The 56,295-nt window shown below is 72.1% G+C and carries 54 protein-coding genes and 3 tRNA genes (1 of these 57 only partly in view); 36 read left to right on the top strand and 21 right to left on the bottom strand.

The features are described 5' to 3' along the window. Positions 1-124: 124 nt before the first annotated feature. From DEI82_RS13190 to DEI82_RS13200, 3 genes are read left to right on the top strand one after another with little or no spacing between them, the layout of a single operon-like run. Entirely contained in the window at positions 125-1,765 is a 1,641-nt protein-coding gene (locus tag DEI82_RS13190) for a sensor histidine kinase (protein ID WP_111037250.1), read from the top strand. A gap of 17 nt (positions 1,766-1,782) precedes the next feature. Further along, positions 1,783-2,445 carry a response regulator transcription factor gene (locus DEI82_RS13195; RefSeq protein ID WP_111013933.1) on the top strand — a complete coding sequence of 221 codons (663 nt, stop codon included), beginning with the start codon at positions 1,783-1,785 and terminating at the stop codon, positions 2,443-2,445. A gap of 7 nt (positions 2,446-2,452) precedes the next feature. Further along, entirely contained in the window at positions 2,453-3,367 is a 915-nt protein-coding gene (locus tag DEI82_RS13200) for a DMT family transporter (RefSeq protein ID WP_111027740.1), read from the top strand. 28 nt (positions 3,368-3,395) lie between these two features. Here the strand turns inward: DEI82_RS13200 and DEI82_RS16275 are convergent, their stop codons facing one another. The 3 genes from DEI82_RS16275 to DEI82_RS13215 all read right to left on the bottom strand — a co-directional run bounded on the left by DEI82_RS16275 (position 3,396) and on the right by DEI82_RS13215 (position 4,498). Next, positions 3,396-3,551: a hypothetical protein gene (locus DEI82_RS16275; RefSeq protein WP_181434930.1), complete on the bottom strand. Its 156-nt coding sequence runs from the start codon at positions 3,549-3,551 to the stop codon at positions 3,396-3,398. Positions 3,552-3,728: 177 nt separating this feature from the next. Beyond that, entirely contained in the window at positions 3,729-4,055 is a 327-nt protein-coding gene (locus DEI82_RS13210) for a hypothetical protein (RefSeq protein WP_111037252.1), read from the bottom strand. Positions 4,056-4,144: 89 nt separating this feature from the next. Next, positions 4,145-4,498 (bottom strand): hypothetical protein, encoded by a 354-nt coding sequence (locus DEI82_RS13215; RefSeq protein WP_111013932.1) that lies wholly within the window; start codon positions 4,496-4,498, stop codon positions 4,145-4,147. Between the two features lie 95 nt (positions 4,499-4,593). Here DEI82_RS13215 and DEI82_RS13220 point away from each other — a divergent pair, with 95 nt between their 5' ends. Beyond that, positions 4,594-4,905, top strand: coding sequence for an ATP-dependent DNA ligase (locus tag DEI82_RS13220; RefSeq protein ID WP_111011017.1), 312 nt, complete (start codon positions 4,594-4,596; stop codon positions 4,903-4,905). Then, on the top strand, positions 4,902-5,225 hold the full coding sequence (locus DEI82_RS13225) for a hypothetical protein (protein ID WP_111011018.1): 324 nt from the start codon (positions 4,902-4,904) through the stop codon (positions 5,223-5,225). The genes DEI82_RS13220 and DEI82_RS13225 overlap by 4 nt, the downstream gene beginning before the upstream one ends. Here the strand turns inward: DEI82_RS13225 and DEI82_RS13230 are convergent. Continuing rightward, a tRNA-Gly gene (locus DEI82_RS13230) sits at positions 5,194-5,267 on the bottom strand. The two genes, DEI82_RS13225 and DEI82_RS13230, sit on opposite strands and share 32 nt — an antisense overlap. Positions 5,268-5,344: 77 nt before the next feature. Here DEI82_RS13230 and DEI82_RS13235 point away from each other — a divergent pair. From DEI82_RS13235 to DEI82_RS13255, 5 genes are all read left to right on the top strand, one after another. Then, entirely contained in the window at positions 5,345-5,701 is a 357-nt protein-coding gene (locus DEI82_RS13235) for a hypothetical protein (protein ID WP_146242916.1), read from the top strand. A 136-nt stretch (positions 5,702-5,837) separates the two neighbouring features. Continuing rightward, a tRNA-Pro gene (locus DEI82_RS13240) sits at positions 5,838-5,914 on the top strand. A gap of 35 nt (positions 5,915-5,949) precedes the next feature. Then, a complete protein-coding gene (gene tig / locus DEI82_RS13245) occupies positions 5,950-7,269 on the top strand; it encodes a trigger factor (RefSeq protein ID WP_111027718.1) in 1,320 nt (439 codons plus the stop codon). Between the two features lie 217 nt (positions 7,270-7,486). Beyond that, on the top strand, positions 7,487-8,113 hold the full coding sequence (locus tag DEI82_RS13250; protein ID WP_111011021.1) for an ATP-dependent Clp protease proteolytic subunit: 627 nt from the start codon (positions 7,487-7,489) through the stop codon (positions 8,111-8,113). Between the two features lie 27 nt (positions 8,114-8,140). Then, positions 8,141-8,800: an ATP-dependent Clp protease proteolytic subunit gene (locus DEI82_RS13255; RefSeq protein WP_111011022.1), complete on the top strand. Its 660-nt coding sequence runs from the start codon at positions 8,141-8,143 to the stop codon at positions 8,798-8,800. 273 nt (positions 8,801-9,073) lie between these two features. Here DEI82_RS13255 and DEI82_RS13260 read toward each other — a convergent pair whose 3' ends face one another. Together DEI82_RS13260 and DEI82_RS13265 are read right to left on the bottom strand one after the other, a co-directional pair. Next, positions 9,074-9,805, bottom strand: a complete 732-nt coding sequence (locus DEI82_RS13260; protein WP_111011023.1) for a copper resistance CopC family protein — start codon at positions 9,803-9,805, stop codon at positions 9,074-9,076. Then, a complete protein-coding gene (locus DEI82_RS13265; protein ID WP_111011024.1) occupies positions 9,802-10,569 on the bottom strand; it encodes a YcnI family protein in 768 nt (255 codons plus the stop codon). The genes DEI82_RS13260 and DEI82_RS13265 overlap by 4 nt, the downstream gene beginning before the upstream one ends. A gap of 206 nt (positions 10,570-10,775) precedes the next feature. Here DEI82_RS13265 and clpX point away from each other — a divergent pair, with 206 nt between their 5' ends. Beyond that, a complete protein-coding gene (gene clpX / locus DEI82_RS13270) occupies positions 10,776-12,056 on the top strand; it encodes an ATP-dependent Clp protease ATP-binding subunit ClpX (protein WP_111011025.1) in 1,281 nt (426 codons plus the stop codon). Between the two features lie 137 nt (positions 12,057-12,193). Here the strand turns inward: clpX and DEI82_RS13275 are convergent, their stop codons facing one another. Together DEI82_RS13275 and DEI82_RS13280 are read right to left on the bottom strand one after the other, a co-directional pair. Beyond that, positions 12,194-14,218, bottom strand: a complete 2,025-nt coding sequence (locus tag DEI82_RS13275) for a M3 family metallopeptidase (protein WP_111037254.1) — start codon at positions 14,216-14,218, stop codon at positions 12,194-12,196. A 58-nt stretch (positions 14,219-14,276) separates the two neighbouring features. Then, positions 14,277-14,867: a TetR/AcrR family transcriptional regulator gene (locus DEI82_RS13280; RefSeq protein ID WP_111011027.1), complete on the bottom strand. Its 591-nt coding sequence runs from the start codon at positions 14,865-14,867 to the stop codon at positions 14,277-14,279. A 211-nt stretch (positions 14,868-15,078) separates the two neighbouring features. On the opposite strand from DEI82_RS13280, the gene DEI82_RS13285 reads away from it, so the two are divergent. Beyond that, positions 15,079-15,915, top strand: a complete 837-nt coding sequence (locus tag DEI82_RS13285; protein ID WP_111037255.1) for an alpha/beta fold hydrolase — start codon at positions 15,079-15,081, stop codon at positions 15,913-15,915. 170 nt (positions 15,916-16,085) lie between these two features. Further along, positions 16,086-17,129, top strand: coding sequence for an SDR family oxidoreductase (locus tag DEI82_RS13290; RefSeq protein WP_258372067.1), 1,044 nt, complete (start codon positions 16,086-16,088; stop codon positions 17,127-17,129). Positions 17,130-17,181: 52 nt separating this feature from the next. On the opposite strand, the gene DEI82_RS13295 is transcribed toward DEI82_RS13290, so the two are convergent. Beyond that, positions 17,182-17,427 carry a hypothetical protein gene (locus tag DEI82_RS13295; RefSeq protein WP_111037256.1) on the bottom strand — a complete coding sequence of 82 codons (246 nt, stop codon included), beginning with the start codon at positions 17,425-17,427 and terminating at the stop codon, positions 17,182-17,184. Positions 17,428-17,522: 95 nt separating this feature from the next. Continuing rightward, the gene (gene valS / locus DEI82_RS13300; RefSeq protein WP_111037257.1) at positions 17,523-20,117 is read right to left on the bottom strand and encodes a valine--tRNA ligase; all 2,595 of its coding nucleotides are present in this window, start codon (positions 20,115-20,117) and stop codon (positions 17,523-17,525) included. 234 nt (positions 20,118-20,351) lie between these two features. Here valS and DEI82_RS13310 point away from each other — a divergent pair, with 234 nt between their 5' ends. Further along, positions 20,352-21,926, top strand: a complete 1,575-nt coding sequence (locus DEI82_RS13310) for an MFS transporter (protein ID WP_111037258.1) — start codon at positions 20,352-20,354, stop codon at positions 21,924-21,926. Positions 21,927-21,980: 54 nt separating this feature from the next. Next, the gene (locus tag DEI82_RS13315) at positions 21,981-22,892 is read left to right on the top strand and encodes an EamA/RhaT family transporter (protein WP_111037259.1); all 912 of its coding nucleotides are present in this window, start codon (positions 21,981-21,983) and stop codon (positions 22,890-22,892) included. A 9-nt stretch (positions 22,893-22,901) separates the two neighbouring features. Here DEI82_RS13315 and DEI82_RS13320 read toward each other — a convergent pair whose 3' ends face one another. Both DEI82_RS13320 and DEI82_RS13325 read right to left on the bottom strand, forming a co-directional pair. Beyond that, a complete protein-coding gene (locus DEI82_RS13320; protein WP_111037260.1) occupies positions 22,902-23,744 on the bottom strand; it encodes a dienelactone hydrolase family protein in 843 nt (280 codons plus the stop codon). 121 nt (positions 23,745-23,865) lie between these two features. Continuing rightward, positions 23,866-24,771 carry a PHB depolymerase family esterase gene (locus DEI82_RS13325; protein ID WP_111037261.1) on the bottom strand — a complete coding sequence of 302 codons (906 nt, stop codon included), beginning with the start codon at positions 24,769-24,771 and terminating at the stop codon, positions 23,866-23,868. A 97-nt stretch (positions 24,772-24,868) separates the two neighbouring features. Here DEI82_RS13325 and DEI82_RS13330 point away from each other — a divergent pair, with 97 nt between their 5' ends. Continuing rightward, positions 24,869-25,213 (top strand): MerR family transcriptional regulator, encoded by a 345-nt coding sequence (locus DEI82_RS13330; RefSeq protein ID WP_111011037.1) that lies wholly within the window; start codon positions 24,869-24,871, stop codon positions 25,211-25,213. Between the two features lie 103 nt (positions 25,214-25,316). Here the strand turns inward: DEI82_RS13330 and DEI82_RS13335 are convergent, their stop codons facing one another. Genes DEI82_RS13335 through DEI82_RS13350 form a run of 4 tightly spaced genes read right to left on the bottom strand, consistent with a single transcriptional unit; the run spans position 25,317 to position 30,800 of the window. Further along, positions 25,317-27,053, bottom strand: a complete 1,737-nt coding sequence (locus DEI82_RS13335) for an ABC transporter ATP-binding protein (RefSeq protein WP_258372068.1) — start codon at positions 27,051-27,053, stop codon at positions 25,317-25,319. 35 nt (positions 27,054-27,088) lie between these two features. Then, positions 27,089-27,949 carry an ABC transporter permease gene (locus tag DEI82_RS13340; protein ID WP_111037284.1) on the bottom strand — a complete coding sequence of 287 codons (861 nt, stop codon included), beginning with the start codon at positions 27,947-27,949 and terminating at the stop codon, positions 27,089-27,091. Between the two features lie 35 nt (positions 27,950-27,984). Continuing rightward, complete coding sequence (locus DEI82_RS13345) at positions 27,985-29,115, bottom strand: ABC transporter permease (RefSeq protein WP_309146651.1); 1,131 nt, start codon at positions 29,113-29,115, stop codon at positions 27,985-27,987. Next, positions 29,100-30,800 (bottom strand): ABC transporter substrate-binding protein, encoded by a 1,701-nt coding sequence (locus DEI82_RS13350; protein ID WP_111037263.1) that lies wholly within the window; start codon positions 30,798-30,800, stop codon positions 29,100-29,102. Before DEI82_RS13350 ends, DEI82_RS13345 begins: the two co-directional genes overlap by 16 nt. 31 nt (positions 30,801-30,831) lie before the next feature. Here DEI82_RS13350 and DEI82_RS13355 point away from each other — a divergent pair, with 31 nt between their 5' ends. Next, positions 30,832-31,452 carry a TetR/AcrR family transcriptional regulator gene (locus DEI82_RS13355; protein WP_111013912.1) on the top strand — a complete coding sequence of 207 codons (621 nt, stop codon included), beginning with the start codon at positions 30,832-30,834 and terminating at the stop codon, positions 31,450-31,452. A 67-nt stretch (positions 31,453-31,519) separates the two neighbouring features. On the opposite strand, the gene DEI82_RS13360 is transcribed toward DEI82_RS13355, so the two are convergent. Together DEI82_RS13360 and DEI82_RS13365 are read right to left on the bottom strand one after the other, a co-directional pair. Continuing rightward, the gene (locus DEI82_RS13360) at positions 31,520-32,614 is read right to left on the bottom strand and encodes an acyltransferase (protein ID WP_111037264.1); all 1,095 of its coding nucleotides are present in this window, start codon (positions 32,612-32,614) and stop codon (positions 31,520-31,522) included. Positions 32,615-32,700: 86 nt separating this feature from the next. Further along, complete coding sequence (locus tag DEI82_RS13365; protein WP_111013911.1) at positions 32,701-33,777, bottom strand: cation diffusion facilitator family transporter; 1,077 nt, start codon at positions 33,775-33,777, stop codon at positions 32,701-32,703. Between the two features lie 305 nt (positions 33,778-34,082). Between DEI82_RS13365 and ileS the strand changes: the two genes are divergently transcribed. From ileS to ndk, 4 genes are all read left to right on the top strand, one after another. After that, on the top strand, positions 34,083-37,349 hold the full coding sequence (gene ileS / locus DEI82_RS13370; protein WP_111037265.1) for an isoleucine--tRNA ligase: 3,267 nt from the start codon (positions 34,083-34,085) through the stop codon (positions 37,347-37,349). A gap of 82 nt (positions 37,350-37,431) precedes the next feature. Further along, positions 37,432-38,850: a bifunctional folylpolyglutamate synthase/dihydrofolate synthase gene (locus DEI82_RS13375; protein WP_375334633.1), complete on the top strand. Its 1,419-nt coding sequence runs from the start codon at positions 37,432-37,434 to the stop codon at positions 38,848-38,850. Further along, positions 38,847-39,290, top strand: a complete 444-nt coding sequence (locus tag DEI82_RS13380; RefSeq protein ID WP_111037266.1) for a DUF4233 domain-containing protein — start codon at positions 38,847-38,849, stop codon at positions 39,288-39,290. The genes DEI82_RS13375 and DEI82_RS13380 overlap by 4 nt, the downstream gene beginning before the upstream one ends. Positions 39,291-39,342: 52 nt before the next feature. Then, the gene (gene ndk / locus DEI82_RS13385; RefSeq protein WP_111011044.1) at positions 39,343-39,762 is read left to right on the top strand and encodes a nucleoside-diphosphate kinase; all 420 of its coding nucleotides are present in this window, start codon (positions 39,343-39,345) and stop codon (positions 39,760-39,762) included. Positions 39,763-40,048: 286 nt separating this feature from the next. Here ndk and DEI82_RS13390 read toward each other — a convergent pair whose 3' ends face one another. Together DEI82_RS13390 and DEI82_RS13395 are read right to left on the bottom strand one after the other, a co-directional pair. Then, on the bottom strand, positions 40,049-40,969 hold the full coding sequence (locus tag DEI82_RS13390; protein WP_111026919.1) for a thioredoxin domain-containing protein: 921 nt from the start codon (positions 40,967-40,969) through the stop codon (positions 40,049-40,051). A 143-nt stretch (positions 40,970-41,112) separates the two neighbouring features. Continuing rightward, a complete protein-coding gene (locus DEI82_RS13395; protein ID WP_258368710.1) occupies positions 41,113-41,715 on the bottom strand; it encodes a vitamin K epoxide reductase family protein in 603 nt (200 codons plus the stop codon). A gap of 270 nt (positions 41,716-41,985) precedes the next feature. On the opposite strand from DEI82_RS13395, the gene DEI82_RS13400 reads away from it, so the two are divergent. Both DEI82_RS13400 and DEI82_RS13405 read left to right on the top strand, forming a co-directional pair. Next, the gene (locus DEI82_RS13400) at positions 41,986-44,973 is read left to right on the top strand and encodes an Rne/Rng family ribonuclease (RefSeq protein ID WP_111037267.1); all 2,988 of its coding nucleotides are present in this window, start codon (positions 41,986-41,988) and stop codon (positions 44,971-44,973) included. Between the two features lie 175 nt (positions 44,974-45,148). Beyond that, positions 45,149-46,171, top strand: coding sequence for a hypothetical protein (locus DEI82_RS13405; RefSeq protein WP_111037268.1), 1,023 nt, complete (start codon positions 45,149-45,151; stop codon positions 46,169-46,171). 18 nt (positions 46,172-46,189) lie between these two features. Here the strand turns inward: DEI82_RS13405 and DEI82_RS13410 are convergent, their stop codons facing one another. After that, the gene (locus tag DEI82_RS13410) at positions 46,190-46,465 is read right to left on the bottom strand and encodes a DUF4031 domain-containing protein (RefSeq protein ID WP_111037269.1); all 276 of its coding nucleotides are present in this window, start codon (positions 46,463-46,465) and stop codon (positions 46,190-46,192) included. Positions 46,466-46,618: 153 nt separating this feature from the next. Between DEI82_RS13410 and rplU the strand changes: the two genes are divergently transcribed. The 13 genes from rplU to DEI82_RS13475 all read left to right on the top strand — a co-directional run. Next, positions 46,619-46,927 carry a 50S ribosomal protein L21 gene (rplU, locus tag DEI82_RS13415; RefSeq protein ID WP_111037270.1) on the top strand — a complete coding sequence of 103 codons (309 nt, stop codon included), beginning with the start codon at positions 46,619-46,621 and terminating at the stop codon, positions 46,925-46,927. A gap of 11 nt (positions 46,928-46,938) precedes the next feature. Further along, positions 46,939-47,190, top strand: a complete 252-nt coding sequence (gene rpmA, locus DEI82_RS13420) for a 50S ribosomal protein L27 (RefSeq protein ID WP_111011050.1) — start codon at positions 46,939-46,941, stop codon at positions 47,188-47,190. Positions 47,191-47,306: 116 nt separating this feature from the next. Next, positions 47,307-48,830 carry a GTPase ObgE gene (obgE, locus tag DEI82_RS13425; RefSeq protein ID WP_111011051.1) on the top strand — a complete coding sequence of 508 codons (1,524 nt, stop codon included), beginning with the start codon at positions 47,307-47,309 and terminating at the stop codon, positions 48,828-48,830. A 64-nt stretch (positions 48,831-48,894) separates the two neighbouring features. Next, positions 48,895-49,716, top strand: coding sequence for a glutamate 5-kinase (gene proB, locus DEI82_RS13430; protein WP_111037271.1), 822 nt, complete (start codon positions 48,895-48,897; stop codon positions 49,714-49,716). A 51-nt stretch (positions 49,717-49,767) separates the two neighbouring features. Continuing rightward, positions 49,768-51,033, top strand: a complete 1,266-nt coding sequence (locus DEI82_RS13435; protein WP_111037272.1) for a glutamate-5-semialdehyde dehydrogenase — start codon at positions 49,768-49,770, stop codon at positions 51,031-51,033. A gap of 48 nt (positions 51,034-51,081) precedes the next feature. Further along, positions 51,082-51,288, top strand: a complete 207-nt coding sequence (locus tag DEI82_RS13440; RefSeq protein ID WP_111011054.1) for a hypothetical protein — start codon at positions 51,082-51,084, stop codon at positions 51,286-51,288. An 11-nt stretch (positions 51,289-51,299) separates the two neighbouring features. Further along, positions 51,300-51,899: a nicotinate-nucleotide adenylyltransferase gene (nadD, locus tag DEI82_RS13445; protein WP_111011055.1), complete on the top strand. Its 600-nt coding sequence runs from the start codon at positions 51,300-51,302 to the stop codon at positions 51,897-51,899. Beyond that, on the top strand, positions 51,896-53,494 hold the full coding sequence (locus DEI82_RS13450) for a hypothetical protein (protein ID WP_111037273.1): 1,599 nt from the start codon (positions 51,896-51,898) through the stop codon (positions 53,492-53,494). The genes nadD and DEI82_RS13450 overlap by 4 nt, the downstream gene beginning before the upstream one ends. A gap of 129 nt (positions 53,495-53,623) precedes the next feature. Continuing rightward, complete coding sequence (rsfS, locus tag DEI82_RS13455; RefSeq protein WP_111011057.1) at positions 53,624-53,992, top strand: ribosome silencing factor; 369 nt, start codon at positions 53,624-53,626, stop codon at positions 53,990-53,992. 69 nt (positions 53,993-54,061) lie between these two features. After that, positions 54,062-54,137: transfer RNA gene (locus tag DEI82_RS13460), tRNA-Ala, on the top strand. Between the two features lie 104 nt (positions 54,138-54,241). After that, entirely contained in the window at positions 54,242-55,201 is a 960-nt protein-coding gene (locus DEI82_RS13465) for an aldose 1-epimerase family protein (RefSeq protein WP_111037274.1), read from the top strand. A 73-nt stretch (positions 55,202-55,274) separates the two neighbouring features. Next, on the top strand, positions 55,275-55,607 hold the full coding sequence (locus tag DEI82_RS13470) for a hypothetical protein (RefSeq protein WP_111011059.1): 333 nt from the start codon (positions 55,275-55,277) through the stop codon (positions 55,605-55,607). Between the two features lie 190 nt (positions 55,608-55,797). Next, on the top strand, positions 55,798-56,295 hold the 5' portion of the coding sequence (locus DEI82_RS13475; RefSeq protein ID WP_181434917.1) for a hypothetical protein. It continues 249 nt past the right edge of the window; the window shows 498 of its 747 coding nt (coding positions 1-498); the start codon lies at positions 55,798-55,800; its stop codon lies beyond the right edge, outside the window.

Consider the following 56,295-nt stretch of genomic DNA (forward strand, 5'->3'; position numbering starts at 1 on the left):
GATGTGTATAAGAGACAGGCCCGGAGGGTGGGACTACCCGGAGGGTCGGAGGGGGGACAACCCCACCACGGGTCCGGGAGCGGGCAGGATGGGGCGCGGGCCCGCCGACCGCGAGGCTCGATCCATGACCGAAACAGCTCGCATCGACACCGCGGAGACCGTGCCCATGCCCTCCGACCAGCTCCCGTCGGCCGCGTCGGGCGGCGTGCCCGCGTCGGGCGCCGTGCCCGCGTCCGGCAGCGCGCCCGCGTCCGGCAGCGCGCCCGCGTCCGGCAGCGCGCCCGGCCGCATACCGGGGACCCGACTCGGCGACGTCCCCCCGTCCGGCCCGGACGACGGCGCCGTCCCGCCCGGCGGTGGGGGTGGTGGCGACGGCACCCCGCGCCGCTCCTTCTACCGGGACGCCTGGAGGCACGTCCCCCGTGACTTCGGGTACCTCGCGTTCACGGCGCTGCTCCTCGGCACCGTGTACTCCGTGTTCCCCCTCGTGATCCTGCACGGGACCGCCGGGCAGGTGCTCAACCCGATCTCGCTCGTGCTGTTCCTGGCGTCGCTGTTCGTCGCCCGATGGCTCGGCGCGTTCGAGCAGCTCCGGATGAGCTGGGCCGAGCCCGAGCGCTTCCGCCCGGTCGACTGGACGCCGCGGTGGCGACAGAACTGGTTCCTCCGGATCGTGTCGGCGGTGGCGAACCCGCACTACTGGCTGTACCTGCTGCACGCGGTCGTCGTCTACCCGCTCGTCGCGTGCATCACGATCGGCGCCGGCGCCACCCTCGTCGCCGGTGTCGTGGCCCCGGTCGGCGCCGGGTTCGCCGCCATCACCCACGGGTGGCAGATCAACCAGTACCTCGCCCATCAGGGGATCGGCCAGACCTGGCCCTGGGTGGTCGGCGCGATCGCGTGCGCGGTGTCGGTGACGGCAGCGGTCCTCCTGTTCCCGCTGTGGACCCGCGGCGCGGTGCTCGCGCACTACTGGGTGGACCGAGCACTCCTCGGCGGCTTCCGGTCCGAGGTGCTGCAGCAGCGCGTCGTCGGGCTGCAGGCGTCGCGGGCCGGTGCCGTCACCGCCGAGGGCCAGGCGCTCCGTCAGATCGAGCGTGACCTGCACGACGGACCGCAGCAGCGGCTCGTCCGGCTGCGGATGGACCTCGCGGCGGCCGAGCGCGCGTTCGAGCTCGACCCCGAGCGTGCCCGCGGGCTCATGGCCGAGGCGTCCGGGCACGCGAAGGACGCCCTCGACGAGCTCCGTGCGCTGTCCCGGGGGTTCGCGCCGCCGATCCTGCTCGACCGCGGGCTCGTCGCGGCACTCGAGGCGCTCGTGTCCCGGACGCCCCTGCCCGTCGACCTCGACGTGCGGCTGCCGGACGGGTTCGTGCTGCCGACCGAGATCGAGCGCAACCTGTACTTCACGGTGAGCGAGCTCCTGACGAACACCACGAAGCACGCGGAGGCGTCCTCCGCCGAGGTCTCGATCACCCTGACGTCCGACCCCGACGGTCAGCCGGTGCTCGAACTCCGGGTCCGGGACGACGGCCGGGGTGGTGCCGTCGTGCAGGAGGGCCACGGGATCCTCGGGCTCATGGGGCGGATGCGCGCGCTCGACGGCGAGCTGTCGGTGTCGAGCCCGGCGGGTGGCCCGACCGACGCCGTGGCGCGGATCCCGCTCGGCGCGCTGCGGGGTACGCCGACGACGATGCCGGGAGGCCCGTCCTCGTCCACCACAGGTCCGGTCGCGCCCGCCGCGGGACCGACCGCGGCGCCGTGACGGCTAGCATCGAGCGCATGACCGACGGCCCGGATGCACCCCGCATCCGGGCCGTCGTCGTCGACGACGCGGTCCTCCTGCGCGAAGGCCTCACGCGCGTCCTCGACGAGGCCGGGATCGCGGTCGTCGCGCAGTACGGTGACGCGGTGACGTTCCTCGCGAGCCTGCCGGAGGTCCGACCGGACGTCGTCGTGATGGACGTCCGCATGCCGCCGAGCTACACGGACGAGGGTGTGCGCGCCGCCGTCGCGGCCCGTCGTACGGTGCCGGGCATCGGGGTGCTCCTCCTCTCGCAGTACGTCGAGGCGTCGTACGCCGAGGAGCTCCTGGCAGACGGATCGAGCGGGCTCGGCTACCTGCTCAAGGACCGCGTCACGCGCCTCGACGAGATCGACGACGCGATCCGGCGCATCGCGAGCGGCGGAACGGTGCTCGATCCCGAGGTCGTGACGGAGCTCATGGGGCGTCGGCGCGACCCGCTCGCCGCCCTGACACCGCGCGAGCGGGACGTCCTCGCGCTCATGGCCGAGGGGCGCTCGAACGCCGCGATCGCACGCACCCTCGTGATCGGGACCGGCGCCGTCGAGAAGCACGTGTCGAACATCTTCGCCAAGCTCGGACTCGAGGACACCGGCGACGACCACCGTCGTGTCCTCGCCGTCCTCGCGTCCCTGCGATGAGGCACCGATGAGCGCGCCGACCCCGGCCCGGGACGGTGACCGCGCGGCACGTGTCCCGGCGCCCGCGCTCGCCGTCGCCGCCATGGTGTCGGTGCAACTCGGCGCGGCGATCGCGAAGACCCACTTCGACGTCGTCGGGTCCGTCGGTGCGGCCGTGCTCCGTCTGACGATCGGCGCCGTCGTGTTCGCCCTCGTGGTGCGGCCGGCGGTGCGGTCGTGGGACCGGGCGCAGTGGCTCGGCGCCCTCGGGCTCGGTCTCGCCCTCGGCGGCATGAACGTCTGCATCTACGTCGCGTTCGCGAGCATCCCGATCGGCATCGCGGTGACGGTGGAGTTCCTCGGGCCGCTCGCGCTCTCGCTCGTGTACACCCGGCGATGGCGCGACGTGGTCTGGGCCGCGCTCGCACTCGCCGGCGTCGTGCTGCTCGGTGTCGGCGCGTCCGGTCCCGCCGCGGTCGCGGGGTTCGTGTTCGCCGTCGTCGCCGCGGTGTGCTGGGCGGCGTACATCGTGCTCAACCGGCACGTCGGTGCGCGGATCCCCGGGGTGGACGGTCTGAGCGTCTCGCTCGTCGTCGCGATGCTCGTCGCCCTCCCGGTCGGTGCGGGCGCCGCCGTGCACGGTGTCCGAGCGGATCCGGTGCTGCTGCTCGTGTTCGGCGCCGTGGCCGTGCTGTCGAGCGTCCTGCCCTACGCCCTCGAGATGCAGGCGCTCCGGACGTTGCCCCCGCGGGTGTTCGGGGTGCTCCAGAGTCTCGGGCCGGCCATCGCAGCGCTCGCCGGGTTCGCGATCGCGGGCGAGGCCCTGTCGGCGCGGGAGCTCGTCGCGCTGGCCTGCGTGACGCTGGCCAGCATCGGCGTCACCGTGAGCGGCCGACGGGAGCGCGGGAGGAGCACACCAGTACCCGACGCGCCCCCTGCCTGACGGGCCTCCCGGCCGACGCCGGGGCCGGTCAGTCCTCGGACACGAGGAAGTCCGCGTACGTCGGCTCGGTCTGGTCCGGGGCGAGGAGCGACGGGTCGTTGACGCGCTGCTCGACGTAGGCCGCGATGACCTCGGGCGGGGTGAGGACGTGGGACATCCAGGAGGGGACGTCGGTCTTCTTCATCTGCCCTCCCGTGGTCGATGCGGCCGGCACTGGTCCGTCCGTCCAATCCTTCACGTGCTGAAATGTTCAGCGACGTGGTGTTCGATGAACGATCCTCCGCGCCGGTGGGGCTGTCAACGCGGTCACGTCGGAATGTCCGCTTCACGCGGTCCGCGCGTCCGTGCCTGCGCTGAGCGGTCACCATCGGTCATCCGCGACCCGGCGGGTCCGCCGATCGTCCTCGCGGAGCGCTCGGTGTTTGACGGCGGATCGCCAGACCCAGGCCTCGGCCGGGTGACCGAACTGCGCCCACTCCACGAGGACGGCGTCGACGGTCCAGCTGCGGGCGAACGCCTTGACCCGGACGTGGAACGACGGGAACTGGATCCACGCCCACACCGGGATCGGCGTGACGGCGTGGCAGGGATCGCCGCCCCGGGCGTCCTCCGACAGCGAGAACGCGTCGGGGCGCGGCGACTCGGGGTGCTCCGGTGGTGACCACCGGTCCTCACGTCGCCGTCCCATACCCCTATTCGAACGTCTGTTCGAACCCGGCGTCAAGTCGAGCGGCGCGTCCCCGCTCGGCTGCGCGTCCGGTACGCCCTCGGCCGACCCTACGTGGCGTCGTAGTCCAGGTCGACGAGGAAACTGAGGTCCTGCACGTCGGTCATCTCGGCGGGCCACTCCGGCCGGCTCGGTTGCAGGGACATCGTCCCCCGCTCGAGGCGCTCGATGACCTCCTGGTCGAGCGGTTCGTCCGGGCTCTCGAGGACCGGTGTCGAGAAGATCTGGCTCGCGGGCCCGATGAGCAGGTGGGCGTACCCCCTGCTGCCGCCGTCCGTGACGACCGGGATCTGGACGACGTCGGCGACGCCCGCCACGGCGAGTGCCCGGGCGTACCGGAGGAGGGCCTTGCACGTGCTGTCGCCGGTCATGACGTACCCCCCGGCATAGTGGATGCGTCGCATGATGCCAGCGTGGTCGTTCCGGTCTGGGTACGCTGACAGGACAGGCGTTGGGCTCCCTGGTGGCGATCCCAGGAGCCGGATCGGAGGCTGGTCCCATGGGCAGGATGATCTACAACAGCTCGTACACCGTGGACTTCGAGGACCGCCTGCTCGCGCACCTGCAGATCGTGATCGCGACGAAGCTGCGCCGCGGCGAGTCGTTCATGTTCTCCTGGAAGGACGACCGCGACGTCGGGAACGGTCGGACCGCGATCTGGCTCGACCGGACCGTGCCCCTCGTCATCCGCTACTCGGGCAGTCGCCCGCCGACCATCAACCGCGAGTGGGTCGAGGCGTTGGCCCAGGCAGCCGGGTCACCCGGCGGACTGCGCATCGTCCCCGAGCCCTCGGAAGGGACCCCGGCATGATCCGGACCATCGTCATCTACGACGGGATCGAGTACACGATCTCGAAGGAGGGGCCCGACGCGGTGCGGGAGCGGATCCGGACGGCCCTGGCGTCCGACGGCCTCATGTGGCTCGAGGTGAACCGTGGCGACGGCCGGCCGACCCCGGCCGTGCTGCTCGTGTCCCGGAGTTCGACCATCGCACTCGTCGCCGACCGTGATGCATCGGACGACGGCGATCCGGTGCGGTACCGGCTCGAGGAGGACGAGCACCTGCTCGGCACGGTGGACGACGTCGGGTCGGGTCACGTGGAGGGGATGACGGGAATCGAACCCGCGTAGCCAGTTTGGAAGACTGGGGCTCTACCATTGAGCTACATCCCCGTGCGACACCGCGGCGCCGCCCTCCGATCGTAGCGGACGGCCGGGTGCCCACGCACACCGCGCCTACACTCGGCGGCGTGCGGGTACCCCGGATCGCCACCACCAGCCACGATCCGCTCGTGCGGCGTTCGCGCGTGGTCTCCTACGTCCTCGTCGCCGTCGGCGTCGTCGTCCTGTCGTTCGCGCCGTCGGTCGTCGGCGGACGGGTGGGAGAGCCGTTGCACGTGCTCCTGCACGTGGTCCGCCCGATCGTCGCGGTGGCGCTGTTCGCGGCCGCGGTGCTCGTCCAGGTCGCCGTGGGCGTCCGCTGGCGGCGCCGGCTCCTGCGGGACGCCGCGGACGACGGCCGCCAGGACCGCAGGACCGGTCGCGGGCAGGACGCCGCCACCGACGGCCGGGAGGACCGGGGCGCGCTGCCACCGCCACCCGCGTGACGCGGGTGCCCACCGCCTCCACGGCCGCTGGGAGGGCCGGGAACGCGGCGCTTGCGTGCCGCTAGACTCGTCGGGATCGATCGCGGTCGGGTCCGTCCTGCCCGCGCTCGTTGCACGACCCTGGCCCGGCAACGACCGGGGCGTAGCTCAGCTTGGTAGAGCGCCCGCTTTGGGAGCGGGAGGTCGCAGGTTCAAATCCTGTCGCCCCGACCAGGTCACACCATCGTCAACCTCAGGAGAACACACCCTTGGTCACCAGCACCGTCGACAAGTTGAGCCCCACCCGGGTCAAGCTCACCGTGAACGTGACGCCGGACGAGCTCAAGCCGAGCATCGACCACGCGTACAAGCACATCGCCGAGCAGATCAACATCCCCGGCTTCCGGAAGGGCAAGGTGCCGCCGGCCATCGTCGACCAGCGCGTCGGCCGCCCGGAGATCCTGAACCACGCCGTCGGGGACGCCATCGACACCTTCTACCGCCAGGCGGTCGAGGAGAACGAGCTCCGCGTGCTCGGTCGCGCCGAGGCCGACATCGCCGAGCTCCCGAGCGTCAAGGACTTCTCCGGCGACCTCGTCCTCACGTTCGAGGTCGACGTCCGTCCCGAGTTCGACCTCCCCGACTACGAGGGCCTCGAGCTCACGGTCGACGCGGTCGACGTCACCGACGACGAGATCGAGGAGGAGCTCCAGAACCTCCGCACGCGCTTCGGCACGCTCGTCACGGTCGACCGCCCCGCCACCGCGGGCGACTTCGCCCAGCTCGACCTCACCGCGACCATCGGCGACGAAGAAGTCGACTCGGCCACGGGCGTCTCGTACGAGATCGGCTCCGGCGACCTCATCGAGGGCATCGACGACGCCCTCGAGACCCTGACCGCAGGCGAGTCCACCACCTTCGAGTCGAAGCTCCTCGGCGGCGACCACGAGGGCGAGACCGCCCAGATCGCCGTGACGCTCACGGCCGTCAAGGAGCGCGAGCTGCCCGAGGCCGACGACGAGTTCGCGCAGATCGCGAGCCAGTTCGACACGATCGACGAGCTCAAGGCGGACCTCAAGGAGCAGATCGCCAAGTCGAAGACCTTCGGCCAGGGCGCCGCGGCCCGCGACCAGCTCGTCGAGAAGCTCCTCGACAGCGTCGAGATCCCGATCTCGCAGCAGCTCATCGACGACGAGGTCCACCGTCACCTCGAGCAGGAGAACCGCCTCGAGGACGACGAGCACCGCGCCGAGGTCGCCGAGTCCAGCGAGAAGGCGTTCAAGTCGCAGCTGCTCCTCGACGCGGTCGCCGAGCAGGAGCAGGTCCAGGTCAGCCAGGAGGAGCTGACCCAGTACCTGATCCAGGCCGCCGCGCAGTACGGCATGGAGCCGGGCGAGTTCATCAAGGTGATCGACCAGAACGGCCAGATCCCGGGCATGGTCGGCGAGGTCGCCCGTTCCAAGGCGATCGCGACCGTGCTCGCCAAGGCGAAGGTCGTCGACACGAACGGCAACCCGGTCGACCTGTCCGCGTTCACCGCGGGCGTCGCGCAGGAGCCGGCGACGGACGCCGAGGCCGACGCCGAGTGAGCCGACCTGACTGACCGACCTCGCAGGCTCGGTCGGCGCCGCGCAACGCTGGCGCGTCGCACCTGCGAAGAGCGCGCACGGGAGGCCCGGGACCAGCTGGTCCCGGGCCTCCCGTGCGTCGTTCCCGGCCCTGGTATTGCCGACAGCGAACTCGGGAGATGCGCCGCGTTGCACCCGATAGGTTCGACGACAAGCGACAACTGAACGGGAGCTACACATGGCCGAAGCGACACTGAACCCCAGTGTTTTTGACCGTCTTCTGAGGGACCGGATCGTCTGGCTCGGCTCCGAGGTCCGTGACGACAACTCGAACGAGATCGCTGCGAAGCTGCTGCTGCTCGCGGCGGAGGACCCCGAGAAGGACATCTACCTCTACATCAACTCGCCCGGTGGTTCGATCACCGCCGGCATGGCCATCTACGACACGATGCAGTTCGTCCCGAACGACATCGTCACCGTCGGTATCGGGCTCGCCGCCTCGATGGGGCAGTTCCTGCTCTCGTCCGGCACCCCGGGCAAGCGCTACATCACTCCGAACGCCCGCGTGCTCCTGCACCAGCCGTCCGGTGGCTTCGGCGGGACCGCCGCCGACATCCAGACCCAGGCCAAGGTCATCCTCGACATGAAGCAGCGCATGGCGGAACTCACCGCCGAGCAGACCGGCAAGTCGATCGAGCAGATCCTCAAGGACAACGACCGCGACAACTGGTTCACCGCGCAGGAGGCCCTGGAGTACGGCTTCGTCGACCACCTCCGTGCGATGTCCAGTGAGGTCATCGGTGGCGGCGGGACGGTCGGCGACGGCGAGACCGAGACCCCGGCCGCCGCGCCGTCCGCCGAGTAGCCCACCACCAAGAAAAGGAAATCGAGAATGCATCTCCCCATGCTCGGTGGCGCGCAGAACGTCCCCGCACCCTCCGACCGCTACATCCTCCCGAGCTTCGAGGAGCGCACCGCCTACGGCTACAAGCGCCAGGACCCGTACGCCAAGCTCTTCGAGGACCGCATCGTGTTCCTCGGCGTGCAGGTGGACGACGCTTCGGCCGACGACATCATGGCCCAGCTGCTCGTGCTCGAGTCGATGGACCCGGACCGCGACATCGTCATGTACATCAACTCGCCCGGTGGCTCGTTCACGGCCATGACGGCGATCTACGACACGATGCAGTACATCCGTCCGCAGATCCAGACGGTGTGCCTCGGTCAGGCCGCGTCCGCCGCGTCGGTGCTCCTGGCCGCCGGCACGCCGGGCAAGCGTCTCGCGCTGCCGAACGCCCGCGTGCTCATCCACCAGCCGGCAACCCAGCAGGGTGGCGGGCAGGCGTCGGACATCGAGATCCAGGCCGCGGAGATCCTCCGCATGCGCACCTGGCTCGAGGAGACCCTGTCGCGGCACTCGAACCGCACCCCGGAGCAGGTCAACCACGACATCGAGCGCGACAAGATCATGTCCGCGCAAGAGGCCGTCGAGTACGGGCTCATCGACCAGGTGCTGACCAGCCGCAAGTCGCTGCCGGCGCTCGTCAAGTAGTCCCGACAGACCGAGGGCCCCGACCGTTCTGGTCGGGGCCCTCCGTCGTGTCCGGCGGCTTGGTGGCCGCGCGCCTGCGCCGCTTGCGCCGCTTGCGCCGCTTGCGCCGCTTGCGCCGCTTGCGGGGCCTGCGTCCTGCGGCTTGCGGCCTGCGGCCGGCTTGCGGCCTGCGGCCGGCCTGCGGCCGCCCACCCTTCCGCGAGATCGCAGTCGTTGCCGTTCTGGGTCTCCTCAGAACGGCAACGACTGCGATCTCGCCGGGGGCGCCTGCGGTCAGTCGCGGGCGTCGTCGGCGAGGTCGTCCTCGTCGTCGCGGCCGCGTTCGGCGGTCGCCGGCTCCACGGCGGATCCGGCAGGGCGGCGGAGGAGCAGCAGCACGACCACGACGAGCGCCACGAGCACGAGCCCGCCCGCGCCGATCCAGATCGCGTCGCCCACGACCCCGCTGGAGCCGCTGCCCGCGCTGCCCGTGCCGGAGTCCGACGCGGCGGCCGACGAGCCCGGCCCGGACGCGCAGACCGGCGGCCGCGTGCTCCCCGTGGCGGGGCGGAACCCGGCCGGGGCATCCCACCGGAACCGGTACTGGTCCGACACCGTGTGGCCGTCGGCACTGACGATCTGCCACTCGATCGTGTACTCGCCCGACCGTCCGAGCGCCGCCTTCGTCGTCATCGACGGGCCGTCCACGATGAGGCAGCCGTTCTCGTAGTACCGACCGCTCGGTCCGACGATCCGGTAGGCGAAGCCCGAGTTGGTGTCGCCGATGTCGAGCAGACGGTCGTTCGTCGTGATCTCGAACCGCTTCGGCAGTGAGGTCAGTGTGCCGTTGACGGTCGGCGTCGACGCGATCATGTAGTTGTGCGCGGAGGCCGGGGCCGCCAGTCCGAGGACGGCGCCTGCGGTGACCGCCACCGATGCCAGCGCGAGGGCGAGCGCGCGACGCGCCCCGGTCCTCCCGGCCGGCGACGCCGCACCGGATCCGGTGCGGATGCGGCGGGCGCTCACCGGGGACGCCGCCGGGCCATGGCGGCCGCGCTCACGACGCCCACCGCGCCGACGACGAGTCCGGCGATGCCGAGGCCCCGAGCGACGAGGTCGGTGTCCCCGCCGGCGGATCCGGTGCCGCTCGTCTCGGTGCCGCTCGCCTCGGTGCCGCTCGCACTGCCCGTCGCCGCGTCGCTGGCGTGCTCCTGCGCGTGGTCGTCGTCGTCGTCCGCGCCCGGGATCGCCGCGGTCAGGGTGACGGCCGGTGCGGGGTGCTCGGGCTCGTCCTGGCCGGCCTTCTGCACCTGGTCCCACTCGGTCGATCCGGTGACGCACGTCTGGGTCACGGGGAACGCGACGATCGTGCCGGGCTTGCCGTCGGGCAGCGAGAGCGAGAGCTGGAAGGTGTCGCGCTCGTCCGCGGCCAGGGGCGTCGTCGCCGTGTACGTGACGCTCGTCACGCGCGTCCCGGCGTCGGCGGGGTCCTCGTCGTCGCTCGCGGACTGCTTGCTCGTGTAGGGCTCCGTCGCCTTGGTGATCGTCCAGTTGGGGTTCACCGTGGGCGTCACGTCGATGACCGACCGTGGAACGTGGAAGGTCAGCGCGGTGGTGGGGGAGCCGTCGCACCCGTGCGGGACCGAGAACGTCAGGGTCGTGTACGAGTCGGCGGCGGTGTCCGTGGCCGTCGCCTCCACGTGGGCGCTCGCCGCGGCGGCGGTCCCGAGGACGAGAGCGGCCGTGATGCCCACGGTGGCGGCGGTGCCCGCGACGAGGCGCTTGCGCATGGAGGTCCTTTCGCTTCTACAACTTGTAGAGTCCCGACGGCCACCGTAGTCCGAGGCGGTCCTGCGGCACAAACCGGCCGCCCCGAGCGAACGCGTGGTGGTTTGCGGCACGGTCGCGCCGTCAGTGTCGTCGGATGCGATTAGGCTCAACTCCACGACGACCTCGTGTGCCAGCCACCGGTGCGCGACGACCAAGGAGGCCTCGCATGGCACGCATCGGAGAGAGCGCCGATCTCCTCAAGTGCTCCTTCTGCGGCAAGAGCCAGAAGCAGGTGCAGCAGCTCATCGCGGGCCCGGGCGTGTACATCTGCGACGAGTGCGTCGAACTCTGCAACGAGATCATCGAGGAACGCCTGGCCGAGGCCGGCGAGGACACCGCGGACGGCGACTTCGACCTCCCCAAGCCGCGCGAGATCTTCGACTTCCTCGAGGAGTACGTCATCGGACAGGACCCGGCCAAGCGTGCGCTGTCGGTCGCGGTCTACAACCACTACAAGCGCATCCGCGCCCAGGGTGCGATCACCGCGGCCGAGCACCGCGGCGACGACATCGAGATCGCCAAGTCGAACATCCTGCTCATCGGCCCGACGGGCTGTGGCAAGACCTACCTGGCGCAGACCCTGGCCAAGCGGCTCAACGTGCCGTTCGCGGTCGCGGACGCCACGGCGCTCACCGAGGCCGGCTACGTCGGCGAGGACGTCGAGAACATCCTGCTCAAGCTGATCCAGGCCGCCGACTACGACGTCAAGCGGGCCGAGACGGGGATCATCTACATCGACGAGGTCGACAAGATCGCCCGGAAGGCCGAGAACCCCTCGATCACGCGCGACGTCTCGGGCGAGGGCGTGCAGCAGGCGCTCCTCAAGATCCTCGAGGGCACGACGGCGTCGGTGCCGCCGCAGGGTGGGCGCAAGCACCCGCACCAGGAGTTCATCCAGATCGACACGACGAACGTGCTGTTCATCGTGGCCGGGGCGTTCGCCGGGCTCGAGGACATCATCTCGTCCCGCATCGGCAAGCGGGGCATCGGCTTCGGCGCACCGTTGCACAGCCCGCTCGACCAGACCGACGTCTACGGCGAGGTCCTGCCCGAGGACCTGCACAAGTTCGGCCTCATCCCGGAGTTCATCGGGCGCCTCCCCGTCGTGACCACCGTGACACCGCTCGACCAGGCCGCCCTCATGGAGATCCTGACCGAGCCGAAGAACGCGCTGGTCAAGCAGTACCAGCGGATGTTCCAGATCGACGGCGTCGAGCTCGAGTTCGACCGGCAGGCGCTCGAGGCGATCGCGGACCTCGCGGTGCTCCGCCAGACCGGTGCCCGTGGTCTTCGCGCCATCATGGAAGAAGTCCTCGGCCCGATCATGTTCGAGGTCCCCTCGGACGATGACGTCGCTCGCGTCGTCGTCACGCGGGAGTCCGTGCTCGAGAACGCCGCGCCGACGATCGTGCCGCGGGCGCGCAAGCGCGTCGAGAAGTCCGCGTAGCGCCGCTGCAACGCGGTCGGCGGACGTCCCGCTGGCCCGTTGAACACGCCCGTGCCGTTCGAACACCGCGATCCCCGTGTTCGAACGGCATCGCGGTGTTCGAAGCCTGGCGGCGCCTCGGCGCGACGTCGGCCGGCCTACTCGAGCCCGCGGCGGCGCAGCAGGGGACCGACCTCGGCGTCGCGGCCCCGGAACTCGCGGTAGGCCTCGAGCGGGTCGCGGGAGCCTCCGACACCGAGGACGATCGAGGCGAACCGGCGTCCGGCCTCGCGTGACAGGCCGCCGTGCTCCCGGAACCACTCCACGGTGTCCGCGTCGAGCACCTCGCTCCAGATGTAGCCGTAGTAGCCCGCGTCGTACCCGCCCGAGAACGTGTGGGCGAAGTACGTCGACGAGTAGCGCGTGGGGACCGCGGGGACGGCGATGCCGGCGGCCTCGAGGGCGTCCTGCTCGAACGCCTCCACGTCGGTCACCGCCGCGGCCTCCGCGGAGCTGAGGCGGTGCCAGGCCTGGTCGAGCATCGCGGCAGCGAGGTACTCGGTCGTGGCGAAGCCCTCGTTGAACCCCTCGGAGTCGCTGAGGCCGAGCACGAGTTCCGCGGGCATGGGCTCGCCGGTCTCGTGGTGTCGGGCGTAGTTCACCAGGACCTCGGGCCAGTTGAGCCACATCTCGTTGACCTGGCTCGGGAACTCGACGAAGTCGCGCTCGACGCTCGTGCCCGAGAACCGCGGGTACGTCGTCCGCGCGATGAGGCCGTGCAGCGCGTGCCCGAACTCGTGGAACAGCGTGGTGACCTCGTCCTGGGTCAGGAGTGTGGGGGACCCGGCGGCGGGCTTCGGCACGTTGAGGTTGTTGACGACGACGGGCAGGGTGCCGATCAGGGCCGACTGCTCGACGATCGGGTTCATCCACGCACCGCCGCGCTTGCCGTCGCGCGTGTACAGGTCGAGCAGGTAGAGGCCGACCGACGCGCCCTGTTCGTCCGTGACCTCGAACACCCGGACCTCGTCGTTGTAGCCGTGCAGGTCGGGCCGCTCGGCGAACGACAGGCCGTACAGGGCGTTCGCCGCGTGGAACACACCGTCGTGCAGCACGCGCTCCGCCTCGAAGTACGCGCGCATCGCGGTCGCGTCGACCGCGAACTGCTGGGCGCGGAGGATCTCGGTCGCGTACGCCCAGTCGTGCGCCTCGACCTCGTGGCCGAGCACCCGCGCACGGACCTCGCGCTCGTCCCGGGCGTTCGCGGCCGCGGCGGGCGCGAGCGACGTCAGGAGGCCGTCCACCGCCTCCGGCGTCCCTGCGGTCTCGTCGGCGGTCACGGCGGCGGCGTGGTTCGGGAACCCGAGGAGTTCCGCGCGCTCGGCACGGAGCCGGACGATGCGGAGCACGAGGTCCCGGTTGTCCCAGTCGTTGCCCCGCCGACCCCGCTGCAGCGAGGCGTCCATGATGCGGGCTCGGACCGCTCGGTCCGTCAGCGTCGCCAGGTAGGGGTGCCCGGTGAACAGCGGCAGGGTGATGAGCCAGCCGTCCAGGCCGCGCGCCTCGGCGGCCCCGCGGGTCGCGGACCGGGCACCGTCGTCGAGGCCGTCGAGCTCCGCCTCGTCGGTGATGTGCACGGCGAGGTCGTTCGTGTCGTCGAGCAGGTTGCGCTCGAACCGTGTCGTGAGCGTCGAGAGCTCCTGGTTCAGCGCGGTCAGGCGCTCCTTGCCGGCGGCGTCGAGCCCCGCACCGGCCAGGGTCATCTCGGTGTGGGTCCGCTCCACCAGGCGGAGGTCCTCGCCGGTCAGGCCGAGGTCCTCGCGGGCGTCGTGCACGGCGGCGACCCGCTCGTACAGCCGACTGTCGAGGGTGATCGCGTCGCGGTGGGCGGCCAGCAGCGGCGAGATCTCGGCCTCGAGGTCGTGGATCTCGGCGGTCGAGTCCGCCGAGGCGACGGTGAAGAAGGCCATGGACACGCGCGCCAGGAGCTGCCCGGACCGCTCGAGGGCGACGAGCGTGTTGTCGAACGTCGGGGACTCCGGGTTCGTCGCGATCGCCTCGACCTCTGCACGCTGCTCGCGCATGCCCTGGTCGAACGCGGGGCGGTAGTGCTCGAGCCGGACCTCGGTGAACGGGGGGAGCGCGTACGGGAGGCTGCTCGGGGCGTCGAAGGGCGTGGCCATGTCCACCACCCTAGGACCGGGGGTGCGGGGACGCCCGGGGGCGGGCCTCCCGGCCGGTTCAGCGGGTGGCGACCGCGGCGTCGACGAGCGTGGCGGCGGCGCGTCGGGCGTGGACGGCGGCGTCGGCGGTGCCGGCGATCGCCGCGGTGGTCTGGGCGCCCTCGGCGAGCAGTGCGAGCTGGGCGGCGAGCTCCTCGGCGTGGGCGTGGTCGAGCCCGATGGTGGCGGTGAGCCCGGCGATGTACCGCTGGAAGGACTCCTTGTGTCGCCGCGCCATGTCCGCGATCGCAGGGGAGGTCGCGCCGAGTTCCCCGAAGGCGTTGATGAACCCGCACCCGCGGAACGAGCTGTCGGCGAACCACGCCTCGAGGTAGTCGTAGACGGCGAGGAGCTTCGCTCGGGGCCCGTCGGCGGCGTCGACGGCGGCGCTGACCCCGCGCTCCCACATGTCGTGCCGGCCGGCGAGGACGGCGACGACGAGGTCCTCCTTGCCGGGGAACTCCTTGTAGAGGCGTTTCAGCGACACGTTCGCGGCCGAGCGGACGGCGTCCATGCCGACCGACTGGATGCCACGTCGGTAGAACAGCTCGTCGGCAGCGGCGATGATGCCGGCCCGGGTGTCGTCCTGCTCGACGGTGACGGTGCTCATGTCTGGTTCCTCTGGTCCTCGGTCGTGGCAGCGGAGGAGCTGCGGCGGGATGGTGTCGACGTCCCCCGTTCGGAGCAGTACCTGCGAGTCGGCTGAGACCGGCTTGCGCGGAGAACGCTCGTTCTCTACTGTAACGGACATCGGCGGAGAACGATCGTTCTCCACCGGACCGGACCGAGAGACGGCCCGGACGACGAAGGGATGTAGGACGATGAGCACCATCACGGTCGGGACCGAGAACAGCATCGACATCGAGCTCCACTACGAGGACAAGGGCACGGGCCAGCCGGTCGTGCTCATCCACGGCTTCCCGCTCGACGGCAACTCGTGGGAGGGCCAGGTGCCCGCGCTCCTCCAGGCGGGCTACCGCGTCATCACGTACGACCGCCGCGGGTTCGGGCGGTCGTCGCAGCCGTCGACCGGGTACGACTACGACACGTTCGCGGCGGACCTCAACGTCGTCATGGAGACCCTCGACCTGCACGACGCGATCCTCGTCGGCTTCTCGATGGGCACCGGCGAGGTCGCCCGGTACATCGCCACCTACGGTTCCGGGCGCGTCGCGAAGGCCGCGTTCCTCGCATCGCTCGAGCCGTACCTCGCGGTGACCGACGACAACCCGGACGGAGCGGCGCCGATGTCCTTCTTTGAGGGGATCGCCGAGACCGTCGCGCAGGACCGTTACGCGTACTTCACCGCCTTCTACCAGGACTTCTTCAACCTCGACGAGAACCTGGGCAGCCGCATCAGCGAGGAGGCGGTCCGCAACGCGTGGAACGTGGCCGCCGGTTCCGGGGCCATCGCGTCCGCGGCCGCGCCCCTGACCTGGCCGACCGACTTCCGCGCGGACATCCCCCAGGTGGACGTCCCCGCGCTCATCGTGCACGGCACCGGCGACCGCATCCTGCCGATCGACGCCACCGGTCGGCGCTTCGCCGCGGCGCTGCCGTCGGCGGACTACGTCGAGATCGAAGGGGCGCCGCACGGGCTCCTCACGACCCACACCGCGGAGGTGAACGAGGCCCTGCTCGCCTTCCTCCGCAAGTAGGCCCGGCGCAGCACCAGCCCGCTCCTCTCGCACCCCGCCCTCCGATCCGGCAGGGTGGTGGCCGCAGGGCGATGCCCCGCTCCACTCCGGAGCGGGGCATCGCCGTGTCCGGCGCTCGCGGCCCGCGAACGGCCCTCGCTGGGAACGACGGCCACCCGGAGGGCGTACCAGTGGACCGTCAGGAGACGGGGACGTCCCGCTCCGCCGAGCGCACCGGGAGGCGCACCATGGGCAAGCGGAACCGCACGATCGTGATCACGGGGGCGTCCAGCGGCATCGGTCGGGCCACGGCGCTCCGGTTCGCCCGCGCCGGCGACGCGGTCGTCCTCGCCGCCCGTCGTCCCACCGCCCTGGAGGCCGTGGCCGCCGAGTGCCGTGCGCTCGGTGGCGAGGCGCTCGCCGTGCCGACCGACACGAGCGACGAGACCGCCGTGCTCCGCCTGGCAGCGGAGGCCGTCCGCCGGTTCGGACGCATCGACGTGTGGATCAACGACGCCGCCATCTCGTCGTTCTCGCCGTTCCTGCAGATGCCGATGGACGAGTTCCGCCGCGTGATGGACGTCAACGTCATGGGGTACGTGTACGGCGCACGCGCGGCCCTCGAGGTCATGGAGCGGCAGGGCCGTGGCGTGCTCGTCAACGTGTCGTCCATCGTGGGCGAGGTCCCGCAGCCGTACACCGCGCCCTACGGCATGTCGAAGGCGGCGGTCCGTGCCCTCGGCGTGAGCCTCCGGTCCGAGCTCATGCTCCGCGGCAAGAAGCGCATCCACGTCGTCACGGTCCTGCCGCCCACCGTGGACACGCCGTTCTTCCGGCACAGCGCGAACCACACCGGCCGCAAGATCGTCGCGCTGCCGCCGGTCTACGGTGTCGACAAGGTCGCGCGCGCGGTCGTCCGCGCGGCCGACGCGCCCGGCAAGGCGACCGAGATCGCGATCGGAGGTGCCGGCAAGGCGTTCGTGCAGCAGCACCGCATGACCCCGACCGCGGTCGAGGCGCAGATGGCGATCCAGACCGACAAGACGCACCTGTCGCGCCACGAGCACGTCCCCGACAACCAGGGGACGATCTTCACCCCGTCGTCCGACCCGCGGGACGCGACGGCGGATGGCGGGTGGCACGGCGGACGGCGCACCGCGAGCCGCAACGTGATGGGCTGGGCGCTCGTCGGCGCGATCGCGGTGTTCGTCGGACGGCGTCTCCGCGCGCGCTGACCAGCCCCTCCTGGCTGCCTGCCCGGCCCAGCCGAGACCGGGCTGGGTCCGCTCAGGGCCCGTCGTCGTGGGGCGGCGTCGTCACGGCCTGCCCGAGCGGGTCGAGGTGGATCCGCGTCCCGTCGTCGAGCTCGGCGATCGGTCGGCGCTCGAGCCACGTCAGGGTCCAGCGCCACGTCGAGGCGTCGACCCCCTCGTCGGCGAGTTCCTCCTCGACCGTCCGGACCGCGACGAGCATCGCCTCCGGCAGGGCGGCCGGTGGCTCCTGCCCGACGCTCCATCGTGTGCCCAGCTGCATGGTGCCTCCAGTCCGTCCCAGTCCGATCCGAGATCGCAGTCGTTGCCGTTCTGATCGAACCAGAACGGCAACGACTGCGATCTCGCGGAGGGGGGTCAGACCGCGGGCTGCTCCTCGAGCTCGATCTCCACGACGCTGAGTTCCGCGCCCTCCGCGAACGCCAGGTTCCGGATCCGCCCGACCGCGGCGAGGTCCGGCGCGGCCTGCTCGATGAGCGCCCGCACCGGTTCGGGGGCCGCGACGACCGCCCGCGTGACGGGCGTCTTCTGCGACGCCTTCGCCGCCGTCTTCGCCCCGCGGATGCCGATGAGCGCCTGCCCGACGGCCTCGAGCAGCCCGGACTCGTCGGCGTCGACCGGCAGGTCGGCCGGGGTCGGCCAGGAGGCCCGGTGCACCGATCCGTCGTGCGTCCAGGCCCACACTTCCTCCGTTGCGAACGGGAGGAACGGTGCGAGCAGGCGGGTCAGCACGTCCATCGCGGCGCGGAGCGCGAGCACCGCCGAGGCCTGCGTCTCGTGGGTGGCCTCGTCGGCGGTGCCGTACGCGCGCTCCTTGACGAGCTCGAGGTAGTCGTCGCAGAACGTCCAGAAGAACCGCTCGGTGACCTCGAGCGCGCGGGCGTGGTCGTACTGCTCGAACGCGGTCGTGGCCTGCTCGACGACCGAGCGGAGCGCGGCGAGCATGTCCACGTCGAGCGCCTCGGTGACGCTGTGCGCACCGACGGGCAGCTCGAAGCCGTGCACGAACTTCGCGGCGTTGAGCACCTTGATCGCCAGGCGTCGACCGACCTTGATCTGCTTGGGGTTCTGCGGGTCGAACGCCGCGTCGGTGCCGAGACGCGAGGACGCCGCCCAGTACCGGACCGCGTCGGCGCCGTGCTGCTCGAGCATGTCGATGGGCGTGACGACGTTGCCCTTCGACTTCGACATCTTCTTGCGGTCCGGGTCGACGATGAACCCCGAGATCGAGGCGTTCGCCCACGGGGCGACGCCGTCCTCGAGCTGGGCCCGGAGCGCGGTCGTGAACAGCCAGGTCCGGATGATGTCCTGGCCCTGCGGACGGACGTCGTACGGGTAGACGATCCCGAACAGGTCGGGGTCCCGCTCCCACCCGCCGGCGAGCTGCGGGGTCAGGGACGAGGTCGCCCACGTGTCCATGACGTCGACCTCGCCGATGAACCCGCCGGGGACGCCGCGCTGGTCGGCTGAGTAGCCGGGAGCCGGGTCGGACGACGGGTCCACGGGGAGCTGGTCCTCGGTCGGGGTGATCACCTGGTCGAACACGGGGTTGCCGTCGGCGTCGAGCGGGTACCAGACGGGGAGCGGCACACCGAAGAACCGCTGCCGCGACACGAGCCAGTCGCCGGACAGGCCGTTCACCCAGTTCTCGTACCGGACGCGCATGAAGTCCGGGTGGAACGCGATCTGCTGACCGCGCTCGACGAGGGTGTCCTTGAGCTGCTGGTCGCGCGACCCGTTGACGATGTACCACTGCCGCGTCGACACGATCTCGAGCGGCTTGTCGCCCTTCTCGAAGAACTTGACCGGGTGCGTGATCTTCTTGACGTCGCCGATGAGCTCGCCCGATTCGGTGAGCGCGTCGACGACGACCTGCTTGGCGCTGAACACGGTCTTGCCGGCCATCTCGGCGTACACGGCCAGGCCGCGCTCGGAGGTGATGACGTCGGGCGCCTGTGACACGATGCGGCCGTCGAACCCGATCACCGAGCGGTTCGGCAGCTGCAGCTCGCGCCACCAGACGACGTCCGTCGTGTCGCCGAAGGTGCAGATCATCGCGATGCCGGCGCCCTTGTCCTGCTGTGCCAGGTGGTGGGCGAGCACCGGGACCTCGACGTCGAACAGCGGGGAGCGCACCGTCGTCCCGAACAGGTCCTGGAACCGTTCGTCGTCCGGGTGCGCGACGAGTGCGACGCACGCGGGGAGCAGCTCTGGCCGGGTCGTCTGGATCACGACGTCGCCGCTGCCGTCGGTCTTGTGGAACGCGATGCCGTGGTACGCGCCGGGCTGGTCCCGGTCCTCCAGTTCGGCCTGCGCGACCGCCGTGCGGAACGTGACGTCCCACAGGGTCGGTGCGTCCGCCTGGTAGGCCTCGCCGCGGGCGAGGTTCCGCAGGAACGCCTTCTGCGCGATCGCCTGCGATTCGTCGCCGATCGTCCGGTACGACTGCGTCCAGTCCACCGACAGGCCGAGGGTGCGCCACACGTGCTCGAACTGCTGCTCGTCCTCGACGGTCAGGCGCTCGCACAGCTCGATGAAGTTGCGGCGTGAGATCGGGACCTGGTCGGCGGCCTTGGTGCTCTTGCCGTCGCCGCCCTCGAACGGTGGCGTGAAGGACGCGTCGTAGGGGAGCGACGGGTCGCAGCGGACGCCGTAGTAGTTCTGCACGCGGCGTTCCGTCGGCAGGCCGTTGTCGTCCCAGCCCATCGGGTAGAACACGCGCTTGCCGCGCATGCGCTCGAACCGCGCCTTGACGTCGGTGTGGGTGTAGCTGAACACGTGCCCGATGTGCAGCGAGCCGGACGCCGTGGGCGGCGGGGTGTCGATCGAGTAGACGTCGGCGCGGGTCGCACCATCGCGGTCGAACCGGTAGATGCCGTCGGTCTCCCACTGCGGGCCCCAGACCTGCTCGAGGCCGTCCACCGAGGGCTTGTCGGGCATGGGCTTGGTCATGGCTGCACCTTCCGGTCGATGTGTGCGGCACCGAGTCCGTGATGAGGTGCCTGAGTGTTCCGCGCGCTGCGGGTCGGGACAAGGGTACCGGGGCCGGGAGGGTCGGACCAGTCGCCGCCACACGGCGACCACGACAGGCGAGGCGCACACCCTGAGCGGTGAGGACGCGCACGGGCCCACCGATACGGCACTCTGGTACGTGACATTCCACGACGTCCAGGAGGACCAGGACCAGTGACCGCGCCATCGAACGACACCACGACGTCCCGACCGCGCCGCAGGGGAGCGCCGGACCTCGTCCGGTCCGCTCGGCGCCGCCTGACCGCGGACGACGTGACGGTCGTCGACGGTCCGCTGCTCAAGCGCGCGGTCACGGCGGCGGCGCTGGGCAACGCGATGGAGTGGTTCGACTTCGGCGTCTTCGCCTACCTCGCCACGACGATCGGGCAGGTGTTCTTCCCGTCGGCGGACCCGACGGCCAGCACGATCTCGGCGTTCGCGACGTTCACCGCCGCGTTCCTGGTCCGACCGCTCGGCGGCGTGGTGTTCGGTCCGCTCGGGGACCGGATCGGGCGACAGCGGGTGCTCGCGCTGACGATGGTGCTCATGGCGGCCGGGACCTTCGCCATCGGGCTGGTGCCCGGGTACGACCGGATCGGGCTGTGGGGTGCGGTCCTCCTCTTGCTCGCCCGGCTGTTGCAGGGGTTCTCGACGGGCGGTGAGTACGGCGGGGCGGCGACGTTCATCGCCGAGTACGCACCGGACCGGCGCCGTGGCGCCCTCGGCGCCTGGCTCGAGTTCGGGACGCTCGGCGGGTACGTGCTCGGCGCCGGGCTCGTGACGGCCCTCCAGGCGACGCTGTCGGACGACGCGCTGCTCGGGTGGGGGTGGCGGGTGCCGTTCCTCGTGGCGGGTCCGCTCGGGGTCATCGGGCTGTACCTGCGTCTCCGGCTCGAGGAGACGCCCGCGTTCCAACGACAGCAGGCCGCGCTCGCTGAACGCGAGGCGGAACGGACCCCGGTCGTGCGCCTGCTCGCCGAACACTGGCGGCCGCTGCTCGTGTGCATCGGGCTGGTGCTCGTGTTCAACGTCACCGACTACATGCTGTTGTCCTACATGCCGACCTACCTGACCGAGACGCTCGGCAGCGACGCCACCGACGGCCTCGTGCTCGTCATCGTCGTGATGGTCGTCATGATGGCGGTGATCGGGCTCGGCGGCCGGCTGTCCGATCGGTTCGGACGGCGCCCCGTGCTCTTCGCGGGCTGCATCGGCTTCATCGTCCTGTCGTGGCCGGCCCTCGCCCTCGTGCAGACCGCGGACCCGTGGCTCGGGTTCTGCGGACTGCTGCTCATGGGACTCGTGCTCGTGACGTTCACGTCGACCATGCCGTCGACGCTGCCCGCGCTGTTCCCGACCGCTGTCCGCTACGGGGCGCTCGCGATCGCGTTCAACGTCTCGGTGTCGTTGTTCGGCGGGACGACACCACTGGTGACCGAGGCGCTCGTCGCGGCCGCTCACGACGCCGGCCTGCCGTGGGCGGACGACGTGCCCGCGCTGTACCTCGTCGTCGCCGCGGTGATCGGGCTGGTCGCGGTGGCCTGCACCACCGAGACCGCACAGGAGCCGCTGCTCGGCTCGGGACCCACCGTGACCACCGAGGCCGAGGCGTCCGCGGTCATCGAGCAGTACGCCGACCCGACGAGCGCGTTCTCGCGCACGAGCTGGGCGCAGGACTTCGCCACGAGTCAGATCCCGGTGGTGGGGGAGCAGGACGACCCACGCGATCGCCCTCAGTCCGTTCGGTAGGGTCGACGCACGCTGCCGAGCGGGCGGCGCGACAGCGACGCGCGGAGGTCGGATGTGCTGACCGTGGTCCTCGGGCTGCTCGGCGCCATGACCTACGGGGTGTCCGACTTCCTCGGCGGGGTCGGGTCGCGGACGGCGCGGCCGATCGTGGTCACGGCCATCGCCGCGGTCGTCGGCATCGTGCCGCTCGTGGCGGCCGTGCCCTTGCTGCACGCCCGGTTCACCGGCCACGCGCTCCTGTGGGGGTCCGTCGCCGGGATCGCGGGCTCGGTCGGCGTCCTGCTGCTCTACGCCGCGCTCGCGATCGGGCCGATGAGCGTGCTCTCGCCGGTCACGTCGGTGTTCGCGGCCGTCGTGCCCGTCGTCGTCGGTGTCGTCGCGGGGGTTCGACTCGGGCCGGTGGCGATCGCCGCGATCATCGCCGCCGTCGTGGCCGTCGTGCTCGTCGCCACCTCGGCGAGCGGGTCCTCGACGCCGCTGACCCTCCGCGGCCTCGGGATCGCCGCCGTGTCGGGATGCGGGTTCGGGGTCCTGGTCATCGCCTACGCCCGGACCGACGCAGCGGACGGGATCGCGCCGCTCGTCGTCGCCCGGGTGATCCAGGCGATCGTCATGTGGACGGGCGTGCTCGTCGTCGTCGCACGATCACGACGCGCTGCCGCTGCTGCGCCCGCCGGAGCTGAGGGTTCGCCGGATCGCGCACCGCTCCTCCCGGTCCACCGGCGGTTCTGGGTCGTCGTGGTCGCGTGCGGGTGCTTCGACGCGTCCGCGAACGTGTTCATCCAGGCCGCACTGCACGTGTCCGACGATCCGGCGGCGCTGCCCGTGGTCAGCGTGCTGGACGCGCTCTACCCGATCGGGACGATCCTCCTGGCCGCGATCGTGCTGCGGGAGCGGCTGTCGCGCGTGCAGGTCGCGGGCTTGGTGCTCGGGTTCGCGGCGAGTGCGACGCTGGCACTCGCGTGAGGTCCGCTGTCAGGCAGGCTGCGTCTGCTCGCCAGTGCCTGCGGGCGTGAGCCGGTCGCGCAGGAACTGAACCGTGCGGTCGCGGGCCGCGAGTGCGGGATGCCCGGGGACCTCCCGGACCTCGTTGGTGAGCACGGAGTGGGCGTGCGGGTCGAAACCGCCGCTGTTGCCGGGGGACGAGTCGAGCTCGATGACCTCGAAGGCGTCCCCGAGCCGACGCTTGAGTGTCTCGAACCGGGCGCGGGGCACGCTGCCGTCCTCGCTGAACCGCAGGCCGAGTGCACACACCTCGCCCGCGGCGGCACGCGCGGCGATGCGGTCGAACTCGGCCGTCGAGACGGGCCCCGGCGCGAGCTTGCGCGCGCGGCCGAGGGGGAACGGGACCGCGGGCTGACTGAGGACCGATGCCCTGACCGTGTCGTCGATCGCCGCCGCCAGCGCGAAGCCTCCGGTGAAGCACATGCCGATCACGCCGACACCCTTTCCCGGTGTCCGAGCCGCGAGGTCCGCGGCGACGGCGCGCAGGAAGTCGGTCACCGGTCGATGCGCGTTCACCGCGAAGGCGCGGAACTCCGCCGAGACGCACAGTCTGGCGACCACGCCGAAGGTGGAGGCGGGCGTCGCCGACCGACCCGGCTCACCGAAGGGCGATGGGACGACGACGGTGAAGCCGCTGTCGACCAGGTGCTCCGCGAGCCCGAGGACCTCGGGCGTGATCCCCGGGATCTCCGGGATGAGGACCACGCCGGGGCCGGTGCCCTTCTCGAAGCAGTCGTACGTCAGACCACCGCCCGTGAACGGTGAGCGCGTCCATCCGGTGAGGTCGGACTCCGGTGCGGTGCTGGCGGGCATGGCGGCTCCTTCGTCGGTGGATGCAGCCTAGGGGGCGGTGCTCGGTCGGGTCCGTGCGGTCACCCGCGCTGCTCGGTCGACCCGCCGCTGCCAGCGCGCCCGGCACTTCGTCGCCCGCCGCTCACCCGGCGTGCCGGGAAGCCCGACTCCCGTCCTCCGCGCGGCGTCCGCCGATGCCGAAGAACGCCGCGGCCGCGGCCGCCACGGACGAGTCGTGACCGGTGCGCCCGAGGACGAAGGGCGCCCGCTTCGGCCCGGGGACCGTGTGCCCGCCCCGGTGGACCGTGACCAGGCGGACGGGCAAGCGCCCGTCCTCCCGGTGGTCGACCTGCTCCATCCACGTCGATCCGTGCCCGTCGGAGGGGATCCGGTCCACGACCCCCGGCGTGCTGATGCCGTTGCGCCGGGCGAAGTACGCGGCCGTGTCGTGTGCCGACAGGGCGCTGCCGCCGACCTTGAAGAAGCGCTGTGCCCACGGCTTCATCGCGCCACCGGCGTAGGGCGCGATCGGGTCGGCCGTGCCGTGCACGAGCAGGATCGGGAGCGGCGTCGTGGCAGGTGTCTCGGTGGGGAGCAGGAAACTGTCGGGCGTGGGCATCGTCGCGGCGACGACCGTGACGCCGGCCAGCAGTTCCGGTACCTCGTGCACCAGGCGCATGGCCATCTGGCCGCCGTTCGAGTAGCCGATGACGAACACCCGGTCCGGGTCGATGCCGTGGGTCGCCCCGAGGTCCCGGATCACGGCGCGGACGAACCCGACGTCGTCGATCCCCTCGAGTCGTGCCGGGAACCCGCTCTGCCGTCGGGCGTCGTTCCAGTTCCCGCGGTACCCGTCGAGGTACACGACCACGGCCGTGCCGCTCGCCGCGAACGCGTCGTACATGCCGCCCGTGAAGGCGCGGTGCTTCGCGCCGGTCTGCTTCGACCCGTGCAGGACGAGGACGAGGTCTCGGGCCTGCTGGGCCTCCGGATCGCCCACGATCGTCATCGTCCGCTGCCTGCCGTCCACGTCGATGGTGCTGCGCATGCCCGTCCTCCTCGTGCTCGTGTGCCCTGCTGTGTGCGGTCGGGACCGACGCTAGGGTCTGACATCGTGTCAAGGTCAAGCGAGCCGGAGGCGGCGGATGAACATCGGTGAGCTGAGTGCACGGTCCGGCGTCAGCGCCCGCTCGTTGCGGTACTACGAGCAGCAGGGACTCCTCAGCGCTCGCCGCAGCCCGAACGGCTACCGGACGTACACCGACGACGCCGTCGAGAAGGCGCGGGTCATCCGGACGATGTTCGAGATCGGGTTCTCGCGCGAGGACGTCCGGGCGGTCATCCCCTGCGCGACCGGGCGGCACGACACGGTCGACCGCCGCGCCGTCCGGGGCACGGTCGAGCGGATGCGCGACGACATGTCCGAGCGGATCGACGAGCTCGTCAGGACGCGTGCGGCGTTGACGGAGTTCCTCGAGCGCGGGGTGTGACCGCGCGGCGTGCGACCGCGGGAAGCGACTGCGGGGAGCGACAGCGCGGGGCGCGACAGCGCGGGCGCGAGATGCGCGCCGGTCCTGACCGCTGACGCCCGACCTACCCCGCCGCCAGCCGCTCCGCCGCCGCCAGGAGCCGCGCCGTGACCGGGTGCGCCGGCCGCCCGAACACCCGATCGGCCGGCCCGGCCTCGACCACCCGCCCGGCGTCGAGCACCAGCACGTCGTCGCTCATCCGCCGCACCGCCGCCAGGTCGTGCGAGACGAAGAGCATCGTCGTTCCGGTCTCGCGCTGCAGCCGCTCGAGCAGCGCGAGCACCGCGTCCTGCACGGTGGCGTCGAGCGCGGTGACGGGTTCGTCGAGGAGCAGCAGGTCCGGTCCGGTCGCCAGGGCCCGGGCGATCGCGAGCCGCTGCCGTTGCCCGCCGGACAGGGTGCGGGGACCGCGGGGCCGGAGCACGGGGTCGAGGTCGACCCGGCGCAGGGCGGCGTCCACGGCGTCGGCGACCGCACCGGCGGCACGTCGAGCGCGTCCCGCGGTGAGTGCGTCGACGAGCACCCGCTCGACGCTCCATCGCTCGTCGAACGTCGACCCGGGGTCCTGCACGACGGCGGCGATCCGGTGACGACGTGCCCGCCGCGCGGCTTCCGGGAGGGGCGCCCAGGCCGCGCCGTCGAGTCGCACCCGTCCGGTGGCCGGGTCCGTCAGCCCGAGGAGCACCCGGGCGAGTGTCGTCTTGCCCGACCCGGATGCGCCGACGACCCCGAGCGTCCGGCCCCGAGCCAGCGCCAGATCGACGTGCTCGAGCACGCTCCGTCCGTCGTACCGAGCGCCGAGGTCCTCGCCGACGAGCACCGGCTCACGGGCGGCTGACGAGGCCGGAGGCACGGCGTGCCCGGCAGGACCGGCGCCGACCGCGGGACCGGCGCCGGCCGCAGGATCGGCAGGCACCGCGGGATCGGCCGTCGCTGCAGGCGGGGCCGCCATCGCGGAACCGGCGGTCCCACCGACCGGATCGGCGAACCCGGAACCCGAGCGCACCGCGACCCGCGCGCGCTCGGCCGCGGCGACGAGCGCCCGCGTCACGGGATGGCGGGGCGTCCGCAGGACGGAGGCGGTGCGCCCGCTCTCCACGATCCTCCCGTCCGTCATGACGGCGACGCGGTCGGCCCAGCCCGCGACGAGGCCCATGTCGTGCGTGATGAGGAGGAGTCCGGCGCCGGCGTCCCGGACGCGCTGCAAGGTCTCCATGACCGTGACGGCGATGCCGGCATCGAGCGCCGTGGTCGGCTCGTCCGCGATCACGAGTGTGGGACCACCGACGATCGCGGCGGCGATGAGCGCCCGCTGCCGCATCCCGCCGGACAGGGTGTCGGCGCGCCGTCCGTCGCGGGCGAGCGCGGGGTCGAGACCGACCCGGTCGAGCGTGGCGGCGACCCGGTCCAGCCGCTCGCGCGCAGTGAGTCCGGTGTGGAGGCGGAGGGCGTCGGCGACCTCGCGGCCGACGGGGCGGAGCGGGTCGAGCGCGCCGAGGGCCTCCTGGCCGACGTACCCGACGCGATGGCCGCGGATCCGGCGCCACCGTCGCTCCGAGGCGGTCCGCAGGTCCGCGCCGTCGAGCTCGAGCCGCCCCGCGGTGACGCGGGCGCCGGGTGTCGAGAGCCCGAGGAGGGCCCGCGCCGTCACCGACTTGCCCGACCCGGACGGGCCGACGAGCGCGACGCACTCGCCGGGCGCGATGCGGAGGTCCACGCCGCTGACGACGGTCCGGCCGTCGATCGCCACGGCGAGGTCGGTGACGTCGAGGACCGGGAGGCCCGCGTCCGGCGTGTCCACGGACGCACCGCCGGCGACGGGTGACCCGCCCGCGCTCACCGCGGTACCCCGAGTCCGCGGAGGCGACGCCCGAGGACGGTGACCGCGGCCGCGGTGACGACGATCGCGAGCCCCGGGAAGGCGCTCGTCCACGGGGCGGTGTCGAGGTAGGTCCGGCCGTCGGCGAGCATCGCGCCCCACTCCGGCGCCGGCGGCGGGGTCCCGAGGCCGAGGTAGCTCAGGGCCGACGCCCACACGACCGCCTGCCCGACGCCGAGGGTGCCGACGGCGACGATCGGCCACAGCGCGGTCGGCAGCACGTGGTGCACGACGATCCACGTCGGGCGACGACCGAGCAGCACGGCGGTCTCGGCCACGGAGGACGCCCGCGCGGTGCGGACGAGCCCCCGGACGATGCGCCCGTACCCGGGGGCGGTGGCGAACCCGACGGCGATCGTCGCGGGGACCGCACCCGGCCCGGTCACGGTGATGACGACGAGCGCGACGAGCAGGATCGGCAGGGCGAACCCGACCTCGAGCACCCGTCCGACCACGGCGTCGGCGATCCGGCCGCCGAGCCCCGCGACGAGCCCGAGGAGGACCCCGGCGACGCCGCCGACGAGTGTCGCGACGACGCCGACGGTCAGCGAGGCGCGGGTTCCGGCGACCACGCGCGCGAGGACGTCGCGGCCCGACTCGTCGGTGCCGAACGGATGGAGCGGGGACGGCGCGAGCAACGCCTGCGCAGGGTGCACCGCCAGCGGGTGGGCGCCGCCGAGTGCGGCCGGCCAGACGGCGGCGAGGACGGCGAGGAGCACCACGACGGCGGCGACGCTCCCGGACGGTCCGAGGGCGCGGACCGTGCGTCGCCATGCGGTGCCCGGCGCGCCGACGGTCGCGGGGACGGCATCGTTCACGCCGGCCGACGGGAGGCCCGGGTCGACGATCCCGGTCACGGAGCGGCCCGCCCCGTGGTCGGCCGGGGAGCACCCGGGCGGGGCCGGCGGGTGCGTCGGACGGACGAGCCGGTCGGTCCCGTGCGGGTCACCCGCGGGTCGACGACGCGTTCGACGAGGTCCGCGACCGCGAGCACCACGACGTACGCGAGGGCGGACACGAGCGCGATCCCGGCGACCAGGGGCATGTCCCGCTCGGTCACGGCGCCGACGAGACTCCGTCCGATGCCGGGGAGTGCGAACACGGATTCGACGACGACCGCGCCGGACACGAGCGACCCGAAGGCCCAGGCGCTCAGGGCGATCCCCGGCAACGCCGCGTGCCGCAGCAGGTGCCGGGAGAACAGGCCGACGGGGGACTCGCCTCGCGCTCGCGCCGCGAGGGCGAACGCGGACCGCTCGGCGTCGAGCACACCGTCGCGGATCGTCTGCGCCAGGTAGCCGGCCACGGGGACCGCGACCGTGACGGCCGGGAGCACCCATCCGCCGACCGTGCCGTCGCTCACCGCGGGGGCCCATCCGAGCCCGGTCGCGAACACGACGATGAGCACGCTGCCGAGCCAGAAGTGCGGCGTCACGCTCGCCGCGACCGCGATCCCCGACGTCAGGGCGGCGGCGATCCGCCCACGACGGGTCGACCACCACGCGGCGACGACGGCCAACGCCCACGCGACGACGAGTCCGGCGAGCGCGAGCGTCAGGGTGACCGGGAGCTCCTGGGCGAGCAGGGCGGCGACCGGTGTGTGGAAGGTGTACGAGTCGCCGAGCCGCACGGTCGCCAGCCGTCCGAGGAACACCGCGTACTGCACGACGACGGGGCGGTCGAGCCCGTACTCGGCGCGGACGTGCGCGACCGCGGCGGCCGAGGCCTGCGATCCGGGCCCGCCGAGGATCGCCTGCGCGGGGTCGCCGGGGATCGCACGGATCGCGACGAACACGATCGTCGCCACGGCCCAGAGGACGACGACCGCCCCGACGACCCGGCGCGCCAGCCAGGCCGCGGCGGTGCCGAGCCGGACCCGGGGAACGGGGTCGGGCCTCCCGGCCGGAGCGGCCGGACCGGTCGGAGTGGCCGGACCGGTCGGAGTGGCCGGACCGGTCGCGCCGTCCGTCAGTGGTCGATCCACGCGGTCCCGAAGTCCGGGGTGCTCACCGACGTGGTCGTGATGCCGTGGACGCTCGACCGGTACAGGAACTGGTTCTGCTGGTCGTACAGCGGCAGCACGGTGCGGCTCGTGAGGATCCGGTGCTGCGCCTCGGCGTAGAGCGTGGACCGCGTGGTCGGGTCCGTCGTGCGGGCGGCCTGTTCGAGCTCGGCGTCGAGCTGGGGCTCGGACAGCTGCGCGAGGTTCGCGAAGTACCCGGACGGCGCGGGCGTGATGCTCGCGCTGTCGTACAGGATCCGGAGCACGTCCGGGCCGACCTTCGTGTACGGGGCACTGACCACGTCGTAGTGGTTCGCGGCGAGTGCGGCGTACCAGCTGGACAGGTCGAGCTGGTCGATGCGGACGTCGAAGCCGACGGCCTTCTCGGACGCCTGGATCTGCTGGAAGAGGCTGCGCTCGGCCGGGATCGACTGGTTCGTCGACACCGGGAACGTGACGGTGAGCCGCTGGCCGTCCTTCGTGCGGACGCCGTCCGACCCGACCTTCCAGCCGTCCGCGTCGAGCAGGCGCTTCGCGGTCGCGGGCGAGGAACCGAACAGCCGCTTGTCGCTCACGGCGAGCGGCTCGACGCTCGACAGGACGGAGTACGACCGCTTCGCCGTGCCGAGGAACAGGGAGCGGATGCCCGGATCGATCTGCGCGCCGGCGATGAACGCCTTGCGCACCTGCTCGTCGCGGAACACCCCGTGGCCGGAGTTGAGCTCGAGCCGGTTCGAGGCGCCGGGCCGCGGGGCGTCGAGGTCACGGATGCTCCCCGTCGAGCTCGCCGCGTGCAGCTGGTCGGGCTGGGCGTTGTCGATGACGTCGACCTGGCCGGACTTCAGCGCCGCGTAGCGCGAGGTCGAGTCGGGCAGGAACCGCCAGGTGATCCCGGACAGCCGGGGCTTCGTGCTCGAGTTCCCGAGCGGCGTGAAGTGCGTGTTCCGGGTGAGGCTGACGTGGTCGCCGTGCACCCACTTCGTCACCACGAACGGACCCGTCCCCACCGGGCTGGCGCAGTTGGTCGCCTGCGAGCGGGCCAGCGCCGTCGGCGACTCGATCCCCACCCACGGCTGCGACAGCGACTCGAGCAGGGCGCTGTCCGGGCGGCTGAGGCGCAGCGTCACCGTGTGGGCGTCGGTCGCGGTCGCCGTCGTGATCGCGCCGAGGGCCAGGTACCCGGTGCTCGACGCGGTCGCCGGGTCCTGCACGTGCTCGATGTTCCGGACGACGGCGGCCGCGTCGAACGGCGTCCCGTCGCTGAACGTGACGCCCTCGCGCAGGTGGAAGGTCCAGGTGCGGCCGTCGCTGCTCGTGGTCCAGCTCGTCGCGAGGGCGGGCTGCGCCTTCCGGTCGCTGCCCATGGTGACGAGCTCCTCGATGTACTGCGACGCGAGGAGCGCCTGCGGGTAGTTGCCACCGACGTGCGGATCGAGGCAGGTCGGTTCGGCGTCGCCGGACGCGTACACGAGCGTCCCGCCGTGCGTGGGCGTGCTGCTGGCGCTCGGGCTCCCGCCGGAACACGCGGCGACGGCCAGGAGGACCGCGGTCGCGCCCGCCACGGTCGTCGCGGTGCGCGCGACGCGCTTCGAGCGGGTGCGGATCAGCGGGGGAGCGACCGCGGTGCGAACGGCGGAGGCGATTTTGTGTACCGAGTCCAAGAACATGTTCGGGTGAGTCTAGCGGTTGAATGGGGGCATGGCCGATCCGGAGGACCCACAGGCGGAGCGTGTGCGCCGAGCCGGCCGCCCGCGGCGCTCCTCGGCAGTGGTGCTCGCCGACGCCGCCGCCGAGCTCTTCCTCGAGCAGGGGTACGCCGGCACGACGGTCGACCACATCGCGCAGCGCGCCGGGGTGAGTCGCGCCACGTTCTTCAACTACTTCACCGCGAAGTCCGACGTCATGTGGCTGGAACTCGACGAGGCCGTGCGCGAGATCCCCGCGCTCCTCCGCGTGTCCGAGGAGCGCTCGCCGGTCCGGGCCGTCGAGGACGCCCTGCTCGCCGCGGCCCGGCGGCACGACCCCCAGCGGGTGCCGTGGTCGATCGCCCAGGCCGAGGTCATGCGGATCGGCCCCGAGCTGGTGCAGAGCGCCGCGGCCCGGATCATGGGGCAGCACAGTGCCGTCGCCGCGTTCGTCGCCGACCGCACGGGCGAGCGTCCGAGCGGGTTGTGGCCCCAGACGGTCAGCGGCGCGATGCTCGGCGCGGCGGCCGCGGCGTTCGGGGTGTGGGTCGCCGACGGGGTCGGGCGTGGACCCCTCGTCGAGTACGTGGCCGCGGCGCTGACCCCCGTCGCCGCGGGACTGGACGCGCGGTAGCACGCCCGCTGGACCCGTCCGGCGTCCCCTCGGGATCGTCCGGTGCTCCCTCGCCCCAGGTCGGCGCTCAGACGGCCACGGCGACCGGTCGTCGGTGCCGACGCGCGAGCCCCGCGCCCGCCCAGCGGTCCCCGGCGACCGCGAGCGCGAGGAGCGTCACGGCGGCCACCGCGAACGGTACCGGTCCGGTGTGCGGGAACCCCCACTGCACGAGCAGCGGCCAGTGGAACACGTACAGCCCGTACGAGATCGACGCCAGGAACGCGGACGGCGCCGCGACGCGGGTCAGGACCCGGCCGAGCGCAGCGGCGAGGGCGGGCCGTGCCCGCAGCGTCGGCGCCACGACCGCGACGAGCGTCACCAGGGCCGTGGCCACACCGAAGTGCCGGACCATGAGCAGCGGGTAGGCAGCGAACCCGCCGCCGGTGCCCAGACGGAGTGTCGTGCCCACGGCGAGCGCCGTGAGCGCCGTGAGCCAGAGCAGCTCCGGGGCGAGCGCGCGTGGACCGACCCGGTCCTGGAGGAACGCACGCGCCATCGCCGCGCCGGCCCACCACACGAGCAGGTACGCGAGCACGAGCACGGCGTGCCCGGGGTGCACCGTGTAGGCCGCGAACGCCGCGAGCGACACCGCACCGACGAGGTGGGGGGTCAGTCGCGGCCACCGGTGCAGTGCCGACGCGAGGAGCGGGAACACCAGGTAGAAGGCGATCTCGTACGACAGCGACCACAGGGCGAGGTTGTGGAACGGCGGGTCGACGATGACCCCCGGCTTCAGCGCCCCGTTGTCCTGCAGCGCCACGAGGGTGCCGAGGACCTGCCCGGGGTGGAACTCGGCCACGAGGTCGCGGTCCGCCGCCGCCACCCCGATCGACAGCACCAGTGCGAGCACGAGCGGCGGGTAGATCCGACGGAGACGCCGGAACAGGTACGCGCCGACCCCGCCGCGCCGGTCGAACTCGTTGGCGTACACGACGAATCCGCTGAGCAGGAAGAAGACCATGACGGCCTCCTGCCCGAACGCGAACACGTCGCGCAGGACCACGGGTCCGCCGTAGGCGTTGACCGACACGAGGTGGTGGGCGACGACCTCGAGCGCCGCGAGTCCGCGCACCGCGTCGAGGAACACCCGCAGGCCGCGGGGGAGTGCCGGTCGCGCCATCGGGACCTCCCGTCCGTCGACGCTGATGGTCCTCGGGGGCCGGTGGGGCCGTTCCCAGCACCCCTGGGACGGTCGTGGAGGCCCGGTCAGGCGCGGAGGGTGCGCCCGTCGCCCGTGGCGACCTCCTCGAGGGTGCCGTCCTCGACGATCTCCGGCACGTCGCCGTCGTTGTCCGGCACCAGGCTCGCGTCCCCAGGCTGCGAGAGCGTGAGCACGGCCTCCTCGATGTAGGGGCTCGACTCGAGCTGTTCCTCGACCGCACGCAGCCGGAGCGCGACCTGCTCCTCGCGCTCGTTGCCCGCCATGTCGATCGCCGCGACGAGGTACACCCGGCTCGGCCCGACGAACTCGAGGTGCAGGTACGTCACACGCTCCACCTCGGGCTTGCGGAGGATCTCCGCGAGCACGGCGTCCTCGAGCTCGGGCGACGTCGACTCCCCGATGAGGAACCGCCGGTTCCGGTCGATGAGCACCACCGCGACCACGCCGAGCAGCACCCCGACGGCGATCGAGCCGAGCGCGTCCCACACGGCAGACCCGGTCAGCTGGTGCAGGAGCAGGCCGAGGAACGCGAGGACGAGACCGACGAGTGCCGCGGAGTCCTCGGCGAACACCGCGCGGAGCGTCGGGTTCGAGGACTGGAGCACGTGCCGGAGGATCGGCACCCGGCGTCGGGTCGCCGCGCCGTGGGCCTGCCGGAACGCCTGCAGGAAGCTCGTGCCCTCGAGGCACGCGGAGACCGCGAGCACGATGTAGCCGATGAGGACGTCGCGCGGCGGTTCGTCCGAGGTCAGCTCGCTGATCCCGTGGTAGATCGACACGATCGCGCCGGCCGTGAACAGCCCGAACGCCGCGAACATCGACCAGATGTAGGTCTCGCGGCCGTAGCCGAGCGGGTGGTCGGCGTCGCGCTGCTTGGCGCCCCGGCGCTCGGCGATGAGCAGGAAGATCTCGTTGCCGGTGTCCGCCCACGAGTGCGCCGCCTCGGCGACCATCGACGCCGAACCGGTCAACAACGACGCGAACGTCTTGGCGAGGGCCACGAGCAGGTTCGCGGCGAAGGCGATGACGACCGTGAGCAGGCTCTCGGGCTTCGGGGCGCCCGAGGCCGCCGCGTCCGGGTGGTCCGTGCTCTTGCGGTCCTCGGTCGCGTCGCTCACCATGCCCCCAGTCTGCTCCGCGGGCGGTACGATCGTCCCAGCGGCGTCGATCCGGCCATCACCGGGGAGCCTTCGGAAGAACACCATCCGTCCTCCGCGAGCGTCCCCGGGCGCGAGCGGGAGTCGGGCGGCCACTAGAACCGAACGGGTCGGGTCCGTCACAGCCTGAGCAACGAGCGGTGGTCCGCGCGACGAGAGCAGTGCCTCCCGGCCGTGGCCGCAATCGAGGTGGTACCGCGCCGCCGGGTCGAGTCGACCGGGTGGCGTCCTCGTCGACAGCACGCACACGACCACTCGCCGAGGACCAGATGCGCTACCCCTTGAACGACCCGGACGCCGCCGGCGTCACCCCGTCCCCCTCGTTCCCCGAGGTCGAGCGCGGCGTCCTCGCCTTCTGGCAGCGCGACGACACGTTCCGGGCCTCGGTCGAGCAGCGGCAGGGCTGCGACGAGTGGGTGTTCTACGACGGCCCGCCGTTCGCGAACGGACTCCCGCACTACGGGCACCTGCTCACCGGCTACGCCAAGGACGTCTTCCCGCGGTTCCAGACGATGCGCGGCAAGCAGGTGCACCGCCGGTTCGGGTGGGACACCCACGGACTGCCGGCCGAACTCGAGGCCATGCGCCAGCTCGGCATCACCGAGAAGCACGAGATCGACGACATGGGCATCGACGTGTTCAACGCGGCGGCGCGTCGGTCCGTGCTCCAGTACACCGACGAGTGGCGCGACTACGTCACCCGCCAGGCACGCTGGGTCGACTTCGACGACGACTACAAGACGCTCGACGTCACGTTCATGGAGAGCGTGCTGTGGGCGTTCAAGTCGCTCTGGGACAAGGGCCTGGCGTACGAGGGCTTCCGCGTGCTGCCCTACTGCTGGAACGACCAGACGCCGCTGTCGAACCACGAGCTCCGCATGGACGACGACGTCTACCAGCAGCGCCAGGACCAGTCGGTGACCGTCGCGTTCCCGTTCACCGGCGCCCGCGCCGAGGAGCTCGGGCTCTCGGGCGTCCGCGCGCTCGCGTGGACGACGACGCCATGGACCCTGCCGACGAACGCGGCGCTCGCCGTGGGCCCCGCCATCGAGTACGTGGTCGTGCCGGCCGGTCCGGACGGCGCGGCCGACGGGACCGCGGCAGGCACCGCGTCGTTCCTGCTCGCCGGCGACACGCTCGCCGCGTACGCCAAGGACCTCGGCTACGGCTCCGCCGAGGAGGCCCGTGCCGCGGTCACCCGCACCGTCACCGGTGCCGAGCTCGACGGCGTCGCGTACGAGCGGCTGTGGGACTTCTACGTCGACGTCGAGGGCATGGAGAACGCCTGGCAGGTGCTCGTCGCCGAGTACGTCGCCACGGGCGAGGGCACGGGCATCGTGCACCAGGCACCGGCCTACGGCGAGGACGACCAGGCCGTCTGCTCGGCGGCGGGCATCCCGACGATCCTCTCCCTCGACGACGGCGGGCTGTTCCTGCCGCAGGTGGACCTCGTCGCGGGCCAGCTGTGGTCCGACGCGAACAAGCCGCTGACGCAGGAGCTCCGCGCGATGGGGCGGCTGCTCCGGGTCGCCTCGTACGAGCACAGCTACCCGCACTGCTGGCGCTGCCGGAACCCGCTCATCTACAAGGCCGTGTCGAGCTGGTTCATCCGGGTCACCGACTTCCGGGACCGCATGGGCGAGCTCAACGAGCAGATCACCTGGGTGCCCGAGAACGTCAAGGACGGCCAGTTCGGCAAGTGGGTCGAGGGCGCTCGTGACTGGTCGATCTCGCGCAACCGGTACTGGGGTTCGCCGATCCCGGTGTGGAAGAGCGACGACCCCGCGTACCCGCGCGTCGACGTGTACGGATCCCTCGCCGACCTCGAACGCGACTTCGGGCGCCTGCCCCTGAACGACGCCGGCGAGCCGGACCTGCACCGCCCGTTCATCGACGAGCTGACGAGGCCGAACCCCGACGACCCGACCGGCCGCTCCACGATGCGCCGGATCACCGACGTGTTCGACGTCTGGTTCGACTCCGGGTCGATGCCGTACGCCCAGGTGCACTACCCCTTCGAGAACCGCGAGTGGTTCGACACCCACAACCCGGCCGACTTCATCGTCGAGTACATCGGACAGACGCGCGGCTGGTTCTACGTCATGCACGCGCTGGCGACGGCCCTGTTCGACCGTCCGGCGTTCTCGAACGTCATCAGCCACGGCATCGTGCTCGGGTCCGACGGCCAGAAGATGTCGAAGAGCCGGCGGAACTACCCCGACGTCAACGAGGTCTTCGACCGCGACGGCGCCGACGCCATGCGGTGGTTCCTCATGTCGTCCTCGGTGATCCGCGGTGGGAACCTCGTCGTCACCGAAGAGGGGATCCGCCAGGGCGTCCGCGAGTTCCTGCTGCCCCTCTGGTCGACGTACTACTTCTTCACCCTCTACGCGAACGCGTCGGGGGACGACGGGTACCACGCCACCTGGCGCACCGACTCGACGGACGTGCTCGACCGGTACCTGCTCGCGCGCACCCGGCAGCTCGTGCTCGACGTCACGGCGCACCTCGAGGCCCTCGACACCCCGCTGGCCACCCTCGCGGTCCGCGACTTCGCCGACGTCCTCACGAACTGGTACGTCCGGCGGTCCCGTGACAAGTTCTGGGCGGGTGCCGGGTCCTCGGACGCTGCCCGCGATGCCTTCGACACGCTGTACACGGTCCTCGAGACCCTGACGCGCGTCGCCGCCCCGCTCGCGCCGCTCGTCGCGGACGAGGTCTGGAGGGGCCTCACCGGTGGGCGCAGCGTCCACCTCGAGGACTGGCCGGACGCCGAGGCGTTCCCCGCCGACGACGCCCTCGTCGCCGCGATGGACCGCGTCCGCGACGTCGCGTCGAAGGGCCTCGCGCTCCGCAAGGCGACCGGCAAGCGGGTCCGTCTGCCGCTCGCGACCCTGACCGTCGTCACCGCGGATCCCGCCGGGCTCGAGCCGTTCGCCGACATCCTCCGCGACGAGCTGAACGTCAAGCGCGTCGTGCTCGAGCAGCAGGCCGAGGAGTCGCTGGCGCAGTACGGCATCGAGCGGAAGCTCACGGTGAACGCCCGTGCCGCGGGTCCCCGCATCGGCAAGCTCGTGCAGCAGGTGATCCCGGCGGCCAAGCGCGGTGACTGGACCGCCACCGCCGACGGCGTCACGGTCGGCGGCGTCGACCTGGTCGAGGGGGAGTACACGCTCGACCTCACCGTGGCCGACCCGACGAGCGCGGTGGCGTTCCTCGAGGGCAGTGGCTTCGTCGTGCTCGACACCGTGACGACCCCGGAGCTGGAGGCCGAGGGCCTGGCCCGCGACGTCGTGCGTGCGGTGCAGCAGGCGCGTCGGGACGCCGGGCTCGACGTCAGCGACCGCATCGTCCTGCGCCTCGAGGCCGACGAGGCTGCGAGCAGCGCGATCGAGGCGCACCATGGACTCATCGCGCAGGAGACCTTGAGCAGCCGGCTCGAGCAGGTCGTCTCCGCGCTGGACGACGACGACCCCGGCGTCGAGCACGTCGGCGACGGCGCGCTCGTCCGGGTGGAGGTGACCCGCGTTGGCTGAGATCGGCAACGGTACGAACCCCTACGGCGACGACGACGCGTACGACGAGGACGGCGAGCCCGTCGCCGGGACTCCACGTCCGGTGACGGCGGGCGTCCCCGTGCCGCACGGGCCCGAGGACGACGGCGTCGCCCAGGTCGAGTCGGAGCTGTACGCCCGCATCGGGGAACAAGCCCCCGAGCGTCGGCTGGCGGCGACCCGGCGTGCCGTCGAGCTGCTCGGCGACCCGCAGCACGCGTTCCCGGTCATCCACATCACCGGCACGAACGGCAAGACGTCGACCGCCCGGATGATCGAGAGCATCGTGCGCGCGCACGGGCTCCGCACCGGACTCATGACGAGCCCGCACCTCGTGTCCATCCGAGAGCGCATCGTCATCGACGGCGAGCCCATCCGGCCCGAGTCGTTCGTCGAGAACTGGCGCGACATCCAGCCGTACCTGACCATGACCGACGACGAGCTCCGCGCCGCCGGACAGCAGCCGCTCACGTTCTTCGAGGCGCTCACGGTCCTCGCGATCGCGTGCTTCGCGGACGCGCCGGTCGACGTCGCCGTGATCGAGGTCGGCATGGGCGGCGAGTGGGACTCCACGAACGTGGTCGACGGCCAGGTGGCGGTGTTCACCCCGATCGCGATCGACCACGCCAAGCAGCTCGGCAACACCGTGGCCGAGATCGCCCGGACCAAGGCCGGGATCATCAAGCCCTCGGCGGCGGTCGTCAGCGCCCGGCAGACGCCGGAGGCCCTGGGGGAGCTCGAGCGCGCGGCGGCCCTGAGCGAGGCGACGCTCGCCGTCGAGGCGACCTCCGGCCCGAACGGCGGCTTCCGTGTGCTGTCGGACACCCCGGCCGTCGGCGGTCAGCTCGTCAGCGTCCAGGGCGTCGCCGGACGGTACGACGACCTGTTCGTGCCGCTCTTCGGTGCCCACCAGGCCGAGAACGCCGCGGTGGCGATCGCCGCCGTCGAGTCGTTCCTCGGTCGCGGATCGCAGCCCCTCGACGAGGACGTCCTCAGCGAGGGCCTCGCGGCAGCGACGTCGCCCGGCCGTCTGCAACCGATCGCCCAGCAGCCGACCGTGGTCGTCGACGCCGCACACAACCCGCACGGCGCCCGGGCCCTGGCCGAGGCCCTGCCCGTCGCGTTCCCGTCCGACCACGTGGTCGGCGTGCTCGGCGTCCTCGCCGACAAGGACGCCCGCGGCATCGTTCGCGCGCTCAAGGACGTCGTGGCCACGTTCGTCGTCACGCAACCGCCCGGTCCCAGGGCCCTCGACGCCGACGCGTTCGCCGCGATCGTCGTCGACGAGGTCGGCCCGGATCGGGTGGTCGTCGAGCCCGACGTCGAGGCCGCCCTGGCCGAGGCACGGACCCTCGCCGAGGACGCCGACGCCGAGGCTGACCTGGCCGAGGGGGAGCCGGGCGCAATGGTCCTCGTCGCGGGCTCCATCGTGCTCATCGGTCGGGTCATGGACCTGGTCCACGGCGAAGGCGAGTCGGCATGACGGACGCTCCCCGGACCTCCCCGCCGGCCCGCGGCACACGGATGCGGCGTCCCCGCCCCCCGCGCGGCGCCCGCGAGAGCCTGCTGTCGGTCGTCCTCGTGCTCGAGGCCGTCGTGTTCTTCTTCCCGATGCTCGTCGTGTTCGGCAAACACGAGCTCCCGCCGGCCGCGGCGTTCGGCGGCGGTCTCGGTTTCATGGTCGTGCTCGCCATCGCCTCCCGGCTGACCGGTCGCCCCGCCGGTGTAGGGTTCGGATGGCTGCTGCAGGCGGCCATCCTCGCCACCGGCTTCGTGGAACCGTTCATGTTCGTCGTGGGCGCCATGTTCCTGGCGTTCTGGATCTACTGTTTCGTCAAGGGTGGTCAGCTCGACCGGGCGAATGCGGCCCGCGCGGCGGCCCTCGGCGAGGACCCCGGACCGGGCACCGACGCCGGCGCCTGACCGTCGCCGCCGCACACCGACCACATCCACCCCCGAACCCAGGGAGCAATGCGTGTCCGACCTCGAAGAGACCCTCGTCCTCGTCAAGCCCGACGGCGTCGCCCGACAGCTGACCGGGGAGATCCTCCGCCGCATCGAGGCGAAGGGCTACGAGATCGTCGACCTGAAGATGCTGACGGCGTCCCGCGACCTGCTCAGCGCCCACTACGAGGAGCACCAGGGCAAGCCGTTCTTCGAGCCCCTCGTCGAGTTCATGGAGTCCGGGCCGATCGTCGCCGTCCGCGTCGCGGGCAACGGCGTGATCGCCGGCTTCCGCTCGCTCGCGGGCACCACCGATCCGACCTCGGCCGCGCCGGGCACGATCCGCGGCGACCTCGGGCGCGACTGGGGTCTCAAGGTGCAGCAGAACCTCGTGCACGGCAGCGACTCGCCCGAGTCCGCCGCGCGCGAGCTCGGTCTCTGGTTCGCCTGACCCGCTGTTCCGCGTCTTCCCGACAGGCCCGTTGTCGTCCGACAACGGGCCTGTCGCCGTCTCCGCACGCACACGATGCGCGGGCATCTGACGACGTCACCCCTGTCGTCCGACACCCGCGCCGTCGAGACGAGCACCCGCACCGGGCGTGACCGGGAGGCCCGACACCACCCCGGGGAGCGAGCGGACACCCCGAGACGGAACGACGACGGGCCGCCCCCATCGGGACGGCCCGTCGTCGCACGGCTGACGGTCGCCGCGGGGCTGGCCCGTGGCGACCGTGCGATCAGCCCGCCGAGGGCGTGGCGGTCGGCGTCGCGGTCGAGCTGCCCGACGAACCCACGGCCTGCTCGGCGACCTGCTCCACGAACGACGAGAACGCCGACGTGTCGGTCAGCGACCCGGTGTACTGCTGCCCGTTGACGAGGACGAGCGGAGTGCCGGTGAGCTTCTTGACGTCGGAGTTCGGGATCTTGTCGTTGAGCGTCCGGTTCGTGACGTCGGCGACCCACCCCTTGAACGTGCCGTTGTGGATGCAGCTCGGGATGTTCTCGTTCGTCGCGCCAGCGGCCTTGACGAGGCTGACGATCTGGTCGTCGGTCAGACCCTTGGTCTGCTCGCTCGGTTGCTTCTTGTAGAAGCGCTGGTTCACGGCGAGGAACTTGTTCGGCTCGTAGTTCGCGACACAGGCGGCGGCGTTGGTGGCGCGGGTCGAGTACTTGGTGCCGAGGGAGCTCGCGTCGAGCAGCGCGAACGGATGGAGCTCGAGCGTGGCGTACCCGGCGGTGACCCACTGCTTGATCTGGGTCATGTTCGTCGTCTCGAACTGGTTGCAGTACGGGCACATGTAGTCCTCGTAGATCACGACGTTGATCGTGTCCTTGTGGGCTGCCGTCTTGGTGGCCGTCGGCTCCGCGCCGGCCTTCGTCGCACCCGTGGTGACCGCGGTGATCGACTTGCCGTTGCCGTGCAGGAGGATGCCGTCGCTCGCCATGTTCTTGGGGCCGGGGCCCGCGGGCTGGATCGAGTTCACGACGACGAGCACGACGATCGCGGCGACGGCCAGCACGGCGAGGCCGATGCCGCCCTGCAGGAACAGCCGGTTGCGGCGTCTGCGCTGTTGTTCTCGCTCGCGCATCGCCCGCGCGTGCTCGCGGGCTGCTTCGCGCCGTGCCTTCTTGGAGGAGTTGTCGCCTGCGGTGCTCATCGGCAACAACCGTAACGGGTGCTGGAGGGGGTCGAGCGCGGCTCGGCTGACAAACCTCCCAGAAGTGCGTGACGCGTCATCGACGCCGGTGCGCGGGGCGTCGACATCAGGCCGGCGTCGCGGTGCGGACCGGTCGTACGCGATCAGAAGAGGATGGCCCGCAGCGTCGGGAACATGATGAGGATCACGAGGACGATCACGACGTAGTTGACGAGCACGATGAGCCAGGAGAACGGGAGGACCGCCTGGCCGATCCGACGTCCGCGTTCGCCGAGGTTCCCCCGCGCCAGGTTCCAGCACGTGAACACCCAGAACATCGGGATCGTCATGGACCAGACGAGCATGCACCAGGGGCAGAGCGCACCGATCGACCACACCGTCTGCGTGAAGAGCCACGTCACGAACACCCACGCCAGGAACACCCCGGCGTTGAACGCCACCCAGAACCAGCGGGCCGCGACGACGCCGGCCAACAGCATCACCGCGACGGCGATCGGTGCCACGAACCCCGAGACGCCGAGGATCGGGTTCGGGAACCCGAACAGATGTGCCTGGTGGCTCGCCATGACGTTCGAGCAGCTGATGAAGGGGTTGACGTCGCATCCCAGTGCCTGCTTGGGGTGTTCCAGCAGTTGGTACTCGTCGACGACGAGCCGGAAGGCGCCGTACAACCCGCCCGCCCCGGTGACGAGGAGGAACACGGCCATGGCCACGGGTGGACGACGGAGGGCTTCGCGGGACGTCACGAGCGCCATCATCGCATGCACGTTCGGCGTTCCCATGGGCGGGCGTGCGATAATCGATGGGTCGACGGTCCCGTACCGCCGATGACGAAGAGCTTTCCGGGCCCGGTGCCCGGACAACGAAGCGCCGTGAGAGGGCGCGCGCGACCGTGGTGCTGCCCCGTACGGAGCGGCACCGGCCGCTTGGAGCGAGCGCGGGGGCGTAGTCGCCGCCCGCCGAGGATTCCCGCCGGTCACATGCTGACCAGGCCGGGCTGAGGAGTGCACCAGTCGATGGTGGAGCAGAACGACAACAACAACGAAGACGGTACGAAGCGCCGCGGGCGCCTGTTCGGCAGCCGCCGGGCACGGTCCCACGGACCGGACGACCACGTCGCCGACCGGGAGGCCCGGGCGACGCCCGTCACGCCGCCCGCGTCCGACGCGGAGGACCCCGGCGAGCTCTCGGCACCGGTGGCGTCGGTCGACGCCCCGGACGCCGCGCGCGTCGTCGTCGACGAGGGCGACTCGGTGACCTCTGCGGTCGACGAGGCCGCGCAGGTGACGACGGTGATCGACGAGGCCGCGCAGGTGACGACGGTGGTCGACGAGGCCGTGTCGGTGACGACGATGGTCGACGCGGTCGCGACGGCGACGGAGGCGGTGCCCCTCGACCTCGCTGAGGACACGGCAGCCGACCTCGCCCCGGAGGCGACGGGATCGGGTGTCACCGATCTGCCGGATGCGGAGCCCACCGGCGCCGGGCAGCCGGAGGCCGAGCCGTCGACGGCTGAGTCCGCGGCCGAACCCGCACCGACGTACCCGGTCGCGACGAGCACGACGAGCCTCATCTTCCATGCGCCCGTGCTGCCGGACCTGCCCGAGCGGTTCCAGCCGGACGACGAGCCGGACCGCGACCGTGACCGTGACCGTGACCGCGACCTCGTCGAGTCGCCGAGCACCCGCCGTCGATCGCGTCGTCGCGGGGCCGCCGCGCAGGACGACCAGCAGGCCGACGACGCGGGCGTGCAGCCGCAGCGGCAGCCCAAGCAGAAGCGCGAGCCGGAGCTCATCACCGAGCCGCAGCGCATCAAGGGGTCGACCCGGCTCGAGGCGAAGAAGCAGCGTCGCCGTGACGGCCGGGACGCCGGTCGCCGCCGTCAGGTCATCACCGAGGACGAGTTCCTCGCCCGCCGCGAGAGCGTCGACCGCCAGATGATCGTCCGCTCGCAGGCGGACCGCATCGAGATCGGCGTGCTCGAGGACGGCGTCCTCGCGGAGCACTACGTCACGAAGAACCACAACGTCTCGCTCATCGGGAACGTCTACCTCGGCAAGGTGCAGAACGTGTTGCCGAGCATGGAGGCCGCGTTCGTGGACATCGGCCGCGGGCGGAACGCGGTGCTGTACTCGGGCGAGGTCGACTGGGACTCCGTCGAGACGGGCAACCAGCCCCGCCGCATCGAGCTCGCGCTCAAGCCCGGCGACAAGGTCCTCGTGCAGGTGACGAAGGACCCGGTCGGCCACAAGGGCGCCCGCCTGACGAGCCAGATCTCGCTCCCGGGGCGCTACCTGGTCTACGTGCCGAACGGCTCGATGAACGGGATCTCGCGCAAGCTGCCCGACACCGAGCGCGCGCGCCTCAAGAAGATCCTCAAGGAGGTCCTGCCGGAGCACGCGGGCGTCATCGTGCGCACCGCGGCCGAGGGAGCGACCGAGGAGCAGCTCACGCGCGACGTCACCCGGCTCACGAGCCAGTGGGAGGCGATCCAGAACAAGGTGCAGAACGGCCAGGCGCCGGTGCTGCTCCACAGCGAGCCCGACCTCCTCGTCAAGATCGTGCGCGACGTCTTCAACGAGGACTTCTCGAAGCTGATCATCGACGGTGATGCCGCCCGCGCCGTCATCGACGAGTACCTCTCGGCGGTGGCGCCGGACCTCAAGGACCGCGTCGAGCTCTACGAGGGCCCCGACTCGTTCGAGGAGCACCGGCTCAACGAGCAGATCGAGAAGGCTCTGGACCGCAAGGTCTGGCTGCCGTCCGGCGGCTCACTGGTGATCGACCGTACCGAGGCGATGACCGTGGTCGACGTCAACACGGGCAAGTTCGTCGGGTCCGGGGGCAACCTCGAGGAGACCGTCACGAAGAACAACCTCGAGGCGGCCGAGGAGATCGTGCGTCAGCTCCGACTGCGCGACATCGGCGGCATCATCGTGGTCGACTTCATCGACATGGTGCTCGAGTCCAACCGCGACCTCGTCCTCCGCCGTCTCGTCGAGTGCCTGAGCCGTGACCGGACGAAGCACCAGGTCGCCGAGGTCACCTCGCTCGGCCTCGTGCAGATGACCCGCAAGAAGATCGGCGTCGGCCTGCAGGAGTCGTTCGCCGAGGTGAACGCCAAGGTCAACGACAACACGAACGAGTCCTCGCCGAAGGGTGGCCGGAGCGGTCGCAAGGGCCGGGGCAACGGCGGTGGCCAGGGCAACGGCAACGGCAGCGGCAGCGGCAACGGCCAGCAGTCGTCGCAGCAGGCGCACCAGATCACCGAGGACGTCAAGAACGCGCTCTCGCGGATCGCCGCATCGACCATCCCGCACGACGACGCCGCTGCGACGGCTGCGGGCGGCACCGCGCCGACGAGCGCGAGCCAGCTCGAGGAGGCTCTGGACAGCGCCAGCGGAGCCACACCGGGTGAGGCCGACGCCGGTACGGGGACGACGCGATCGCAGCGCCGCTCCCGTCGCGGGGACCGGAACGAGCGCGGCGATCGGAACGACCGTGCCGACCGGAACGAGCGTGCCGACCGGAACGAGCGTGCCGACCGTGAGGAGCGCACCGAGCGCACCGAGCACGCTCCGTCCGCCGACGCGACCGTGGAGCAGCCGACCGAGGTGACACGGCAGCAGCCCGCAGCGCCGCACGAACCGGCGACGCCCGAACCGGTGTCGGCGACCCGTGAGCCGGCGTCGACGGGGTCTCGTCGGGTGAGCACGACGGCGACCGTGTCCCCGACCGAGTCCGTCGCGATCCTCGACATCCCGCTCTCCGCGGCGCCGGTCCGACAGCCCCGGCCGGTGAGCACCGAGGCGGCCGAGTCCCTCCTGGACTCCGTCCTCCAGGCGCTCCCCGAGCCGAAGCAGCCCGGCCAGGGACGCAACCGGTCCCGCAGGGTGACGTCGGGGAGCATCAGCGCACCCGCGACGACCAGCGGCGCAACCGACGCCGGCGGTGCTGACGACGCGGGCGACCCCGACGGCGGGCCGGTCATCCTCGGGCGGTGACCGCAGCGCGGGACTGAGCTGGGGTCTCCCGGCAGACGGCCGACGCGGCCGACGACGAACGCGACCTCCCCCCGACGGGGCGGGGTCGCGTTCGTCGTTCCGCGGTAGCGTTTCCTGACCGTCGACCGGTGCCGCGTGCCGCGGCCGCCCACCGCCACCGCAGAGGAGAGCCCGCGTGTCCGATCCGACCGACGACCACCAGCAGCCGGTCGGGGGAGCGCCCGGGTTCCCGAGAGACGGCCGTGCCGCGTCCCAGGGTGACCACCACCGGATGCCGGGCGCGGCCGGCCCCGCGCCGTCGTGGTCGTCCGTCCCGGGTCCGTCGGTTCCGGGTCCGTCGGTTCCGCGAGTGCCCGGCCCCGGCATCGGGCTCCCGGGCGCCGTCCCCGCATGGCGGAGGAGCAGCCCCACGAGTGTGTTCGCTCGGGAGCGCTCGGGAGCTGGCGTCGCCGCCGCGGCGCTCGCCATCGCGGTGGTCGCGGCGGTCCTGCTCGTGTCGTCCCTGTCCGAGTTCCTCGGCACCCTGTCCTACGCGGGTGCCATGGACTTCGGCGATGAGGGCTTCACCGGCACGCCGCTCGGGTACTTCCTCGTCACCTGGCTGCTCGACCCGCTGGCGTTCTACGTCGTCGCGTTCGTCGTCCTCGCGTTCCTGACCCCGGTGACGCGACGGAGTCCACTGCCGACGATCGTGCTCCGAGCGATCGTCGCCGGGGCGGCGGGGACCGTGGGCATCATGGTCGTCGGCGTGTTCGAGGGCTTCGTCCACGCGGTGAGCGAGCTCGACTGGACCTACCTGCTCACCGACATCCTGACGGACCCCCTGTCCCGCGGCGTCGAGTACACGGCGCTCACGATCACGGCCTGCACGCTCGTCTGGTTGTGGTCCGGACGTCCAGGGCGACGAGGCCGTCCGGGGATGCCGGGCATGGTCCCGCCGGCCGACGCCGTGCCGGTGGCCACGATCCCGCCGCAGGCGCCGGCCTGGCATGCGGCTGCTCCGCGACCGGGTGCGTCGCAGTCGGGAGGCGCGTGGCCGACGGGCGCAGCGCAGCCGGGAGGCGCGTGGCCGACGGGCGCAGCGCAGCCGGGAGGCGCGTGGACAGCCGATGCGTCCCGGTCGGGAGGCCCGTGGCCGACGGGGACGTCGGCTCCCGAGGAGTGGCGTGCGACCGACGAGGTCGACCGGGACCGCTGAGGCGCCCTGGGCAGCGGGTCAGTGCCCGGAGCGCTTGTCGCGCTGCGGGACCCGGAGTCCGCTCGCGATGAGCCGGAGGACGAGTTCCCGGCCGGACACGGCGAGGGCCCCGAGCGCGACGAGTTCCTCGTGCCGGGCCGCGGGGACGTCGTAGTGGTCGTGGTCGAACGCGCGGCGGGGCAGGCCGGCGCGGGCCGCGAAGGCGTGGAGCTCGTCGTAGGACTCGTCGCTCACCAGGTGCGACCAGATCGTGTCGTGCGCGGGCCAGACGGGAGGGTCGATGAGCACGGTCACCCGGAGGAGCCTACGGCGTGGCGCGCGTTTGACCGGACCGGGAGCCATCGAGTACCCTTGGTTGTTGGTGTCCGCGAGGCCTCATGCCCGCGTCGACCGCGTCGGCGACGGCACCGCAGACTTCCCTCCAGCAGAGTACGTAAGGAATTCCACGTGGTTTACGCAGTTGTGCGCGCCGGCGGCCGTCAGGAAAAGGTCGAGGTCGGCACCGTCCTGAACATCGACCGCATCAAGGGCGACGAGAACGGCACCATCCAGCTCGCGCCGGTGCTCCTCGTGGACGGCGACAAGGTCACCTCCGCGGCGAGTGACCTCGCCGGCGTGACGGTCACCGCCGAGGTCCTGAGCGACCTCCGCGGCCCGAAGATCGTCATCCAGAAGTTCAAGAACAAGACCGGGTACAAGAAGCGTCAGGGCCACCGCTCGGAGCTCACCCGCGTCAAGATCACCAAGATCGCGTAAGGCGGAAGACAATGGCACACAAGAAGGGTGCGAGCTCCACTCGCAACGGTCGTGACTCGAACGCGCAGCGCCTCGGCGTGAAGCGCTTCGGCGGACAGGTCGTCAACGCGGGCGAGATCATCCTCCGCCAGCGTGGCACCCACTTCCACCCGGGCGCCAACGTCGGCCGTGGCGGCGACGACACGCTCTTCGCGCTCACCGCGGGCGCCGTCGAGTTCGGCACCAAGGGCGGCCGCAAGGTCGTCAACATCGTCAACGCCTGATCGCACGACGACACACTCCACGAGAAGGGCGGGCCGAGTGCCCGCCCTTCTTCGCTTTCCCGCCGGGTGCGGCGCCCTCGGTCCGGCGCCCCTGGCACCAGCTCCGTGAGGACACCATGGCCACCTTCGTCGACCACGTCACCCTGCACCTGACCGCGGGCAACGGCGGCAACGGCTGCGTCTCGGTCCGCCGCGAGAAGTTCAAGCCCCTCGCCGGGCCCGACGGCGGCAACGGCGGGAACGGCGGGGACATCGTCCTCGTCAGCGACCCCCAGGTCACGACCCTGCTCGGGTACCACCGGTCGCCCCACCGCTCCAGCCGGAACGGACAGCCCGGCATGGGCGACATGCGCAGCGGCACGAGCGGCGAGGAGCTCGACCTCCCGGTGCCCGTCGGCACCGTCGTGTACGACGAGCGCGGCGAGCAGATCGCCGACATGGACCGCCCGGGGATGCGCGTCGTCGTCGCGCAGGGCGGTCAGGGTGGCCTCGGCAACGCCGCCCTCGCCACGCCGAAGCGCAAGGCCCCCGGGTTCGCGCTCCTCGGCACGCTCGGCGAGACCGGGGACGTCCGGCTCGAACTCAAGACCGTGGCCGACGTCGCCCTGGTCGGGTTCCCGTCCGCCGGCAAGTCGAGCCTGATCGCCGCGATCTCCGCCGCCAAGCCGAAGATCGCCGACTACCCCTTCACGACGCTCACCCCGAACCTCGGCGTCGTCGAGTCGGGATCGGTCCGGTTCACCGTCGCCGACGTCCCCGGCCTCATCGAGGGGGCGTCCGAGGGTCGCGGACTCGGCCTCGAGTTCCTCCGGCACGTCGAGCGGTGCAGCGCCCTGCTGCACGTGATCGACTGCGCGACGCTCGACCCCGGCCGTGACCCGATCAGCGACCTCGACGTCATCCTCCGCGAACTCGAGCGGTACCCCGTGCCGGCCGGTCAGACACCGCTGCTCGAGCGTCCCCAGCTCGTCGCCCTCAACAAGATCGACGTCCCCGACGCCCGCGAGCTCGCCGAGTTCGTGCGGCCGGAGCTCGAGTCGCGGGGCTACCGCGTGTTCGAGATCTCGACCGCGTCGCACGCCGGACTCCGTGAGCTGACCTTCGCCCTCGCGGACATCGTCGAGCAGGCCCGGGTCACGCAGGCCACCCAGCCCGAGCCCGAGCGGATCGTGCTCCGTCCCCGGGCGGTCGACCAGACCGAGTACACCGTCCGCGCCGAGGGTGGCGAGGAGCACCGGTTCTACCGGATCCGCGGGGCGAAGCCCGAGCGCTGGGTGCAGCAGACGGACTTCGACAACGAGGAAGCCATCGGCTACCTGGCGGACCGACTCGCCAAGCTCGGCGTCGAGGACGACCTCTTCAAGGCCGGCGCGGTGGCCGGTTCGACCGTCGTGATCGGCGGGGACGGCGGCATGGTCTTCGACTGGGAGCCGACACTCACCTCGACCGCCGAGCTCATCACGAGCGCACGCGGTACGGACTCCCGCCTCGACCTCAACCCCCGCCCGACCCGCGGTCAGCGCCGTGCGGAGTACTTCGAGCGCATGGACGCCAAGGCCGAGGCGCGCGCCGAGCTCGAGCGCGAGCGCGTCGCCGGACTCTGGGCGGACGACGACGACACCGAGCCGGACGCCGACTGACCGACCACGCCCGCCCCGAGCACCCGGCAGGACCACGACCCGACACGACAGGAGTGCCGCAGCGATGACCGACAGCACGACCACGCGCGCGGAGCCGACCCCCGTCCGGACCCGTGCCGACGTCCCGACCGCGCGCCGGATCGTCGTCAAGGTCGGCTCGTCCTCGATCAGCGGGGAGAACGCCGGGCAGATCGAACCCCTCGTCGACGCCCTCGCCGCCGCGCACGGCCGGGGCACCGAGGTCGTGCTCGTGTCGTCGGGGGCGATCGCGACCGGGTTCCCGTACCTGGCGCTCGACGCCCGCCCCGACGACCTCGCGACGCAGCAGGCCGCCGCGGCCGTCGGGCAGAACGTCCTGGTGTACCGGTACCAGCGGAGCCTGCGCCGGTACGAGATCGTCGCCGGTCAGGTGCTCCTGACCGCCGGGGACCTGCAGAACCCCACGCACCGGGTCAACGCGCAGCGGGCGATGGACCGCCTGCTCGCGCTCCGGATCCTGCCGATCGTCAACGAGAACGACACCGTCGCCACGCACGAGATCCGGTTCGGGGACAACGACCGGTTGGCCGCCCTCGTCGCGCGGTTGCTCCGTGCCGACGTCCTCGTCCTCCTCTCGGACGTCGACGCGCTCTACACGAAGCCGCCGGAGCAGCCCGGCGCCGAGCGGATCGGGGAGGTCCCGTTCGGTGACGACCTCGCCGGCGTCACGTTCGGTTCGGTCGGCGCCGCGGGCGTGGGGACGGGTGGCGCGGGGACGAAGGTCGCGGCCGCCCGCCTCGCGGCCGAGGCCGGCACGAGCGTCCTCGTCACCGCGACCGCGCTCGTCGACCGCGCGCTCACGGGTGCCGCGATCGGGACCTGGTTCGCCGCCGGACCGCAGGCGTAGCGCGGATCGGTGGCACCGCCTCCCGTCGGTCGCCCCGTCTACAATCCGGGTATGGCAACCACCGCCGTCCGCCCCACGCTCGTCGACAAGCTCGTCGCTGCGCGCGCGGCCTCACCGGCCCTCGTGACGGCGACCGCCGACGTCAAGAACGCCGCGCTCGGCGCGATCGCGGCGGCCGTGCGGTCGGCCACCGACGAGATCGTCGCGGCCAACGCCCACGACCTCGAAGCGGGGGAGCAGGGCGGGCTCGCGCCGGGCCTCCTGGACCGCCTGCGGCTGGACCCCACGCGGATCGAGGCGCTGGCGTCCGCCGTCGAGCACGTCGCCACGCTGACCGACCCCGTCGGGCAGACCGTGCGCGGCTCGACCCTGCCGAACGGACTCCAGCTGACCGAGGTCCGCGTGCCGTTCGGGGTCGTCGGGGCGATCTACGAGGCACGGCCGAACGTCACCGTGGACATCGCCAGCCTCGCGCTCAAGAGCGGTAACGCGGTCGTGCTCCGCGGCGGCTCGGCGGCCGCCCGGACGAACGCCGTGCTCGTCGAGCGCATCCAGGACGCCGTGGCCACGGTGGGGCTGCCCGGCGCGCTCGTGCAGACCATCGACGAGTTCGGCCGCGACGGCGCGACGGAGCTCATGCGGGCGCGGGGGCTGGTCGACGTCCTCGTGCCTCGCGGCAGCGCCGGCCTCATCCAGACCGTCGTCACGGAGTCGCAGGTCCCGGTGATCGAGACCGGTGCGGGCGTCGTCCACGTGTTCCTGGACGCGTCGGCGCCCGAGGACTGGTCGGTCGACATCGTGCTCAACAGCAAGGTGCAGCGTCCGAGCGTCTGCAACGCCCTCGAGACGCTGCTCGTGCACCAGGACGCCGCACCGCGCCTCCTGCCCGTGGTGGCGGCGCGCCTCCTGGAGGCGGGGGTCACCCTGCGCGGTGACGACGCGACCCGGGCGCTCGTCCCGCAGGCGGTCCCCGTGACCGAGGAGGACTGGGGCACCGAATCGATGGCGCTCGACCTGTCCGTCCGGGTCGTGGCCGACCTCGACGCCGCGATCGCGCACATCGCCCGGTGGTCCACCCAGCACACGGAGTCGATCGTCACGAACGACCTCCGCAACGCGGACCGGTTCCTCGCCGAGGTCGATTCCGCAGTCGTCATGGTGAACGCCTCCACGCGGTTCACCGACGGCGGTGAGTTCGGGTTCGGGGCCGAGGTCGGGATCTCGACGCAGAAGCTGCACGCGCGAGGGCCGATGGGGCTGCCGGAGCTCACGAGCACGAAGTGGATCGTGCGCGGACACGGTCAGGTGCGCGGCTAGACTGGGGCGCGGCCACCGCCACACCCCATCGGAATGATCGGAGCGCCCATGATCCACCTGCTGCTCGCTGCCGGAGAACCCACCACGGCCGAGGTGCCGCGGTTCATCTTCCCGCTCGGTGCGGCCGCGGTGTTCACGTTCCTCGGGTTCGTGACCTGGAGCTTCCGCGACGTCGCCTACCGGCACAGCCACAAGTTCGACGCCACCCGGACCGACGAGACCGGCGTCGACGAGTTCGGCCACACGAAGATCTGACCCGCCGCCCGATGCTCGAGAGCACCGGTCGGCCGCGCATCGGTGTGATGGGCGGCACGTTCGACCCGATCCACCATGGTCACCTCGTGGCAGCGAGCGAGGTCGCGTCCTCGTTCGGCCTCGACGAGGTCGTGTTCGTCCCGACCGGCCAGCCGTACATGAAGTCCGACGTGTCCGACGCGGAGCACCGGTACCTCATGACGGTGATCGCCACCGCGTCCAACCCGATGTTCACGGTGAGCCGTGTCGACATCGACCGCCCCGGCCCCACGTACACGATCGACACCCTCCGTGACCTCCGCGACCAACGACCGGACGCCCAGTTCGTGTTCATCTCGGGCGCCGACGCCGTGGCCCAGATCCTCGACTGGAAGGACCACTCCGAGCTCTGGGACCTCGCCCACTTCGTTGCTGTGACTCGGCCGGGACATGACCTGACCGTCACCGGATTGCCGGAGCGGGACGTAAGCTTGCTCGAGGTACCGGCACTGGCGATCTCGTCGACCGACTGCCGAAGCCGCGTGGGCCGAGGACATCCCGTGTGGTACTTGGTCCCGGACGGCGTCGTCCAGTACATCACCAAGCACCATCTGTATCGGAGCGTCGCATGAGTTCGTCCGACTCGCAGCCGCCCCTCACGCGGCGTCAGGCCCGAGAGCGCGAGCGTGCCGCCGAGACCGGTGCTCAGCCCGTGACGCCGGAGGCCGCCGTGGCCGCCGGCGTTCCCGCATCCGTCGCGTCCGCGGCCGATGGCCCGCGCAGCGTCGCGGTGCCCTCGGCACCGCCCGCCGCCCCGACCGACCTGCCGCGCCGGCGTCCGGGTTCGCACGTCGCTCCCGCCGCGTCGGCACCAGCACAGGCCGCCGCGGTGCCGGTGCGGGGTGGTGTCGCCGATCAGGGCGCCGCGGAGCCCACGCAGCGCGCGGCCGTTCAACCGTCCCGCGCCGACGATGCCGCCCCGCCCGCATCGGCCACCGAGATCGTCCCCGGCACCGGCATGACGCGGCGTCAGCTCCGCGCCCTGCGTGAGGCCGAGCAGCACCGTGACCAGGCACCCGTCCCGCTCCGGACGCCGTCACCCCAGTCGTCCGACCGCACCGTGGCGGACGTCCTCGGCGACGTCGCCGCGCTCGAGGGCCAGCGCATCGCCGCGGAGCACGACGAGCCCGCGCCGGACGCCGCGGTCCTCCACCAGGCGACCGAGGCGGACGGTTCGCCCGACGCCATCGAGCCGCTCTCGGACGCCGTCGCCCACAGCGACGAGCCGCGGGTGCACCGGTCGACCTGGGCGCCGCCGGCACCGGAGCCGGACGCCCCGCTCCCCGAGGCCGAGCCGATCGTCGACATCGTCCCGGCCGGGGACGCCGATGCGGTGCATGACGACGAGGCTGCGGGTCGTGACGACACTGCGCGTGGCGACCGCGCTGCGCGAGGTGCCGGTGACGTCCCGGATGCCCGTGACGCCGGGGCAGCGCGCCCGCGGTCCGCGTCCGGTGCCGCCGAGGGCATCGACGCGAGCACCGACGACGTGCTCGACCCGGCCCTCCCGGCGGCCTCGACGCCGAACGTGTTCCCCCTCGACCTCTCGGACGCGGCCGGATCGCCCACCGCGGCCGACGCTCGCACGGAAGAACGGCGTCCGGCGTCACCCGCTTCGGCGGGTCGGGCCCGTCCCGCTGCCGCGCGTGGGGGAGCGGCCCCGGAGCCGCCGGCCACGACCGGCACCATCGCGACGCCGACCGGCCACTGGTCCCGCCAGGCCGAGGCCGCGGACGAGCACCTGCACGATCCCCAGACCGGGCAGTCGCGGGCGACGCAGACGCAGACGAACGCGCTGATCCTGCCGAACTCGGCGCTCAGCGACGTCACGGGTGCCCTCAACGCCACGGGCGAGGTCATCATCACCGGGTCGATCGACCTGCCGAAGACCCTCGCCGCCACCGGAGCGCACACGCCACACATCGACGGCGTCGAGGTCGATCGGCTGCTCGAGCAGCACGACGCCGAGACCGCGACGAACGACGCGGTCCCCGTCCGGGCGAGCCGTGCGGTGTCGAGCCACACGTCGACCCGTGCGGTCGTGCTGGCCGCGGCGAAGCCGAAGCAGTCGAAGGTCCCGACCGCGTTGGCGTACTCCGCTGCAGGGGTCGGGGTGGCCGGGGTCATCGCCGTCGTCGTGGCGATGTTCTCGCTCGGCGTCTTCTGAGGCGACCCGCCGGCGTTCGTTCGCTCTCCGCGGTGGCCGGTTCGGGCCTCCAGGCTGGTCCGTGTCGTGGGTGTCGCTTATGATCGACGGCATCGACCCCTACCCGGCGTCGAACGACCGAAGGAATCCGTGACCGCTTCCCCCCGAGCCCTCGAACTCACCCAGATCGCTGCCGCCGCGGCGGACGACAAGCAGGCCGAGGACCTCGTCGCCCTCGACGTGACGGGTCCGCTCCCACTGACCGACGTGTTCCTCCTGGCGAGTGGCCGGAACGAGCGCAACGTCCTCGCCATCGCGGACGAGGTCGAGGACCGCATGCTCCAGGCCGGTGCCAAGCCGCTCCGGCGCGAGGGGCGGAGCGAGGGTCGATGGGTCCTCCTGGACTTCGGCGACGTCGTCGTGCACGTCTTCCACGACGAGGACCGCCAGTACTACTCGCTCGAGCGCCTGTGGTCCGACTGCCCGAGCATCCCGCTCGAGGTCCCCGTCACCCACTGACCGTGGTCGGGCGGCCCTCGCAGATGGTGTACGCTTGACTGGTTGCTTCCGCACGGGGGCAACCGACCTGGGTCTGTGGCGCAGCTGGTAGCGCACCTGCATGGCATGCAGGGGGTCAGGGGTTCGAGTCCCCTCAGATCCACCATCACGACGAAGGCCCCGCTCCGGCGGGGCCTTCGTCGTTGAGCGGGCCGTCGCTGGTCGAGATCTCGGCCGGCGGTTCGGCGGGACACCGATAGCCTGGTCGGCATGAGCGCATCGCCGCGCACCGCGGACACCTCCAGTCAGCCCCTGTCGGGGACCGAATGCTCGATCAGCGCGGGGCCGTACACGGCCACGATCGCGTCGATCGGGGCGACGCTCCGGAGCCTCCGGTACGACGGCCGTGACCTCGTCGTGCCGTTCGACGCGGACGAGGTCCGTCCGGTGTTCCGCGGCGCCGTGCTCGCGCCGTGGCCCAACCGCGTCGTGGACGGCCGGTACTCGTTCGCGGGGCAGGACCACCTGCTCGCCCTGTCCGAGCCGGAGCGTGGCCACGCGTTGCACGGCCTCGTCGCGTGGGCCGACTTCGCCGTGGCCGAGCGGGCCGAAGACCGGATGGTCCTCACCACGACCATCCCCGCGCAGCTCGGGTACCCGTTCCGGGTCGAGGTCGCGGTCACCCACCAGGTCGACGAGCAGGGCCTGCACACGACGATCACGGGGACGAACACCGGCCCCGACGCGGCGCCCTGGGGGACCGGGCCGCACCCGTACCTCGTCGCAGGCCCCGGGCACGTCGACGACTGGACCCTGCACCTGCCGGCGCAGCAGGTGCTCGAGGTGACGCCGGACCGACTGGTCCCGACGGCGTTGTCCCCGGTGGCGGACGTCGACGACGGTGTGTTCGACCTCCGGGTGCCGGAGCGGATCGGCTCGCGGTTCATCGACCATGCCTTCACCGGGTTCGACCGTGACGGGGACGGCACGGCGACCGTGCGGGTGACCGCCGCCGACGGCTCTGGCGTGCGGATGACCTTCGGCCCGGAGTGCCCCTGGGTGCAGGTGCACACCGCGGACCACGTCGTGCCCGAGTACCACCGTGTCGGCCTGGCGGTCGAACCGATGACCTGCGCCCCGGATGCGTTCAACGCCGGAGCCGAGCGGGGCCTCCTGGTCGTCGAACCGGGGGAGTCGGCCACGGCCTCCTGGACGATCGCCGCGGTCTGACCGGGCGCGGAGGCGCCACGGCGACTCCGTTGGCGTGTCGTGGACGAGCGACGTACACTGCCGATTCGAACACGTGTTCGATGATCGGGAGGCGGTGGTCGCGGTGCCGGTGCGCGAGGCGCGAGTGGTGCGGGTGGGCACGACGGCGGCTGGCGTGCCCCGAGATCTCCTGTGGGACGGTGTCCGCTACCACGTGACCGACCGGCCGACCCGGTGGCGGGGCCGCCCGGACGAGTGGGACTTCGGACCGGGCGGCGGGGATGACGGTGCCCGGGATGCCCGGAACGACGGGCTTCCCGCGCTGTGGCGGTTCCAGGCCACGCCGCTCGACGCCGACGCGCCGAGCGTCGTCGTCGACGTCATCGGGACCGGTGGGGGCTGGGTGCTCCTCGGCGTCGTCCGGTAACGGGGCCGTGTCCACCGTCGTGCCGACGACGATCCGGCGTCCACAGCGGATGTCGGACCCGGTTGACATGATCGAACACATGTTCGAACATGGGGCGATGCAGACGGCGGCGGCTCTCCTCGGAGAGCGGGGCGATCGGACACCGGCACCCGGTGCCCATGGTGCACGCGCGGTCCGACAACCGGACCACGTGGCCGAGGCGCGGGCGGCGCTGGAGCGCATCACGAGCCTCCGCTCCCGGATCGCGGACATGGAGGACACGCGGGTCGACACCGGTGCGCTCCCGACGTCGCCTGCGCTCGCGCCGCTCCTACCGGGTGGCGCACTCCGGTCGGGGGCGGCCTACAGCGTGCACGAGTCGGTGCTGCTGGCGATGACCATGCTCCAGGCGGCGTCGGCGTCCGGCGCATGGTGCGCCGTGGTCGGTGTGCCGTCCTTCGGGGTCGAGGCCGCCGCGGCCGCCGGGATCGACCTGGAGCGGCTCGTGCTCGTGCCCGACCCGGGCGACCAGTGGCTGACGGTCACCGCGGCGCTGGCCGACGTCGCGACGATCGTGCTGACCCGACCGCTCGGGCGCGTCACCCCGGGCGACGTCGCTCGCCTCGGGGCACGGCTCCGGCAGCGGGGCGCCGCCCTCGTCGCGCTCGGCAGCTGGCCCGGTGCCGAGGCCTCGCTCCGGGTCACCGAC

The organism is Curtobacterium sp. MCBD17_019 (assembly GCF_003234555.1).
Taxonomy (GTDB): domain Bacteria; phylum Actinomycetota; class Actinomycetes; order Actinomycetales; family Microbacteriaceae; genus Curtobacterium.

Bases quoted from the DNA above. Each gene is read 5' to 3' on its own strand.
- DEI82_RS13215 (WP_111013932.1), bottom strand. From the start codon at position 4,498: ATGCGACGCATCCACTATGCCGGGGGGTACGTCATGACCGGCGACAGC.
- DEI82_RS13295 (WP_111037256.1), bottom strand. From the start codon at position 17,427: ATGCAGCTGGGCACACGATGGAGCGTCGGGCAGGAGCCACCGGCCGCC.
- clpX (WP_111011025.1), top strand. From the start codon at position 10,776: ATGGCACGCATCGGAGAGAGCGCCGATCTCCTCAAGTGCTCCTTCTGC.
- DEI82_RS13400 (WP_111037267.1), top strand. From the start codon at position 41,986: ATGGTGGAGCAGAACGACAACAACAACGAAGACGGTACGAAGCGCCGC.
- DEI82_RS13200 (WP_111027740.1), top strand. From the start codon at position 2,453: ATGAGCGCGCCGACCCCGGCCCGGGACGGTGACCGCGCGGCACGTGTC.
- DEI82_RS13325 (WP_111037261.1), bottom strand. From the start codon at position 24,771: ATGCGCAGCACCATCGACGTGGACGGCAGGCAGCGGACGATGACGATC.
- DEI82_RS13250 (WP_111011021.1), top strand. From the start codon at position 7,487: ATGGCCGAAGCGACACTGAACCCCAGTGTTTTTGACCGTCTTCTGAGG.
- nadD (WP_111011055.1), top strand. From the start codon at position 51,300: ATGCTCGAGAGCACCGGTCGGCCGCGCATCGGTGTGATGGGCGGCACG.
- DEI82_RS13275 (WP_111037254.1), bottom strand. From the start codon at position 14,218: ATGGCCACGCCCTTCGACGCCCCGAGCAGCCTCCCGTACGCGCTCCCC.
- DEI82_RS13435 (WP_111037272.1), top strand. From the start codon at position 49,768: ATGGCAACCACCGCCGTCCGCCCCACGCTCGTCGACAAGCTCGTCGCT.
- DEI82_RS13220 (WP_111011017.1), top strand. From the start codon at position 4,594: ATGGGCAGGATGATCTACAACAGCTCGTACACCGTGGACTTCGAGGAC.
- DEI82_RS13390 (WP_111026919.1), bottom strand. From the start codon at position 40,969: ATGAGCACCGCAGGCGACAACTCCTCCAAGAAGGCACGGCGCGAAGCA.
- DEI82_RS13195 (WP_111013933.1), top strand. From the start codon at position 1,783: ATGACCGACGGCCCGGATGCACCCCGCATCCGGGCCGTCGTCGTCGAC.
- DEI82_RS13350 (WP_111037263.1), bottom strand. From the start codon at position 30,800: ATGTTCTTGGACTCGGTACACAAAATCGCCTCCGCCGTTCGCACCGCG.
- ileS (WP_111037265.1), top strand. From the start codon at position 34,083: ATGCGCTACCCCTTGAACGACCCGGACGCCGCCGGCGTCACCCCGTCC.
- DEI82_RS13440 (WP_111011054.1), top strand. From the start codon at position 51,082: ATGATCCACCTGCTGCTCGCTGCCGGAGAACCCACCACGGCCGAGGTG.
- DEI82_RS13380 (WP_111037266.1), top strand. From the start codon at position 38,847: ATGACGGACGCTCCCCGGACCTCCCCGCCGGCCCGCGGCACACGGATG.
- DEI82_RS13285 (WP_111037255.1), top strand. From the start codon at position 15,079: ATGAGCACCATCACGGTCGGGACCGAGAACAGCATCGACATCGAGCTC.
- DEI82_RS13265 (WP_111011024.1), bottom strand. From the start codon at position 10,569: ATGCGCAAGCGCCTCGTCGCGGGCACCGCCGCCACCGTGGGCATCACG.
- DEI82_RS13330 (WP_111011037.1), top strand. From the start codon at position 24,869: ATGAACATCGGTGAGCTGAGTGCACGGTCCGGCGTCAGCGCCCGCTCG.
- DEI82_RS13210 (WP_111037252.1), bottom strand. From the start codon at position 4,055: ATGGGACGGCGACGTGAGGACCGGTGGTCACCACCGGAGCACCCCGAG.
- DEI82_RS13450 (WP_111037273.1), top strand. From the start codon at position 51,896: ATGAGTTCGTCCGACTCGCAGCCGCCCCTCACGCGGCGTCAGGCCCGA.
- valS (WP_111037257.1), bottom strand. From the start codon at position 20,117: ATGACCAAGCCCATGCCCGACAAGCCCTCGGTGGACGGCCTCGAGCAG.
- obgE (WP_111011051.1), top strand. From the start codon at position 47,307: ATGGCCACCTTCGTCGACCACGTCACCCTGCACCTGACCGCGGGCAAC.
- DEI82_RS13365 (WP_111013911.1), bottom strand. From the start codon at position 33,777: ATGGTGAGCGACGCGACCGAGGACCGCAAGAGCACGGACCACCCGGAC.
- DEI82_RS13360 (WP_111037264.1), bottom strand. From the start codon at position 32,614: ATGGCGCGACCGGCACTCCCCCGCGGCCTGCGGGTGTTCCTCGACGCG.
- rpmA (WP_111011050.1), top strand. From the start codon at position 46,939: ATGGCACACAAGAAGGGTGCGAGCTCCACTCGCAACGGTCGTGACTCG.
- DEI82_RS13225 (WP_111011018.1), top strand. From the start codon at position 4,902: ATGATCCGGACCATCGTCATCTACGACGGGATCGAGTACACGATCTCG.
- DEI82_RS13255 (WP_111011022.1), top strand. From the start codon at position 8,141: ATGCATCTCCCCATGCTCGGTGGCGCGCAGAACGTCCCCGCACCCTCC.
- DEI82_RS13320 (WP_111037260.1), bottom strand. From the start codon at position 23,744: ATGCCCGCCAGCACCGCACCGGAGTCCGACCTCACCGGATGGACGCGC.
- DEI82_RS13190 (WP_111037250.1), top strand. From the start codon at position 125: ATGACCGAAACAGCTCGCATCGACACCGCGGAGACCGTGCCCATGCCC.
- DEI82_RS13465 (WP_111037274.1), top strand. From the start codon at position 54,242: ATGAGCGCATCGCCGCGCACCGCGGACACCTCCAGTCAGCCCCTGTCG.
- proB (WP_111037271.1), top strand. From the start codon at position 48,895: ATGACCGACAGCACGACCACGCGCGCGGAGCCGACCCCCGTCCGGACC.
- DEI82_RS16275 (WP_181434930.1), bottom strand. From the start codon at position 3,551: ATGAAGAAGACCGACGTCCCCTCCTGGATGTCCCACGTCCTCACCCCG.
- DEI82_RS13280 (WP_111011027.1), bottom strand. From the start codon at position 14,867: ATGAGCACCGTCACCGTCGAGCAGGACGACACCCGGGCCGGCATCATC.
- DEI82_RS13355 (WP_111013912.1), top strand. From the start codon at position 30,832: ATGGCCGATCCGGAGGACCCACAGGCGGAGCGTGTGCGCCGAGCCGGC.